Source organism: Vibrio sp. Vb1554 (assembly GCF_033344235.1).
In genome coordinates this window covers 115,344-173,014 of sequence record NZ_JAWPOJ010000009.1, presented here as the reverse complement: position 1 = coordinate 173,014, position 57,671 = coordinate 115,344, and the positions used below count along the sequence as shown (strand labels likewise).

General features: G+C 42.7%; 48 protein-coding genes (2 of these 48 cut by a window edge). 34 read left to right on the top strand and 14 right to left on the bottom strand.

The window, feature by feature from the left end; all coding sequences use genetic code 11:
• Positions 1-361: the 3' portion of a DUF4442 domain-containing protein gene (locus R8N28_RS10240; RefSeq protein ID WP_065274548.1), read on the top strand. 137 nt of this gene lie to the left of the window's left edge; the window shows 361 of its 498 coding nt (coding positions 138-498); its start codon lies beyond the left edge, outside the window; it ends in the stop codon at positions 359-361.
• Positions 362-394: 33 nt separating this feature from the next.
• On the opposite strand, the gene R8N28_RS10235 is transcribed toward R8N28_RS10240, so the two are convergent.
• Positions 395-1,747, bottom strand: a complete 1,353-nt coding sequence (locus R8N28_RS10235) for a hypothetical protein (protein ID WP_065274547.1) — start codon at positions 1,745-1,747, stop codon at positions 395-397.
• 192 nt (positions 1,748-1,939) lie between these two features.
• On the opposite strand from R8N28_RS10235, the gene R8N28_RS10230 reads away from it, so the two are divergent.
• Positions 1,940-2,773, top strand: coding sequence for a S1 RNA-binding domain-containing protein (locus R8N28_RS10230; protein ID WP_054576876.1), 834 nt, complete (start codon positions 1,940-1,942; stop codon positions 2,771-2,773).
• A 282-nt stretch (positions 2,774-3,055) separates the two neighbouring features.
• Here R8N28_RS10230 and rsmF read toward each other — a convergent pair whose 3' ends face one another.
• The 4 genes from rsmF to R8N28_RS10210 all read right to left on the bottom strand — a co-directional run bounded on the left by rsmF (position 3,056) and on the right by R8N28_RS10210 (position 10,355).
• Positions 3,056-4,492, bottom strand: coding sequence for a 16S rRNA (cytosine(1407)-C(5))-methyltransferase RsmF (gene rsmF, locus R8N28_RS10225; protein ID WP_065274546.1), 1,437 nt, complete (start codon positions 4,490-4,492; stop codon positions 3,056-3,058).
• A 150-nt stretch (positions 4,493-4,642) separates the two neighbouring features.
• Positions 4,643-7,291: an MlaD family protein gene (locus R8N28_RS10220; RefSeq protein ID WP_065274545.1), complete on the bottom strand. Its 2,649-nt coding sequence runs from the start codon at positions 7,289-7,291 to the stop codon at positions 4,643-4,645.
• Entirely contained in the window at positions 7,284-8,534 is a 1,251-nt protein-coding gene (locus R8N28_RS10215; protein ID WP_005377429.1) for a paraquat-inducible protein A, read from the bottom strand. The genes R8N28_RS10220 and R8N28_RS10215 overlap by 8 nt, the downstream gene beginning before the upstream one ends.
• 24 nt (positions 8,535-8,558) lie before the next feature.
• Positions 8,559-10,355 (bottom strand): ABC transporter ATP-binding protein, encoded by a 1,797-nt coding sequence (locus R8N28_RS10210; protein WP_005377431.1) that lies wholly within the window; start codon positions 10,353-10,355, stop codon positions 8,559-8,561.
• Positions 10,356-10,447: 92 nt separating this feature from the next.
• Between R8N28_RS10210 and R8N28_RS10205 the strand changes: the two genes are divergently transcribed.
• From R8N28_RS10205 to rmf, 14 genes are all read left to right on the top strand, one after another.
• On the top strand, positions 10,448-10,921 hold the full coding sequence (locus tag R8N28_RS10205) for a GAF domain-containing protein (protein ID WP_005377433.1): 474 nt from the start codon (positions 10,448-10,450) through the stop codon (positions 10,919-10,921).
• A 97-nt stretch (positions 10,922-11,018) separates the two neighbouring features.
• The gene (proQ, locus tag R8N28_RS10200; protein WP_065274544.1) at positions 11,019-11,645 is read left to right on the top strand and encodes an RNA chaperone ProQ; all 627 of its coding nucleotides are present in this window, start codon (positions 11,019-11,021) and stop codon (positions 11,643-11,645) included.
• Positions 11,646-11,662: 17 nt separating this feature from the next.
• On the top strand, positions 11,663-13,669 hold the full coding sequence (gene prc, locus R8N28_RS10195; RefSeq protein ID WP_017634279.1) for a carboxy terminal-processing peptidase: 2,007 nt from the start codon (positions 11,663-11,665) through the stop codon (positions 13,667-13,669).
• A 194-nt stretch (positions 13,670-13,863) separates the two neighbouring features.
• The gene (locus R8N28_RS10190; protein WP_005377438.1) at positions 13,864-14,529 is read left to right on the top strand and encodes a hypothetical protein; all 666 of its coding nucleotides are present in this window, start codon (positions 13,864-13,866) and stop codon (positions 14,527-14,529) included.
• A gap of 226 nt (positions 14,530-14,755) precedes the next feature.
• Positions 14,756-17,362, top strand: coding sequence for an aminopeptidase N (gene pepN, locus R8N28_RS10185; protein WP_065274543.1), 2,607 nt, complete (start codon positions 14,756-14,758; stop codon positions 17,360-17,362).
• A 65-nt stretch (positions 17,363-17,427) separates the two neighbouring features.
• On the top strand, positions 17,428-17,646 hold the full coding sequence (locus R8N28_RS10180; protein ID WP_005377440.1) for a DUF2835 domain-containing protein: 219 nt from the start codon (positions 17,428-17,430) through the stop codon (positions 17,644-17,646).
• 201 nt (positions 17,647-17,847) lie between these two features.
• Positions 17,848-22,689: an NAD-glutamate dehydrogenase gene (locus tag R8N28_RS10175; protein WP_042522994.1), complete on the top strand. Its 4,842-nt coding sequence runs from the start codon at positions 17,848-17,850 to the stop codon at positions 22,687-22,689.
• Positions 22,690-23,000: 311 nt separating this feature from the next.
• Positions 23,001-24,011: a quinone-dependent dihydroorotate dehydrogenase gene (gene pyrD / locus R8N28_RS10170; protein ID WP_017634281.1), complete on the top strand. Its 1,011-nt coding sequence runs from the start codon at positions 23,001-23,003 to the stop codon at positions 24,009-24,011.
• Between the two features lie 168 nt (positions 24,012-24,179).
• Entirely contained in the window at positions 24,180-24,722 is a 543-nt protein-coding gene (locus R8N28_RS10165) for a cell division protein ZapC (RefSeq protein ID WP_005377444.1), read from the top strand.
• A gap of 486 nt (positions 24,723-25,208) precedes the next feature.
• Positions 25,209-27,329 (top strand): bifunctional 23S rRNA (guanine(2069)-N(7))-methyltransferase RlmK/23S rRNA (guanine(2445)-N(2))-methyltransferase RlmL, encoded by a 2,121-nt coding sequence (gene rlmKL / locus R8N28_RS10160; RefSeq protein ID WP_262635365.1) that lies wholly within the window; start codon positions 25,209-25,211, stop codon positions 27,327-27,329.
• A gap of 21 nt (positions 27,330-27,350) precedes the next feature.
• A complete protein-coding gene (locus tag R8N28_RS10155; protein ID WP_017821808.1) occupies positions 27,351-27,593 on the top strand; it encodes a glutaredoxin family protein in 243 nt (80 codons plus the stop codon).
• Positions 27,571-29,490, top strand: coding sequence for an ABC transporter ATP-binding protein (locus R8N28_RS10150; protein ID WP_005377449.1), 1,920 nt, complete (start codon positions 27,571-27,573; stop codon positions 29,488-29,490). Before R8N28_RS10155 ends, R8N28_RS10150 begins: the two co-directional genes overlap by 23 nt.
• A 7-nt stretch (positions 29,491-29,497) precedes the next feature.
• Positions 29,498-31,231 carry a DUF3466 family protein gene (locus R8N28_RS10145; RefSeq protein ID WP_065274542.1) on the top strand — a complete coding sequence of 578 codons (1,734 nt, stop codon included), beginning with the start codon at positions 29,498-29,500 and terminating at the stop codon, positions 31,229-31,231.
• Between the two features lie 181 nt (positions 31,232-31,412).
• Positions 31,413-31,586, top strand: coding sequence for a ribosome modulation factor (gene rmf / locus R8N28_RS10140; protein ID WP_005377453.1), 174 nt, complete (start codon positions 31,413-31,415; stop codon positions 31,584-31,586).
• A gap of 140 nt (positions 31,587-31,726) precedes the next feature.
• Here the strand turns inward: rmf and fabA are convergent, their stop codons facing one another.
• Both fabA and R8N28_RS10130 read right to left on the bottom strand, forming a co-directional pair.
• Entirely contained in the window at positions 31,727-32,245 is a 519-nt protein-coding gene (gene fabA, locus R8N28_RS10135) for a bifunctional 3-hydroxydecanoyl-ACP dehydratase/trans-2-decenoyl-ACP isomerase (RefSeq protein WP_005390081.1), read from the bottom strand.
• 70 nt (positions 32,246-32,315) lie between these two features.
• Positions 32,316-33,956 carry an AAA family ATPase gene (locus tag R8N28_RS10130; protein ID WP_065274541.1) on the bottom strand — a complete coding sequence of 547 codons (1,641 nt, stop codon included), beginning with the start codon at positions 33,954-33,956 and terminating at the stop codon, positions 32,316-32,318.
• A 210-nt stretch (positions 33,957-34,166) separates the two neighbouring features.
• Between R8N28_RS10130 and matP the strand changes: the two genes are divergently transcribed.
• From matP to R8N28_RS10115, 3 genes are all read left to right on the top strand, one after another.
• A complete protein-coding gene (gene matP / locus R8N28_RS10125) occupies positions 34,167-34,616 on the top strand; it encodes a macrodomain Ter protein MatP (protein ID WP_005396497.1) in 450 nt (149 codons plus the stop codon).
• A 15-nt stretch (positions 34,617-34,631) separates the two neighbouring features.
• Complete coding sequence (locus R8N28_RS10120) at positions 34,632-34,943, top strand: DUF3634 family protein (protein ID WP_005377468.1); 312 nt, start codon at positions 34,632-34,634, stop codon at positions 34,941-34,943.
• A 115-nt stretch (positions 34,944-35,058) separates the two neighbouring features.
• Complete coding sequence (locus tag R8N28_RS10115; RefSeq protein WP_065274540.1) at positions 35,059-35,382, top strand: hypothetical protein; 324 nt, start codon at positions 35,059-35,061, stop codon at positions 35,380-35,382.
• A 619-nt stretch (positions 35,383-36,001) separates the two neighbouring features.
• Here R8N28_RS10115 and R8N28_RS10110 read toward each other — a convergent pair.
• From R8N28_RS10110 to R8N28_RS10100, 3 genes are all read right to left on the bottom strand, one after another.
• Positions 36,002-37,723 carry an ATP-binding protein gene (locus tag R8N28_RS10110; RefSeq protein WP_005377471.1) on the bottom strand — a complete coding sequence of 574 codons (1,722 nt, stop codon included), beginning with the start codon at positions 37,721-37,723 and terminating at the stop codon, positions 36,002-36,004.
• Positions 37,713-38,894 carry an FIST signal transduction protein gene (locus R8N28_RS10105; protein WP_053307103.1) on the bottom strand — a complete coding sequence of 394 codons (1,182 nt, stop codon included), beginning with the start codon at positions 38,892-38,894 and terminating at the stop codon, positions 37,713-37,715. Before R8N28_RS10105 ends, R8N28_RS10110 begins: the two co-directional genes overlap by 11 nt.
• A gap of 113 nt (positions 38,895-39,007) precedes the next feature.
• Complete coding sequence (locus R8N28_RS10100; RefSeq protein ID WP_005377473.1) at positions 39,008-39,364, bottom strand: hypothetical protein; 357 nt, start codon at positions 39,362-39,364, stop codon at positions 39,008-39,010.
• A gap of 257 nt (positions 39,365-39,621) precedes the next feature.
• Between R8N28_RS10100 and ccoN the strand changes: the two genes are divergently transcribed.
• The 10 genes from ccoN (at position 39,622) to uspE (ending at position 48,622) form a co-directional block, all read left to right on the top strand.
• Positions 39,622-41,049: a cytochrome-c oxidase, cbb3-type subunit I gene (gene ccoN / locus R8N28_RS10095; protein WP_005396488.1), complete on the top strand. Its 1,428-nt coding sequence runs from the start codon at positions 39,622-39,624 to the stop codon at positions 41,047-41,049.
• Positions 41,050-41,061: 12 nt separating this feature from the next.
• Positions 41,062-41,682 (top strand): cytochrome-c oxidase, cbb3-type subunit II, encoded by a 621-nt coding sequence (ccoO, locus tag R8N28_RS10090; RefSeq protein ID WP_005377475.1) that lies wholly within the window; start codon positions 41,062-41,064, stop codon positions 41,680-41,682.
• 9 nt (positions 41,683-41,691) lie between these two features.
• Positions 41,692-41,865, top strand: coding sequence for a cbb3-type cytochrome oxidase subunit 3 (locus R8N28_RS10085; RefSeq protein ID WP_005377485.1), 174 nt, complete (start codon positions 41,692-41,694; stop codon positions 41,863-41,865).
• Entirely contained in the window at positions 41,865-42,839 is a 975-nt protein-coding gene (gene ccoP, locus R8N28_RS10080) for a cytochrome-c oxidase, cbb3-type subunit III (protein WP_005377487.1), read from the top strand. Before R8N28_RS10085 ends, ccoP begins: the two co-directional genes overlap by 1 nt.
• Before the next feature lie 105 nt (positions 42,840-42,944).
• Positions 42,945-43,421, top strand: a complete 477-nt coding sequence (locus tag R8N28_RS10075; protein ID WP_005377489.1) for a FixH family protein — start codon at positions 42,945-42,947, stop codon at positions 43,419-43,421.
• A 4-nt stretch (positions 43,422-43,425) separates the two neighbouring features.
• Positions 43,426-45,789: a heavy metal translocating P-type ATPase gene (locus R8N28_RS10070; protein WP_017821936.1), complete on the top strand. Its 2,364-nt coding sequence runs from the start codon at positions 43,426-43,428 to the stop codon at positions 45,787-45,789.
• Between the two features lie 15 nt (positions 45,790-45,804).
• Complete coding sequence (gene ccoS, locus R8N28_RS10065; protein ID WP_005377493.1) at positions 45,805-45,969, top strand: cbb3-type cytochrome oxidase assembly protein CcoS; 165 nt, start codon at positions 45,805-45,807, stop codon at positions 45,967-45,969.
• A gap of 7 nt (positions 45,970-45,976) precedes the next feature.
• Positions 45,977-46,657 carry a sulfite exporter TauE/SafE family protein gene (locus R8N28_RS10060; RefSeq protein WP_017821937.1) on the top strand — a complete coding sequence of 227 codons (681 nt, stop codon included), beginning with the start codon at positions 45,977-45,979 and terminating at the stop codon, positions 46,655-46,657.
• A 90-nt stretch (positions 46,658-46,747) separates the two neighbouring features.
• On the top strand, positions 46,748-47,494 hold the full coding sequence (locus R8N28_RS10055) for an FNR family transcription factor (RefSeq protein ID WP_005377497.1): 747 nt from the start codon (positions 46,748-46,750) through the stop codon (positions 47,492-47,494).
• Positions 47,495-47,674: 180 nt separating this feature from the next.
• On the top strand, positions 47,675-48,622 hold the full coding sequence (gene uspE / locus R8N28_RS10050) for a universal stress protein UspE (RefSeq protein ID WP_005377500.1): 948 nt from the start codon (positions 47,675-47,677) through the stop codon (positions 48,620-48,622).
• A 128-nt stretch (positions 48,623-48,750) separates the two neighbouring features.
• Here uspE and ttcA read toward each other — a convergent pair whose 3' ends face one another.
• From ttcA to R8N28_RS10030, 4 genes are all read right to left on the bottom strand, one after another.
• Entirely contained in the window at positions 48,751-49,644 is an 894-nt protein-coding gene (gene ttcA, locus R8N28_RS10045) for a tRNA 2-thiocytidine(32) synthetase TtcA (RefSeq protein WP_005377502.1), read from the bottom strand.
• 198 nt (positions 49,645-49,842) lie between these two features.
• On the bottom strand, positions 49,843-50,505 hold the full coding sequence (locus R8N28_RS10040) for a DUF2987 domain-containing protein (RefSeq protein WP_065274538.1): 663 nt from the start codon (positions 50,503-50,505) through the stop codon (positions 49,843-49,845).
• 13 nt (positions 50,506-50,518) lie between these two features.
• Complete coding sequence (locus R8N28_RS10035) at positions 50,519-51,355, bottom strand: glucosaminidase domain-containing protein (protein ID WP_065274537.1); 837 nt, start codon at positions 51,353-51,355, stop codon at positions 50,519-50,521.
• Complete coding sequence (locus R8N28_RS10030) at positions 51,348-52,145, bottom strand: hypothetical protein (RefSeq protein ID WP_065274536.1); 798 nt, start codon at positions 52,143-52,145, stop codon at positions 51,348-51,350. The genes R8N28_RS10035 and R8N28_RS10030 overlap by 8 nt, the downstream gene beginning before the upstream one ends.
• 400 nt (positions 52,146-52,545) lie before the next feature.
• Here R8N28_RS10030 and potA point away from each other — a divergent pair, with 400 nt between their 5' ends.
• From potA to R8N28_RS10005, 5 genes are all read left to right on the top strand, one after another.
• Positions 52,546-53,661 carry a spermidine/putrescine ABC transporter ATP-binding protein PotA gene (gene potA / locus R8N28_RS10025; protein ID WP_017634901.1) on the top strand — a complete coding sequence of 372 codons (1,116 nt, stop codon included), beginning with the start codon at positions 52,546-52,548 and terminating at the stop codon, positions 53,659-53,661.
• A complete protein-coding gene (potB, locus tag R8N28_RS10020) occupies positions 53,642-54,502 on the top strand; it encodes a spermidine/putrescine ABC transporter permease PotB (RefSeq protein ID WP_005377512.1) in 861 nt (286 codons plus the stop codon). The genes potA and potB overlap by 20 nt, the downstream gene beginning before the upstream one ends.
• The gene (potC, locus tag R8N28_RS10015; RefSeq protein WP_005389180.1) at positions 54,502-55,272 is read left to right on the top strand and encodes a spermidine/putrescine ABC transporter permease PotC; all 771 of its coding nucleotides are present in this window, start codon (positions 54,502-54,504) and stop codon (positions 55,270-55,272) included. Before potB ends, potC begins: the two co-directional genes overlap by 1 nt.
• Before the next feature lie 102 nt (positions 55,273-55,374).
• Positions 55,375-56,406 (top strand): extracellular solute-binding protein, encoded by a 1,032-nt coding sequence (locus tag R8N28_RS10010; RefSeq protein ID WP_017634902.1) that lies wholly within the window; start codon positions 55,375-55,377, stop codon positions 56,404-56,406.
• Between the two features lie 249 nt (positions 56,407-56,655).
• On the top strand, positions 56,656-57,671 hold the 5' portion of the coding sequence (locus R8N28_RS10005; RefSeq protein WP_025766646.1) for an extracellular solute-binding protein. 22 nt of this gene lie beyond the right edge of the window; the window shows 1,016 of its 1,038 coding nt (coding positions 1-1,016); the start codon lies at positions 56,656-56,658; the stop codon falls past the right edge of the window.

The window sequence follows — 57,671 nt, the reverse complement described above, 5'->3', positions numbered from 1 at the left end:
AAGGACGAAGAACCACCTGAATAGCATGTATTTCGGTGCTTTAGCCGTTGGCGCTGATGTTGCTGGTGGTTTTCTTGCTATGAGTAAAGCGCAAGAAAAGGGAGAAGCGATCTCGCTGGCATTTAAAGGTGTGAAAGCCGAGTTTTTAAAGCGCCCGGAAGCCGATGTGCACTTTGTTTGTAACGATGGTAATGTCATTGATGAGATGCTCGAGCACACCTTGGCAACGGGTGAACGAGTAAATCGTGACGTAAAAATTGTCGCGCTGTGTCCTAACTTACATGGTGACGAGCCAATGGCTGAATTTTCGCTTACTCTTTCGATAAAAAAAGCAGCCCAACAAAGAAAAGAGGCTGCCTAGTGGTTTGTGGCTAGTTTGTTTAAAGGCGTTGGCTTAATTGAGTTCAATCTTCTCGATAGAGACGATTTTGGAGCGATTTAAGACCACTTTCCAGCGGTAATAAACAGGCTCATCGGTGTGGTTGTCCTCTTTGACAACCACATTGAGCAAATGACGTTTCTCTACTGACTCTTTGGTTACTTGACCTTCATTTAAACGGTAAACTCGGTTTGAGCTTTTATCCATCAAGCGGATGATAGGGCGCAAACTGATGTTCAATGTTTCTCTCGTTTGTTCGTAACCACTCAAGAAAAGAGAGGTCGCCATTTCGGTTTTCTCGTGATAATGAAGAATCTGCTCTTCACGTTGAACGACGCGTTTTTTACGTATTCTTTGAATCTTATCCGGCAAGCTACTTAAGGTACGATAATCGAGCCACTCCAATTTTTTGCCAACCACTTTTTTCGTCGTTGGATCAACGTACTTCTTACGCCATTTTGGTTTGCCTTTACGGATCCATCGCCACATGGCATCGCGTAAATCATCTTTAAAGATTTCTCGTAAAGCGTAAATAAAAGACATCGCGATAATGAATGAGGCAGAAATTTCCCCCAGATAATCGCGAGCGAGAATCACGGTCGAGGTCACGACAACCATCACTAAACCGGTTGCAATACCTTTGATAGCGCGCTTAATGTTGTTACCCATCGATATGGTTTCTTCACGAAGCACGATAGGGTGTTCAATCAATCGCCTTAGCAAGCGCATTTTGTTAGATAGGCGAGTAACGTCTTCAACGACTCTTGATGAGTTGTATTTGTTGAGTTTACGATGGGCTTGCTCTTTCTCACATAGCGTGATCAGACGCTTTTTGATCGTGCCATAGTCGCCTTCACGTGGTAGATGGGCCACCAGTGACAGGAACTTTTGCTCGGTATACCAAGACAGATAGTTATCGATGTTAACGTAGTAGCGTTTTAAGTTCTCTTCATAAGGAATAGAACGCCGCAAGCGCTTTAAGATCTCAAGCGTGAGCTCGATAACTTCGTCCACTTCATCTTCCGTTACGGAGTTGTTCTCATGCTTGTTTAAACTTGCTACCGCTTTGTCTAGCGCGATAACGTATTGGTAAGCGAACAAACTCAAACTTACTCGGTATTGCTGATTCGACAGGCGTCCACGTTTGGCAAGTCGACTGTGTACTAGCGGAAGAAGGATTTCAGTACTGTAATAAGATCGTTGCTGTGTGATTGAGGTGTAATAAAATTCGGATTCACTGATGATATCGGCGTTTAAACCAAGCTCACCAGGTATAAAAAAGTAAATATCTAGGTCGACACTTTTGCTCTTTGCGAGTGCATGACTGATTTTTAATGTTATTGAGTCTTGTTTATCGACGGTGACCAAAGAAAGCTCCTGACTTTGCTAAAGCATTCTTAACTTATGCGTTCCGTTGAGCAGGTAAGTATAAGAGTGCTAAAAGAGTGACTGGGGCATATAGCTGAACGACAACAGCATAACAGAGCACTATGCTTTTCTCTCTGATTTTCTTGTTAGTTTAGGTATAATTCCACGTAAATTTAAAAAGAGACAAAATCAATGATTAAAATTGGTCAAATTAACAGCTTAGAAGTCATTAAAAAGGCTGATTTTGGCGTATTTCTGGATGGCGATGATTACGGTTCTGTTCTACTACCTAGTAAGTATGTACCAGAGGGTACTGAAATTGGTGAGTATGTAGACGTATTTCTGTACTTCGATTCAGAAAGCCAACTTGCTGCGACCATTGAAAGACCAATTGCCCAAGTGGGTGAGTGGGGTTTAATGAAGATTGAGGGTGTGAATGCGACAGGTGCTTTTGTAAATTGGGGCATCAAAGAAAAGGACTTACTGATTCCTTTTAGTGAGCAACGCACTCGCTTCTCTGCCGGACAAACCATTTTAGTGTATGTTTATACCGACAAAGCGTCAGGTCGCATTGTTGGTACGACTAAGTTCAATAAATGGTTAGATAAAACTCCAGCGAATTATGAAGTTAACGAGCAAGTTGATTTGATCATCGCAGAGCGTAGTCAACTTGGTTATAAAGCTATCGTTAACGGTAAGCATTGGGGCATGATTTTCCCATCGGATGTTTTTGGTAAGCTTTACATCGGTAAAAAGCTGAAAGGCTTTATTAAGCACATTCGTGAAGATGGCAAAATCGACCTTGCTCTACAAAAAGTCGGTGTGGCGAAAATGGACGATCTTTCTAGTAAGATCCTTGACCTGCTAGAGAAGAAAGGCGGATTTTTGCCTTTGAATGACAAGTCGTCTCCTGAAGCGATTTTTGATGCTTTCCGCACAAGTAAAGGGACTTATAAAAAGACCATCGGTGGCTTATACAAGCAGGGTAAAATTGTCATTGAGAAAGACGGTATTCGTCTAGCGTAGTCCTAACTCACGTATAGCGGATCTGCAGCCAAAAAAACGGCCCAAACTTTTCCTTTTTTTGGGCCTAGGGGAAACGGCTCCGCAGAGCCTGCGCTAAACTTGTCCAACAATAATTTTGTTGGTGAACATAGAGAGAAATGCCACATCAAAGCATTACTTTGATACAACTAGTTTAGTACAGCGTATCCGGATCGCTAGCGAGCCCAGTTGCTTTCATACTTACGAATTAAAAAGCCATCGCAAATACGATGGCTTTTCATTTATTTATGATTCGCTACTTCTTTAAAATAAGTTCTTATCTCGTACTAATTCGCGAGGAAGACCATTCTTTATTCGGTTGCTTACCCACTTGCCAAGGCCAATAACTGCGCCTTGATAGGTGACAAGTACTTCGCCTTTACCTGTTTTCATTCCCTCAGGAATGGTTTGTGGGCGAACATCACGCCCCATGTACCATTCGCGCGCTTCTTCAATACTGAGTTCAATGGCGTTGCTTTCAGAACCTGTCGCCAGGGCAGTCGCGACTTGGTGTTGCCAACGGTAGCCATTTTTATGGGCTTCCGCGATCTTTATACCCATACGGGAGAAGCGTAATTCGCCGATCATCGCTTCTAAAGCATTAGGGAACAGCCAGACATCTTTATCGCGAAGCCATACAGAACTGTCATTTGGAAGTTTAATACCTAACGCGCTTTGGAGTTGTTGAGCAATTTCTGTCGATTCTTTTTTTGAAGTTTTAGCAAAGGGGAATTTCCCCATGCGCTTTTTGACTTCTGGCGCCTCAACAGCAGCCAGTTTGCGAATTCTTGCAACAAAGAACCCTTCACAGTCGTAGACCTGCGGGAAAATATGCAAAAAGCCTTCTTCAGTTAGAGCTGCCTCTGCGTTTTCAAACAAGTTCTCAAGGCTTTCAAACTCTACAGCATCCCCAAAGGTTTCTTTCAAGTGATGACAAACTTGTTGGTTTTCTTCTGTACTGAGCGTACATGTTGAGTAAACCATCACACCACCGGGCTTTAATGCATGGAAGGCGCTTTCAATAAGATCTTTCTGCGTGTCAGCGATGTCGAGTACGGAAGCTTGCGTCCAGTTTTTCATCGCATCTTCGTCTTTGCGAACGGTGCCTTCTCCAGAGCAAGGCGCGTCGAGCAAAACCGCATCAAATTGTTCTGGTAGCCAACCGCCAAAAACGCGCCCATCGAAGTTACTTAGTGCGGCGTTACGTACCCCACAACGTTCCACATTAGCGTGCAGTACTTTTACACGACTTGCGGCGTATTCATTGGCCACAAGTACACCTTTGTTGTTCATTAGAGCTGCAATTTGAGTGGTTTTTGAGCCGGGAGCGGCTGCGGTATCTAACACGGCATCGTAAGATTCATCATTCATAAACAGAGCAGATACCGGCATCATCGAACTGGCTTCTTGAATGTAGAATAAGCCAGACATGTGTTCTGCTGTGTTGCCTAATGGTACAACTGACTCGTCCGCTTCAATCCAAAACCCCGAGTCACACCAAGGCACAGGAGAAAGCTTCCAGCCTTTTGTTTCTGCTCGTTCTAAAAACGCTTCAACGCTGATCTTCAACGTATTAACTCGAATACTTTTGCGCAGTGGCTTTTGGCAAGACGCGATAAAGTCTTCCATGTTGAGGTGAGCAGGAAGGATCGTTTGGATTTTTTCCAGAAACGCGTCTGGGATGTAAACATTAGGATGCAATGTGGGATCTCGTTTGCAGAATTTGTGGCAAATAATATACGAAAGCGAAGCAGAAACGAATAGTGACAAGGGCCGAGCATTAAAAAAGAGCAGCGATTGCTGCTCTTTTAAAGTGATCAAACTTCAATTGTACATGAATTGAGCTTTATTCTACGGCTTAGGAATCGCTGTACGCCATTGAGTCCAACCCTCTTCAGCTTGTGGATACAAAAAGAAAGATTGCCCACTCTTTGCCGCTGGTGGAATAGTCGATTGCTCTGGCGTTGAAAACGCAATTCCTCCGCGAACTAAACTATCAAAGGTTCCCGCTTTGATGTTAGCGCCGGTAAGCCCGATGGAAACATCTACTCCTGAAACATTCCAGAACACACTGTTTTGACGAACGAGGTAAGCATATTCAGGCTGTATTTTGATAGTCGTGAGGATGCGATCAGCAAATTCTCCTAGGCTTACGTCGGTCACTTGGCCAACTTCCATCTGGCGGTAAAGAATAGGGGTACCGACTTGAACTGAACCTCTTTGTTCACTTTGTAACGTAAACATGATTCCATGCACGCGTTCTGAACTATGTTCTAATTGAAAATCAAATTTAGCTTTACCTTTACCTGGTTCAACACTGATGGATTTCGACACCAACGCCCCGAGGTTTTTAACGCCACCTAAACCAATTTCTGGTTCAGTTAGCCAAAAATGTGAGCCTTCAACCGCAATGTTTTCTACGTATTCAGGTAGGATCCTTGCAGTGACTTCAACCATGTTACGACGAAAATTCGGTACAACCAGAGTGATTTCACCAACTTTAACACCTTGATATTCAATCGGCATTCCTTTAGCAATCTCTTGCGAACCGTCGGTTTCTAAAGCAATGACGCGCCCAAACTTGCGAGCGGTTTTTTGATCAGAATACAGCTTCCAGCTTTCTCCGATTTTGTTTTCAACGCCTGGCACGGAGTCAAAAGCGATGCCACCTTCTATTAACGATTTCAAAGGGTGTGCTTTCACACTGACGCCAGCTAATGATGCATCTATCTCAATCCCTGAACGATTCCAAAAAACGGTTTGTGGCGTTACAAGATAAGCGAAGCGGTTTTCGATAGTAGCCTTAATTAGTACTCCGCCATCAACTAGTTGGAAATCGGAGACGTTACCAACTGGAAGATTACGATAGAGTAGAGGACTGCCTTTGGAAATCGGCGGCAATTCAGAAGCAAATAGTGTTAGCGCCCTAGAGCCACTTTGATTGTACTGCGCCAATTCAGCCAATGATTCATTTTGGAACAGTTGATACTCTTTTTGAATATCTTGCTTGCCTTCGCTCACAAAACTAATTGACCCAGTTAACAACTGCTTTGCTGGAGGAACGGTAACGCTGAGCCCCGATTCAGTTAACTCTGCTGATGCACTGCCGGTTACATAAAAACGATTGTTTGATTTGATCAGATGTTTATATTCATGGTCAATCAATACATCCATAAATACTTCGTGTTGTGATTTTTTATCTTCCTTAACTAGGCCCACTTTGATGATTGAACCAACAACGATGCCTTTATAAAGTACATTGGCACCGCTATCTAGGCCAAACGAATTGTCGGATACCAAACGAATCGCGATGGACTTTTCTTGCTGTTGGTTAAACACGTTTTTACGAATGGCAGTAAAGCGGCGAGAGCGTTCACCCGCGCCCGGCACGATCGTTAAGAAGTTTCCTCGCACTAAATTAGCAATGTTTTCAACACCAGAAAGGGACACCTTTGCTTCTTCTAAGACAAATCGAGTACCTGTCGTCAGCATGTCACTAAAAGCGGGTTGAATTGCCGCTGACGCCAATATCACTTCTCGGCCTTCGGAAAGGCTCAAGTCCGTAACTTGGCCAATTTCGATTCCGCGATACATAATTGGAGCGCCTTCTCCGCTGATCTTGCTGTCATCAGGTAGGACGATTTTAACCGCGATGCCTCGACCAGCAGTTTTCAAATCTTTATACAAACGGAACTCGGTGTTCTCTTCTACAGGCTCACCATCATCCGGAGAGTCGACGGCGATGGCGCCACCTAGTAAGGCACTCATGCTTTCTAGTCTTACATCGACACCTTCAAAACCGATGCTGGCACCAATTCCACTGACGTTCCAGAATCGACTGCGGTTGTTAATGATATGTCGGTATTGATCCTGAATGTTGGCTTGAATAGTGATAGATTTTGCATCTTCATCTAGCTGGTAACTGTACACTTCACCGATTGGGATTTTCTTATAAACAATTTGAGAGCCAACCGATACACCACCTAAATCACGGCTTTTGAGCTTAATATTCAAACCTTGAGAAACGCGTAAATCTGTTGGGGCAGAGTCTAACGCATGGAATGTTGTCTCAAACTCTTGACCATCTCCGGGTTGAATCGAGATGTAGTTACCTGAGACGAGCGCATCCAGTCCGGAAACTCCCGTTAGGCTAGCTGTTGGTTTTACTAACCAAAAGCGTGTTTTATCGTTCAGTAACTTTGCAGCTTCAGGATAGATATCAGCATCGACATAAATACTGCCGAGATCTTCGGTGAGGTTAATGTCTCTTACCATGCCGACTTCTAATCCTTGGTAACGGATAGTGGTTCGGCCGGCGACAAGACCAGCGGCATCAGAAAAATAGATTTGCACTCGTTGTCCTGCATCGTGTATCGACTTCACAACAAGCCAGCCAGCTAAGACCATGGTCAAAACTGGCAACAGCCAAAGAGGAGATATGCCTTTACTCCGCTTTACATCTGGTACGTATGACGTTTGAGAACTGTTCTGATCACTCATTCATTGACTCTTTTTCTGATTGTTTTGGGCTTGTTTGGTCCCAGATTAGCCTTGGATCAATACTTTCTGCTGCAAGCATGGTCAACACTACGACAACACCAAATGCTACGGCGCCATATCCTGGTGTGAAATCCAGTATCTGACCACGATCGACTAAGGTCATCATGATAGAAATAACAAACAAATCCATCACAGACCATTTACCGATCCATTTAACAACAAAGTAAACCATCATTCGTTGTCTCTTAAACACCGAACGTTTGAATTGGATGCAAAGCATGATGTAGGCGAGCCCAAGTATTTTAATCACCGGGACAACGATACTGGCAACAAAAATGATCGCAGCGATTCCATACATGCCGCTTTTTACCAAACCAGCCACGCCTGAAAAAATAGTGTCCTCCAAACGCTTACCATTGGTAAGCAAGATGGAAATAGGGATCAGGTTAGCGGGGAAGATCGCGACCGTTGCTGCGATGAGGTAAGCCCATGTTTTCTGAATGGAGTTTGGCTTGCGATGATATAACTCGTGATGACAACGCTGGCAATGGTCACCTTCAGGCTGGGACAAGTGGCATTCATGGCAATGCACATCTTTATGCTCAAAAGCATATAAACTTTCTGGTTTCCAAGCTTCCCAATAACGACGCACGCTGATTCTTGAAACTAACAAAACGGTAAATATCTGCAAAAGAACCAGACCAATTAACCCTGGGCCGACGAAAATGTCGGAATAATCTTGGAGTTTAAAACAGGAAATGGCGATGCTAACTAAGAACACATCCAACATAACCCAATGCTTCAAATGTTGAATTAGCCACAGTGAGATACGAAGCCCACGGAACCATCGTTGATGTAAAGAAATATGCGCCGTTACCACTGAAACACAAACCGTCAGTGGCGCTAGAGAGCTACAAAATAGAATGAGCAATGAAAGAAGAACAAATCCTTCTTCCATCAATGTGATCATCCCTGAAGGCAGGGTTGCCGGAATCATCACACCAAAGAGTCGGATGCTAATAAAGTTAAAAAAGTGCGATGGAATAAATAGTAGGATACAGGTTATCGCGACGGCTAGATTACCAGAGAGGCTAGGGCTACCTCCGCGATATAATTGTGTACCACAACGAGGGCAGTGTGCATTTTTGCCATGGGGTAAGTCGACGATGTCGACAGGCAATTCACAACCTTGGCACAAACGTACGTTATTGGGTTGCATGGCGTGCTTAGACAGAGAGGTCATAACGACCTCTCTAGCTTGAACGATTTAAGCGTGGGACTGTATGCCCCCATATAAGGTTTGATATAAGCCTTCTTGCTCAACTAACTCACCATGAGTACCTGTTTGCGTCACTTTCCCATCTTCAAGCACGTAGATCAAATCGGCTTGTTTCACAGCGGATAGTCGGTGCGCAACGATTAATGTTGTTCTACCACGTAAGAACTCGGTCAGTGCTTTGTGTAAAGCCGCTTCAGTAGCGGTATCTAGCGCAGACGTGGCTTCGTCTAAAATAACAAATTGAGGATTACTCAGCACCATTCTAGCAATGGCAAGCCGTTGTCGTTGACCTCCTGACAAACGAATGCCATTACGACCAACTTGAGTATCCAAGCCGTGGTTAAGTTGAGAAATTACATCATGCAGCTGAGCCACTTCAAGCGCACGCCAAAGTGACATTTCGTCAAAATTCCCACCAAGCGTTAGATTATGCCTCAAGGTATCGTTAAATAGTATAGGTTGCTGTAATACCACGGCAATTTTGTCGCGAATTACTTCAAAACCAATATCTTCTGTTAATTCATCATTAAAGCGAATGCTACCGGAGTTTTGACGGTAAACCCCAATAAGTAATTGTATCAAGGTTGACTTACCACCGCCGCTTGCACCAACCAACGCCACTTTCTTTCCTGCCGGCATATGTAAAGAAAGATTATCTAGGACTTTGTTTTCATTATTGTAAGAGAAATTAATGTTTTCTACTTTAACATCAACTTCTCTACCTTCTTTGAAAGGATTTACCTTAGGAACCGGTCTCTGCTCTTCTTCTAACTCTAATAAGTCGTTGATGCGTTTTAATGCGGCTTTAGCGCTGTACCAAGAAAACTGAATCCCAAGCAACTCTTGAACAGGAGACAGCATGAACCATAGGTAACCAAAAACGGCAAATATTTGGCCAATAGTAAGGTCACTGAACATGACCATTAACATTGCGACAGCTCTGAATAATTCAAAGCCGATCAAAAAGAGAAGAAAAGAAACGCGACCAGCCGCTTCAGATTGCCAAGCATACTTGTCTGCATCAACGCGAACTTGGTTCGCACTGTCTTTGAGTTGCTGGAGAAATTCTCGCTCTTTATTGGCCGCGCGTAGTTGGTAGATTCCATCTAATGTTTCAACTAAACGGTTTTGGAAAATTTCAAAAGAATGATTTTCCTTCCGTTTCAGATGTTTAACCATACTGCCTAGTTTACGTGAGAAGTAAATGACAATAGGGTTAACTAACAGGATAAACAGACCAAGTCGCCAATCGAGCCAAAGTAGAACGATAGCAGTACCAATAACAGTCAGAAAACTGATAACGAATTTTGCTAACGTAGAACCAATAAATTTATCAATGGTCTCAATGTCAGTGATAAGGTGTGCGTTGATTCCTCCGCTACCTTTGGTTTCGTATTGTCGGATGCTGATACGGCCGAGTTTGTCGATCATTTTACTGCGCATCTCAAACGTGATGGTTTTTGAAACAAGCGTAAATTGTCGGCTTTGAAGGATATTTAATCCTTGGCTCGCAGCTCGCATAAGAACAACCAAGAACAGGGTGAAGAAAATATAGCCTGTCGGAGTGTGCCACGCTTCAGGGAGAATGGCATTCATGGCATCTAAGCCTTTTGCAGGTTGGTCCAATAAGACCTCATCAACCATCAAAGGCATGAGGAGGGGAATTGGAACACTAATCAAGGTTGCAAGCACCGCTATCAAGTTCGCTATGATCAGCTTGGACTTGTGCTTTTTTACTTGTGTTATCAACCAAGAACGGCTAATAGTGTCATTTTTCAGAAGCATTGTAATTGAGAATAAGTCCTATTATAAAGTAGGGCTGCATTTTAGCGCCATACATTGAGAATGGAAGCTTTTATAGTAAGTAGGAAGTTAATATGAACTTAGAACAATACCAAAGACTAACCAAACAAGCTGTTGCTCTAATTGAGTCTGAACCAGACTTTATTGCGAACCTAGCAAACTTGAGCTCATTGCTTTTCATGGAACTTGACGATCTTAACTGGGCAGGCTTTTACCTAACAAAAGGTGAAGAGCTTGTTCTTGGTCCGTTCCAAGGAAAACCAGCTTGTGTTCGTATCCCAATGGGTCGAGGCGTCTGCGGTACTGCTGCACAAACTAATACTATACAAAGAGTATACGACGTTCACGAATTTGAGGGGCATATTGCGTGCGATGCAGCGAGCAATTCAGAAATTGTGATTCCATTTTCTATTAATGGAAAGGTGGTTGGTGTACTTGATATTGATAGTCCAAGTATTGGCCGATTTAATGAAACAGACGAAGAAGGTCTCACTCATTTCATGGTTGAAGTAGAAAAGCTGCTTAATTCACACGCGAACGACGCATAAATTAGCCTTCGAGTGTGGTTTTTCCTTGGCATGTCACTATAATACGAGAATATTTTTTCTTAATGCTCGCGGAAATCCGCTCAAATCAGGACCCCTCATGACTGAAAAGTTAAAAAACAGCAAAGAAGTTATTGCATATATTGCTGAATGTTTCCCTAAGTGCTTTACTTTAGAAGGTGAAGCAAAACCTCTGAAAATTGGTATTTTTCAAGATCTTGCGGAACGTCTAAATGAAGACGAAAAAGTAAGCAAAACACAGCTTCGTGCAGCGTTAAGACAGTACACTTCATCATGGCGTTACCTACACGGTGTAAAACCAGGTGCAGTACGTGTAGACCTAGATGGCAACCCTTGTGGTGAGCTAGAAGAAGAGCACGTTGAACACGCGAAAGCGACACTTGCAGAAAGCAAGGCGAAAGTTCAGGCTCGTCGTAAAGAACAAGCACAAAAAGCTCGTGAAGAGGGTAAGGCGAAAGCGAAACCTGCGGCTAAAAAGCCTCAACAGCCTCGTCGTACTAATAAACCAAAAGTACAAAAATCAACTAAGCCTGTAGAAACGCGCGCTCTAAATGCTGATGAAATCACAGTAGGTAACGCAGTTAACGTGAACATGGGCAAAGGAAACATGGCAGCGACCATTGTTGAAATCAATAAGGATGATGTACGTGTTCAACTTGCTAACGGCCTACAAATGGTTGTGAAAGCGGAGCACTTGCGCGCATAAAGGAGATACTCCTACGCATGAATTGCCGTTCAAAAGTGACCCTGATTGCTGCTAGCTTATGGCTAGCAGCATCAGCTCAGGCTCTTGAAGCCAAACTACATAAAGATGACCTGCCGGTTCTTTCTCCTGAAGTTCAGCATGAAACAGCTAGCAAACGAGTCACCTCGCGATTTACCCGCTCTCATTATAAGCACTTCAGCCTCAATGATGATTTCTCTAAAGCGATCTTTGAACGCTATGTAGAGTTGCTTGATTACAATAGAAATATTTTCACTCAAGCAGACATCGATTCATTTAAAAACTGGTCAGTCGAGCTTGATGATCAGCTTAAATCGGGCAACAACCAAATTGCTTTTGATGTTTACAACCTCTCAATGCAGAAGCGTTTCGATCGTTTTGCTTATGCGTTAACTCTACTCGATGAAGAGATCAAGTTTGATACCGATGACGAGATAGAGTTAGACCGCTCTGAGGCCGCATGGCCAAAAGACGAAGCAGAGCTCAACGAGTTGTGGCGCAAGCGTGTGAAATATGACGCGTTAAATCTGAAACTGACTGGCAAAGAGTGGCCAGAGATTAAAGAAGTTTTAGAGAAGCGTTATAACAACGCGATGAAGCGCATCACACAGACCAACAATGAAGACGCATTTCAGTTGTATATGAATGCCTTCGCGCGACAGGTTGACCCTCATACAAGCTACCTTTCTCCACGTAATGCCGAGCAATTCCAATCGGAAATGAACCTTTCTCTAGAAGGCATCGGCGCCGTTTTGCAAATGACAGACGATTACACAGTAATTCGTTCACTTGTTGTTGGCGGTCCGGCCTCAAAGAGTAAGCAACTTGGTGAAGGGGACCGAATCACTGGTGTTGGACAAGACGGTGAAGAAATTGTCGACGTGATCGGTTGGCGTCTGGATGATGTTGTTCAGTTAATCAAAGGCCCTAAAGGCACAAAGGTTAATCTACAGATCTTGCCAGAAGGTAACGATGCGAAGAGTTACATTGTCACAATTGTTCGTGACAAAGTTCGCTTAGAAGATCGTGCAGTTAAGTCAGAAATCATCGAAAAAGACGGTAAGAAGATTGGTATTTTAGAAGTACCAAGTTTCTACGTCGGCTTATCGAAAGACACCGATAAATTACTAGCTGAGTTGAAAACCAAAAACGTTGACGGCGTAATCGTTGATCTACGCAACAATGGCGGTGGTGCGCTAACAGAAGCAACGGCATTGACAGGTTTATTCATTAAAGAAGGTCCTGTAGTTCAAGTTCGTGACAGCTATGGCCGCATCAAGGTGAATGCCGATACCGATGGAAAAGTGAGTTATGATGGCCCATTGACGGTGTTGATTAACCGCTACAGTGCTTCAGCATCTGAAATTTTTGCAGCGGCAATGCAAGATTATAATCGTGCAATCATCTTAGGTGAAAACTCTTTCGGTAAAGGTACAGTTCAGCAACATCGTTCACTGAATCATATTTACGATCTTTTCGATAAAGAGCTAGGTTATGTTCAGTACACGATTCAGAAGTTTTATCGTATTGACGGTGGAAGTACGCAAAATCGTGGTGTTGCACCAGATATTTCGTACCCAACGCCAATTGAGGCTTCTGAAACAGGTGAAAGTGTTGAAGACAATGCTTTACCTTGGGATCAGATTGATAAAGCACAATATCAAACGTTTCCAAGTAACGACGCCTTAGTTGAAAAACTTACTGCTCTTCATAACAAGCGTATTTCTGATGAAATGGAGTTCCGCTTTATCAATGAAGACATCGAGAAATATCGTAAAGAAAAAGACGATAATACTTTGTCTTTGAACGAAAAAGTTCGTAAGGCTGAATCGGATAAAGCGGAAGCCCTTCGATTACAACGCATAAATGAACGTCAAGTTGCTTTGGGTAAAAAAGCATTTAAAACATTGGATGACATACCAAAAGACTACGAGGCTCCTGATGTTTATTTAGATGAGTCTGTCGCGATTATGGTCGATCTACTTAAGCAGGAAAATCAGTCATAATAACTGGCAATTTAGAATAAAAAGAGTGAGTCTTTCAGATTCACTCTTTTTTTATGCCTTTTTGTCTTCCGCTGTCTCGATATCGAGCAAGATATTCGCTTATTTTCCCCCAATAATTTACGTGATCTACATCTAAAATTTCGCGAAAGTGAGGACTACTGGCTAAGCTAAAAGAAAACGATAAGGATGCCGATATGAAGTGGTTCTTTATTTTACTTAGCTTTTGCTGCTTTAGTGTGTTTGGTGGAGAAAACACCAGAGAAGATGAATTAAGTCACTTTGACACGCCGTTTCTCATCGGAGACTGGTATTTGATGAACCCAAACCCCGAAGAGTCGGCTGAAAACTTTCGTGCGATCAAACTCTCATTAGGTTCTGACTACAGCTTTTCTATTGATATTCAAAAGAAAGACTATTCCGTTGACCATTGGGAAGGGCTGTATAACGCAAATGAAGACACCATCGTTCTTGGTTTAAACACCGACGAGCCTCAAATTTATGCCTATCGCAACAACCATAATACGCTTGATCTTAATGGTGTAACATTCACTAAGGGATTATCCAATTCACTTGCAGGTATTTGGTCTAGCTCTCACGTATCTGGCGACGGTCTTGTGGCAAACAACATTAATCAGATGGATTTGATACTTCAACCTGATTTCGTGTTCATGTTTAGGGTTTCGAACGAAGAAGGGGATGAGTCCATCAAACAAGGTGTGTTTTACACAGAAGATGAGTTTCTGGTTCTGTTGTATGAAAATGGCGAGCATGGAACCACGTATAAGCTCAACAAGAATGAGCTAACGATCGAAGATTCCAATGGTGATATGTACGCCGTACTCAATAGAGTTACGCCATGATGCCTTTAACATGCGCCAAATTACGCGTGCGTACGGTAAGTCATTAATGTTGTTTAAATGTTAATCAAAAAACGGAGCTAGAGCACTAAAAGCTCCGTTTTTTGATGGAAAGACTTGTATTCTGATACCACAACCCCTACAAATAGCTTATATAGTGATACCAGAACTGCATTTTTGATCATGCAGTCTGGTATTTTTGTTGTTCGACATACAAGGATTTATGCTCATGTCTCAAGCTCCCCTGGCCAAATATCGTAAAGATTATAAAGAGCCATCTCATGCGATTACTGATATCGATCTTACTTTTGATCTATATGACAATGACACAATCGTTACGGCGGTATCAAAAGTTGCTCAAAAAGGCGATACAACAACGCTAGAACTCGATGGCGAAGGGCTTGAGCTACGCGCTGTAAAAGTAAATGGTGAGGATTGGGCTCATCACGAGGTGAAGGAGTCATCGCTGGTACTGACCGATCTTCCATCCGAGTTTGAACTTGAAATCGTCACCAAAATTGATCCTGAAGCGAATACAGCACTCGAAGGTTTGTACAAATCAGGCGGCGCATTTTGTACTCAGTGTGAGGCTGAGGGCTTCCGCCGTATCACGTACTATCTAGACCGTCCGGATGTTCTAGCAAAATACACAACAAAAGTGATCGCAGATAAAGCGGTTTATCCATATTTGCTGAGCAATGGTAACCGAATTGCAGAAGGCGATGCAGAGAACGGTCGTCACTGGGTTCAATGGCAGGATCCGCATCCAAAACCAGCTTACTTGTTCGCCCTTGTTGCAGGCGACTTTGATGTATTGCGTGACAAATATACAACGATGTCAGGTCGCAGTGTTGATTTAGAAATCTTTGTTGATAAAGGTAACTTAGATCGTGCAGGCCATGCGATGACATCGCTGATCAACTCGATGAAGTGGGATGAGGAACGCTTTGGCCTAGAATACGATCTGGATATTTACATGATCGTTGCTGTTGATTTCTTCAACATGGGTGCAATGGAAAACAAAGGCTTGAACATTTTTAACTCAAAATATGTGCTGGCGAACGATCAAACTGCGACAGATCGTGATTATTTAGGCATCGAAGCTGTGATCGGTCATGAGTACTTCCACAACTGGACTGGCAACCGTGTCACTTGTCGTGACTGGTTCCAACTAAGTCTAAAAGAAGGCTTAACCGTATTCCGAGACCAAGAATTCTCTTCTGACTTAGGCTCTCGTGCTGATAACCGTATTGATAACGTACGTATTATTCGTGGTCCTCAATTTGCGGAAGATGCAAGCCCAATGTCTCACCCGATTCGTCCTGACAAAGTCATTGAGATGAATAACTTCTACACGCTAACGGTGTATGAAAAGGGCAGCGAAGTTATTCGTATGTACCATACACTCCTTGGCGAAGAGGGCTTCCAAAAAGGAATGAAACTTTATTTTGAACGTCACGATGGTACCGCCGCGACGTGTGAAGACTTTGTTTCTGCAATGGAAGATGCCACCGGTGTTGATTTAAAACAGTTCCGTCTGTGGTACAGCCAATCGGGTACACCAACGCTGCGCGTAAATAGCGAATACAACGCTGATGCAAAAACTTACGCACTAACGGTAGAGCAATTTACGGAGCCGACGCAAGACCAAGCAGAAAAACAAGCGCTGCATATTCCGTTCGATATCGAGTTGTATGATTCGAAAGGTCGAGTTATCCCACTGGTGATTAACGGTGAATCAGTTAATAACGTGCTGGATATTAAACAAGATAAGCAAACGTTCGTATTTGAAAATGTCGAAGAACAGCCAGTGCCATCTTTGTTGCGTGAATTCTCGGCACCAGTCAAATTAGAATACGATTACAGCGATGACGAGTTAGTCTTCTTGATGAAGCACGCAACGAACGATTTTGCTCGATGGGACGCTAGCCAAATGCTATTGGCTAAATACATTCGTCAGAATGTGAAAAACGTTCAAGCGGGACAAGAAGTATCGCTTTCTGAAGGTGTGATAGATGCTTTCCGCGGTGTGCTGTTGGATGAAACGCTTGAGCCTGCTTTCATTGCTCAAGTTTTCTCTATGCCTTCAATCAATGAGATTACTGGTTGGTACCAGCAAATTGATATCGATGCCGTAGACAAAGTGCTAAACAGCATTACAGTGTCACTTTCTAAGGAATTAGAAGATGAGCTAAGTGCGACTTATCACACGCTTAAGCAAACAGAGTATACGATCGACCATGCTGCTATTGGCAAGCGTGCTTTACGTAACTGTTGCCTTCAGTACCTAGCATATACGGAAAAAGGTAATGATTTAGTCAACGCGCAGTACGCATCTGCAAATAACATGACAGATACGATTGCTGCGATGAGTGCCGCAAATAACGCTCAGCTCGAGTGTCGTGAAGCACTTATGGCTGATTATAGCGATAAATGGAAGCACGATGGTTTGGTTATGGATAAGTGGTTTGCACTGCAAGGTAGCAATCCTGCAGAGGATGCTCTTGAAAAAGTAAAAGCAACCATGAACCACGAAGCATTTAGTTTGAAAAATCCGAACCGTACGCGCAGCTTAATTGGCTCGTTCTTAAGTGCGAACCCTGTACGTTTCCATGATAAATCCGGTGTAGGTTACCAATTTGCCGGTGAAATTCTTCGCCAACTAAATGATTCGAACCCACAAGTAGCTTCTCGAATGATTGATCCTTTGCTTAAGTTCCGTAAATACGATGAAGCTCGCCAAGCAATGATTCGTGCAGAACTTGAAAAGCTCAAAGCAATGGATAATCTTGCTAAAGATCTATTCGAAAAAGTGACTAAAGCACTAGACGAATAGTAAACAACACAATAGGGTGGTCATTAAGACCACCTTATTTGTTTATGTCACTTAGTTTTCACTTCATGAACTATTACTACTTCAATCTCAACATTTCATATCAAACGTTTTTATCTCATTATTCTGGTGCGGCAAGTGTTGTTCAAGTTGTCACACACAACGGTTTGCGTTTGCAGTTACCCGCCGCGAGATTTAGACCATTTCTTAGTCAATTGGGCGTTAGAGGCCAGTTTAGACTAACAACTGACCAAAATAATAAGTTTCTTAAGTTAGAAACTCTGTGATGTATTGTATTTGCAGAGAGTTAAATAGGAATCTTAGTCACAGAATCGGACATTTCACCTCTTACCACTACGATTAGTTGTTAAACATTTGTAATTATGCTTTTACAATGGGCACATGCATTACCTATGCTTAGTTTCTAAGGTAACAACCTAGCTACTAAGTCCCCCTACAAAACAACAATTCTAATGTGGAGTGTGAATATGACCGCGCGTGAAAATGTAGTGCCGGTTCTGCTTGAAAAGGTTTACCAACTGATTCAAGACAAACTCGAGCTTTCTCACCAAACGCTTGTAACTAAACTTGCTCAACACTTATTCAGTAACATTGCTGATGATGATCTAATTCAGCGAAACGAATCCGACCTTTATGGTGCTGTCGTTAGCCTTTGGCACCATATCAATGAAAAAAAACCAGAAGAGATTTCGGTTCGAGTATTTAACCCGACCGTAAGTCGTCAAGGCTGGCAATCCACACACACAATCGTAGAAATTGTTGTTCCAGATAGTCCATTCTTAGTGGACTCAGTCAAAATGGCTTTAGCACGTTTGGATCTTGTTTGTCACCTAATGTTGAATAACCCAACACAGATTCAGCGTGATAAAAAAGGCCAAGTTACAGACGTAAACGGTGAGGGTGGTGTTCTTCAATCACTTTTCCACATAGAGGTAGACCGCCTTACTAGTAAAGACGAGATGCAAGCGCTTAAAGAAGAGCTGTTAAGAATTCTATCTGATACTCGCTTAGTCGTTGATGACTGGAAGCAGATGGTTGATAAGCTTAAGTTTGTTACTGATGAACTTGAGAAAAATAAAGATCGTGTTTCTATCCAAACTGATCGTATGGATGAAACGATCGCATTTCTTCGTTGGCTAGAAGATCATAACTTTACCTTTATGGGTTATAAAGATTATGACTTAAAAGAGGTCAATGGTGATACCGAACTTGTTCCTGCTAAAGAAAAAGGACTAGGTCTGTTTGCTGATGACAAGCGCGTGCGTAGCGTCAAGCTCTCTGAATTATCAGATTCAGCGCGATTAGAAGCGAAAAAACCATACGCTCTGATCATCACCAAAGGTAACAAAGCATCTCGTATCCACCGTCCCGCTTATACTGATTACATCGGTATTAAAAAGTTTGATGAAAACGGTAAAGTAATAGGTGAGCATCGCTTTACTGGTTTATATACCTCCGCCGTTTACAACCAAGCGGTACAAAGTATTCCTCTGATCCGTGAAAAAGTTGACCGTATCCTTGAAGCAAGTGGATACCGCCACGGATCATACTCATACAAAGCATTGCACAATATCTTAGAAAACTACCCACGCGACGAGTTGCTTCAAGCTAATGAAGAAGAGCTGCTTGAGGTGGGAATGGGTGTTGTACAAATGCAAGATCGTGACTTGCTGCGTTTGTTTGTTCGTAAAGACCCATTTGGTCGTTTCTTCAGTTGCATGGTTTATGTCACTAAAGATCGTTACAACACAGAATTGCGTCGTCAAACTCAACGCATTCTTAAGCAGTACTTTGGTTGCGAGCAAGAGGTTGAATTTACAACGTACTTCTCAGAAAGCCCACTAGCGAGAACACATTACATTGTTCGTGTAGACAATAACAACATTGACGTAGACGTGAAAAAGATCGAGCAAAATCTAATGGAAGTTTCTACCTCTTGGGATGACAGACTAAAAGAATCCATCATTGCTAACTTTGGTGAAAGTAAAGGCCTTCCTCTTTCAAAAGAATATATGAGTGCGTTCCCTCGCTCATACAAAGAGGACATGATGCCAGGTTCTGCGGTTGCAGATATCGAGCGCTTAGAAGCGTTAAGTGATGATAATAAACTTGGTATGTTGTTCTACCGACCTCAAGAAGAGGGAGCAGATTCCAAAGCTGTCCGCTTAAAGTTATATCATCGCGATGAACCAATTCACCTTTCTGACGTAATGCCGATGTTGGAAAACCTTGGTTTGCGTGTGATTGGCGAATCGCCATATGAGATCGAGAAAAACAACGGTCAGACCTTCTGGATCCTTGACTTCTCTATGCTGCATAAGAGCGAGAAAACCGTTGACCTTCGTGAAGCTCGTGATCGTTTCCAACAAGCATTTGCTGCCATTTGGGCGGGTAATCTTGAAAGTGATGGTTTCAACCGATTGTTATTAGGTGCGTCTTTATCTGGCCGTGAGATTTCCATTCTTCGCGCTTACGCACGATACATGCGCCAAGTCGGCTTCCCATTCAGTCAGCAGTACATCGAAGACACGCTAAGCCACTACCCAGACTTAGCGACAGGTCTAGTCAAGCTGTTCACCAAGCGATTTGATCCGAAACACAAAGGCAGCGAGAAAGGCCAAAACGATCTAATTAAAAAGCTAACAGAGCAGTTGGATCGTGTAGAGAGCTTGGATGATGATCGTATTATTCGTCGTTATATCGAAATGATCATGGCGACGCTTCGTACCAACTACTACCAAGTAGACGAGAATAAGCAGCCTAAGCCTTGGTTATCTTTGAAAATGAAGCCAAGCGATATTCCTGAGATTCCGCAGCCTGTACCTGCATTCGAGATCTTTGTTTACGCACCAGATATTGAAGGTGTTCACCTTCGTGGTGGAAAAGTGGCTCGTGGTGGTTTGCGTTGGTCAGATCGTCAAGAAGACTTCCGTACGGAGATTCTTGGCTTAGTGAAAGCGCAACAGGTTAAGAACACTGTAATTGTACCAGTGGGTGCAAAAGGCGGCTTCGTTTGTAAACGCCAGCCATCTCTCACCAGTCGTGATGAAATTTTTGCGGAAGGTCAGCGTTGTTACAAACGCTTTATCCGTGCACTGCTTGATGTGTCAGATAACATCATTGAAGGAGAGGTGGTACCACCACAAAACGTTGTTCGTCACGATGAAGATGACCCATATCTAGTAGTGGCTGCCGATAAAGGCACAGCAACCTTCTCAGATTTGGCAAACTCTGTTTCTGCAGAATACAACTTCTGGCTAGGTGACGCATTCGCTTCAGGTGGTTCAAACGGTTACGATCACAAAGCAATGGGAATCACCGCAAAAGGTGGTTGGGAATCTGTTAAACGTCACTTCCGTGAAATGGGCATCAACTGTCAGACCACTGATTTTACTGCAATCGGTGTAGGTGATATGGCAGGTGACGTGTTCGGTAACGGTATGCTGTTATCGAAGCATATTCGATTGCAAGCTGCGTTTAACCACATGCACATCTTTATTGATCCAAATCCAGATTCAGCCAGCAGCTGGGAAGAGCGTAACCGCTTGTTTAATTTGCCAAGATCAAGCTGGGAAGATTACAACAAAGACTTGATCTCTCAAGGTGGTGGCATCTTCTCTCGTCGATCAAAATCGATCCAGTTGACGCCAGAAATTCAGAAAATGTTAGGTACGAAGAAAGCATCTTTAGCGCCTAACGATCTGATAAAGATGATCTTGAAAATGAAAGTCGATCTTCTTTGGAACGGTGGTATCGGCACTTACGTTAAATCATCGACAGAAACTCATACAGATGTTGGTGACCGTGCTAACGACATGCTGCGCATTGACGGCCGTGACTTAAGAGCCAAAGTGGTTGGCGAAGGTGGTAACTTGGGTATGACTCAGCTTGGTCGTATCGAATACGCACTAACTGGCGGTCGAGTGAACACGGACTTCGTTGATAACGTAGGTGGCGTTGACTGTTCGGATAATGAAGTCAACATCAAGATCTTCCTCAATGGACTGGTTTCAAATGGCGATCTTACGGTTAAGCAACGTAACCAAATTCTAGAGTCTATGGAAGACGAAGTGGGTGAAATTGTCTTGGATGATGCTTACCGTCAGTCGGAGTCGATCTCTGTTACTGAACAGCAAGGTGTTGGCATTGTTAAGGAGCAAATTCGATTCATCCACACTATGGAGAAAGCAGGGTACTTGGACCGTGCTCTCGAATACATTCCTGATGATGAAACGCTAATCGAGCGTGAAAAACAGGGACTAGGTCTGACTCGCCCTGAGCTATCAGTGTTAGTTGCCTACGGTAAAATGGTACTTAAACAGCAACTTGTTACGGATGAAATCGCAAATGATGAATTCCATGCAAAACAACTTGTTGAATATTTCCCAAGTGCGTTACGACGTAACTATAAAGATCAAATGGTTAATCACCCACTGCGAGCTGAAATTATCGCTACAGCATTGGCTAACCAGATGGTTAATGAAATGGGCTGTAACTTCGTTACTCGTTTGCAAGAAGAAACTGGTGCAAGTGTTGTCGATATTGCCAACGCTTACAGTGCGGCTAGAGAAATCTTTGATTTAGAAGAAATCCTCAAGCAAACTCGCAAACTTGATAACGTTGCGACAGCGCAAGCTCAATACGAAATTATGTTTTACGTGCGCCGAGCACTGCGTCGAATTGCACGCTGGTTGCTTCGTAACCGTAGCGGCAAATGCACGGTCGGTGAGTTGATTGCTATCTACAAGCAAGATGTCAATGTTATCACTGAAACCCTAGACACTATGTTAGTTGAGTCTGAAGTTGAAGAACACAATGAGTTGGCTCAAGGTTGGATAGAGAAAGGGGTTGAAGAGAAACTCGCTCACCAAGTTGCCCGCTTATCAAGCTTACAATCTGCACTGGATATTTCATCAGTAGCAAGTGAAACAGGTAAAACGGTTGAGCAAGCATCGAAACTCTACTTTAACTTGGGTGACCGTTTATCGTTGCATTGGTTCTTGAAGCAAATTAATAGCCAAGCCGTTGATAACAACTGGCAAGCACTTGCAAGAGCGGCATTCCGTGAAGATCTGGACTGGCAACAACGTCAACTTACCGCTCAGGTACTGACTTGTGGCTGCTCAACCGAAGAGCTTGACGTGATGGCTGCGTTAGAAGATTGGATTGAAACTAACGAGCAATCGTTGCACCGCTGGGAGAGTATCTTAAACGAGTTCAAAGTTGGCTCAGTACACGAATTTGCTAAGTTCTCTGTAGCACTTCGAGAGCTAGTACTTTTAAACCTCAACTGCTCATCGAAAGAGTAGTGGAATAATCAAGTCATAAGTAAAAGCCTCGTTATTTAACGGGGCTTTTTATTATCTATTATTCACATTTGGAACGAAAATAGTTACATTGTCACATTGAGTTGAAATTAAAACAGAGTGAAATCGATTGCTTTTAAGCGGTTAGTTACGATTTTTATCGCAGAAACTTGATTGTAATTGTTTGTTTTATATTTGAAAATCTTATAAAGATATAGGTTTTTACTTATTACGTTCATTTTCATTGAATTACGATGAAAAACGGTAAATAATATTGTCCCGTTTATACGGGGCTTTTTTCTTTCGGAGGCACAATGCTTTACCGTCTAGCCAGAACTGGCTTTTTCCAACTCGATGCCGAGAAGGCACATGATCTTGCAATCAAGAACTTCCAACGCTTTAACGGCACACCACTTGATCTCTTTTACCGCCAACAGTTACCAACTCGTCCAGTTGAGTGTATGGGTCTAACATTCCGTAACCCTGTTGGTCTTGCGGCTGGTTTAGATAAAAACGGCGAATGTATTGAAGCATTTGATGCCATGGGCTTTGGCTTTGTCGAAGTCGGCACTGTAACGCCACGACCACAACCAGGTAATGATAAACCACGCTTATTCCGTTTAGTGGAAGCAGAGGGGATCATCAACCGCATGGGCTTTAATAACCTAGGCGTTGATAATTTGATCGAGAATGTTAAACGAGCAAAATTCAATTGTGTTCTCGGAATTAATATCGGTAAAAATAAAGATACGCCAATTGAAAAAGGGGCAGAGGACTACCTGATTTGTATGGAAAAAGTGTATGAGTATGCTGGCTATATTGCAGTAAACATCTCATCGCCAAACACTCCAGGTCTTCGTTCACTTCAATATGGTGAAGCGCTTGATGAACTGCTTTCCGAATTAAAAGCGAAACAAGCGGAGTTATCAGAGAAGTACAACAAGTATGTCCCGTTAGCATTAAAGATTGCGCCAGATTTAAGTGACGATGAAATCTGCCAAATCTGCGATTCTTTATTGAAAAACAATATAGATGGTGTGATCGCGACTAACACAACTTTGGATCGCACGATCGTAGAAGGGATGAAACACGCCAATGAGGCAGGTGGCTTGAGTGGTCGCCCTGTGCAATCACGCTCTACGGAGGTCGTACGTAAGCTTCATGAAGAGCTTGGAGACAAACTTCCAATTATCGGTGTTGGTGGTGTAGATTCCTATGTTGCAGCCAAAGAAAAGATCATGGCAGGCGCTAAACTTGTTCAAGTCTATACTGGCTTTATTTACCACGGCCCAGGTCTCGTACGTGATATTGTTAAGAATCTTTAACATATACATCAAAAACTACTGAAAAATCAGTACCTGTTACATAAAAAAGAGGACTTTGTTTCCTCTTTTTTTTTATCCGTTCGTTTGTAGAATTTAAAAATCACGAGTAGGTAATTAAGCGTCTTACCTCTTTACCACTGATTTAACTAGTCAAGAGAGAACGGAATAATGCTTAAACCCAGCGACAAATGGAATTGGTATTTTGACGAGCAAAAAGCTTGCTTAATGCTGGATCTGGGGGAGGAAATGATTTTCCAAACCAATCTATCCCGAAAATTGTTGGTTAACTGTGCCTTCTCAAACAGTGAATTTACCGTTGATGACGCCAGCGCATTTCAAACGTTTAATGAGCGCATTCGCTGTCTCGATATCAGTGAATATCGCCAAGCTGAATTAACACTGTATTGTGTTGCTGCAAAGCGTTTTCATAAACCTGTACAGCCTAAGAGCTGGTTCTTCGATGCACAGTCCTCTGATTATGAACCTCAAGAAGGGGACATGGTCTTTCTCACAAATCAATATTCTGATGGTATGTTCATCGTTCTAGAACCAGGCGAAACATCGAGCTTATGTGCTTATGTTAACCAAGAAGCCTTTGTTCTTGATGGCAATAAGGCGCTTCAATTTGGGCAGCCGATTAAAGTAATGCATGATCGCATGGCTTGTGCAAACCACCTCTTTGCAATGACCCCTATGGCAATGGTGGGTTAAAGCTGTTTAATTTTTCTTTATTTCGTTCCTTTGTTTGCCTTAATCGACCTTAGTGGGTCGATTTTTTTTGTCCTTTCCTCTGACACTCCAATCCGAAATACCATGAAACTGTTTGTTTTCTATGCATGCAAACATGAAGCTGGTCACTTTTATTTTACTTATTTCAATTTGATTACCCCTTTAACTAGGCAACCTAGCGCCTAAAACAACCCTATTTATTCCCCTATAAAGGGTATTTGTAAGTAATTTACATCAATCAATCCACACTGGTATATACCAAAATGAGCGTAAATAAGTATTCACTTCTTCTAAAGGAAACAAAATACGTTCATGAATGAAAAACATTCAAACTAAAGATGTTGAAAGTTTTAGATCATTTGAGTGGTGATGATTTGAACTAACGGGTGGGAAAATACCTTTAAAAACGAGGCATTGATCGTAAAGTCAGGTATAATTGAAGCCATTTTTTATCAGCGAAAGAACACTATGAATCAATATCTCGCGGTAACTTCAAATGGCATGGAAAATTTGCTTGTTGAAGAACTGACTAAACTAGGCATTGAAAATGCGAAACCAGTACAGGCAGGCGTAAAATTTAAAGCGACAAACGAACAGGTTTATCGCTGTTGTTTGTGGAGCCGTTTAGCGTCTCGATTTGTACGTGTTTTATCTGAGTTCACGTGTAACAACGACATGGACTTGTATCTATCCACTTCCACTATTAACTGGGTTAACCAATTTCATAGCTCTAAACGCTTTGTTGTGGACTTTAACGGCACAAACCGTGAGATTAGAAATAGCCAATACGGGGCTATGAAGGTCAAAGATGGCATCGTAGATTGCTTTGAGAACAAAGGCTTGCCACGTCCTAATATCAGCAAAGAACGCCCAGATATTCGTATTCACGTTCGTTTGCATAAAGATAAAGCGTTGCTTGGGGTAGACATGGTAGGTAGTGGTCTTCATCAGCGTGGTTATCGACCAGAATCGGGTCGTGCGCCATTACGTGAAACGCTTGCTTCTGCGATTATCATGCGTTGTGGCTGGGATGGGCATCAACCATTACTCGATCCAATGTGTGGTTCTGGTACTTTGCTTATTGAAGCGGCAATGATGGCAGCCAACATGGCACCTGGCGTTAAGCGCAAACAATGGGGCTTCGAAGTTTTGGAAGACTTTGAACCGGAGACCTGGGCTGAGATTAAATCAGAGGCTAATGTTCAAGCTAGACGGGGTGTCAAGAAAGTTGACGCTAAGTTTTTTGGATTCGATAACGACCCCAAAGTATTAAAAGTCGCTCAAGAAAACGCCCGCAGAGTAGGTGTTGAAGAGTTGATTGAGTTTGCGCAAGGTGATGCTGCAACTATTACTCGTCCCGCAGGATTTGAACACGGTGTTATCGTTTCAAACCCACCTTACGGTGAGCGTCTAGGAACTGAGCCGGGGCTGATTGCGCTCTATACCGCATTCGGTGGACAGCTAAAATCTGAGTTTGGCGGATGTAAAGCATCTATCTTCTCTAGCTCGGACGAGCTCTTGAGTTGCCTTCGTATGCGCGCTGATAAACAGTTTAAATTGAACAACGGTGCGTTACCGTGTCACCAAAAGAACTACAGCATTGCCGAGCGCAGCGCTGATGAAGTTAAAGGTGCAGATACTAACGTTCAAATCGCACCAGACTTCTCAAACCGTTTGAAGAAAAACATTGGCAAGATTGGCAAGTGGGCTCGTAAAGAGAAACTAGACTGCTATCGTATCTACGATGCAGACCTTCCAGAATACAACGTAGCGATCGACGTGTACGGCGATCAAATTGTGATTCAAGAGTACGCAGCACCTAAGAACATCCCTGAAGAAAAAGCCAAGCGTCGTCTAACGGACATTATCCGTGCGACGATTCAGGTGACCGGTGTTGAAGCGAACAAAGTTGTACTGAAAGTTCGTGAGAAGCAGAAAGGTCGAAGCCAGTACCAAAAATTAGGTCAGGTATCAGAGACGCTCGAAGTAAACGAGTACGGTGTGAAGCTGATCGTGAACCTTCATGACTACCTAGACACAGGCCTGTTCTTGGATCATAAGATCACTCGTCGTCGTCTTGGCGAAATGGCACAGGGTAAAGATTTCCTTAACTTGTTTGCTTACACTGGCAGTGCAACAGTGCACGCTGCAGTTGGTGGTGCTCGGTCCACTACAACTGTCGATATGTCAAACACCTACTTGAATTGGGCGAAAGACAATATGCAGCTTAATGGCTGTGTAGGGCGCCAACATAAATATGAACAAGCGGACTGTTTGCAATGGCTAGAAAACGCAAAAGGTGAATACGACTTGATCTTTATTGACCCACCTACGTTCTCTAACTCTAAGCGTATGGAAACATCATTCGATGTACAACGTGACCACATTAAGCTAATGAAGAACCTCAAACGCTTACTGAGAAGTGAAGGCACAATCGTATTTTCAAATAACAAACGTCACTTCAAGATGGATGAAGAATCACTCGCTGAATTGGGTTTGAAGGTTCAGAATATTTCTTCTCAAACGTTACCATTAGATTTTGCGCGTAATAAACAGATTCATAACTGTTGGCTAGTAACGCACGCGTAGTATAAACAAAAGGATTAATACGTGCTGATATTGTATAGCACTGAGGGATGCCATCTTTGTGAGATGGCATTTGCTCTAGTAGACCAAGTCGGTTTGGCCGAGCAAACAGATATCATTGATATTGCGTTTGATGATGTACTATTTTCTCGTTACGGCGTCACAATACCCGTATTAAAATATCAAGATTCTGAGTTGAACTGGCCGTTTGACTTAGAACAACTCACACATTGGTTGGATAATAATGGCATTACTTACCATTCATAACGCACAACTTGCATTTGGTGACCACCCATTGCTAGACAAAGCGGAGTTCGCTCTTCAAGAAAACGAACGCGTTTGTTTAGTTGGTCGTAACGGAGCAGGTAAGTCCACGTTAATGAAAGTGCTTGCCGGCGACATTTTGTTGGATGATGGCAAGATTCAAATAACTCAAGACGTAGTAGTTTCTCGGCTTGAACAAGATCCACCGCGCAATCAAGAGGGTACGGTTTACGAATACGTATCTGGCGGTTTGGCTGAAATCGGCGAACAATTGAAGATTTATCACGATCTTCTCGATCTTGTTGCTCAAGACCCAAGTGAGAAGAACATTAACCGTTTGGCGAAAGTTCAAGAGCAGCTTGATCATTCTAATGCTTGGCGCTTTGATGACCGTGTTAAGAACGTACTTGGCGCTTTAAAACTAAGCCCTGAAACCAAACTGACCGATCTATCCGGTGGCTGGCAACGTAAAGCTGCTTTAGCTCGTGCGCTGGTTTGTGATCCTGATGTATTGCTTCTTGATGAACCAACAAACCATCTCGATGTGACAACGATCGAATGGTTGGAGAACTTCTTAAAAGACTTCAAAGGCTCGATCATCTTTATTTCTCACGACCGTGCATTCATCAAGTCGATGGCGACACGCATCGTCGACTTAGATCGCGGTCAATTAGCTTCTTTCCCTGGTAATTACGAACAGTATTTGAATGACAAAGAAGAAATGCTTCGCGTCGAAGAAATGCAGAATGCTGAGTTCGATAAGAAACTAGCTCAGGAAGAAGTGTGGATTCGTCAAGGCATTAAAGCACGTCGTACTCGTAATGAAGGCCGTGTTCGAGCCCTTAAAAAACTTCGTGAAGAGCGTCGTGACCGTCGTGAAGTTCAAGGTAAAGTTAACCTAAACATCGATGATGCTTCTCGTTCTGGTAAGATTGTATTTGAAGCAGAAAATGTATCTTTTGCTTACGAAGGCAAGACAATTGTCGACGACTTTAGCTTTAACATCATGCGTGGTGACCGTATTGCACTTATCGGACCAAATGGCTGCGGTAAGAGTACGGTACTTAAATTGCTATTGGGGCAATTGGAAGCGCAGTCTGGTCGTTTACACTGCGGAACAAAATTAGAAGTCGCGTACTTTGATCAGTACCGAGAGATTTTGGATCCAGAAAAGACAGTGATCGATAACTTAGCGGATGGGAAACAAGAAGTAATGGTTGGGGGACGTCAGCGTCATGCGCTGAGTTATCTTCAAGACTTCTTATTTGCACCTAAGCGCGCCAGAACCCCGGTTAAGGCACTTTCTGGTGGTGAGAAAAACCGATTATTGCTAGCCCGTATCTTGTTGAAACCAAACAACTTACTTATTCTTGATGAACCAACTAACGATTTGGATATCGAAACGTTGGAACTTTTAGAAGAAATGCTTGCCAATTATCAGGGTACATTATTGTTAGTGAGTCACGACCGTGAGTTCGTAGACAACACAGTAACAACAAGCTGGATTTTTGAGGGTAACGGTATAATCGAAGAGTTCGTTGGTGGTTATCATGATGCTAAACAACAGCGTGACCAAGTTCTTGCTTCGCGCAGTCAGGTTGAAAAACCAACGAAGAAAGAGAAAGTGGTTGAGGAAACTCCCAAAACTACGCAACCTAAGAACAATTCGAAGAAGTTATCGTATAAGCTGCAAAGAGAATTAGAGGCTCTACCAGCTAAACTTGAACAATTAGAGTCGGATATCGAGAGCCTTCAGGAGCAAGTGAACGATCCAGAGTTCTTTGCTAAACCTGTAGAGCAAACTCAGCCGGTATTGGAACAGCTTGCTGCACTAGAGCAGGAGTTGGAAATCGCATTCGAGAGATGGGAAGAACTCGAAGCAATGCAACAGGATAGTTAAGAATTCAATGAATTGTAGTAATAAATTCAAATTGACCGCCATTGCAATGATGGTTGGTACCACAATGAACGCACAGGCGGCATTGTATCAAGTTGTTGAGGTTTCACCTCAGGATCATGGTTCAAACGGTGACTACCAAACGGCTTACGGGGTTGCAATTCAACAGGGCGATGCAGGTACAGATCCTTCAACAGGTTCACCTTTCGCTTTAGGCTGCTTTGATGCAGCAGCAAACTGCACGCCAGAGCAGTTTAAACTTGCAATGGAAACTCGCACTACACCGATTTCAGCGACACAAGCCGTGGATGGGAACAGCTATCGTGAAGAAATCCCATTCGGATTAGACGCTGGCTTTTATTACATCCAAGAACTCAAAGACTTTGAGCGTTACTGTTACAACCAGCTTCGTTATTCCACCTGTGACTCTTGGGCTTCAGTAAACTGGACGCCGTGGAATAAAGAACGTAGTAAAGACTTTACTTCTAATGCGTTAGCGTTCATAGAAGAAGATTCTACTGCTTATAAAAATGAATATAACAATGTTATCAACCAGCTTACCGAGGGTGGTGCAGCTGTCGGTAATCAGAGTAAAGTTAGCACAGAAAATACTTCTACATTAGAAACACGAAATACCGTAGTTGCACCAGTAGAGCCAAATATTCTTACTGGCGATAGTGACGCAAGTGTTGTGCAAAGCCATGCTTGGAGCACAGACGGCATTTTTACTGTTGGCAGTGTTTCTCGAACAGCAAGCAATACCAATGGATCTCACCACACATCAAAAGCAGCGATTTGGGATCAAAGCGGAACCGTCAGTGAATTGGCTTGGCCTAGTGGCACATCTAAAGATGGAGAAAGGTTAGCTCAAGGGAGCATGCGTGACCTTGTCACTGATGGAACAACGGTCTATGGCGTAGGTTACAACACTTACAGTGATGATAACTACCTGAATGCGACTGTTTTTGTCGGAACTCTAGAAGCCGAAGGTAGCGTTGAAAACGCAACTTGGAAAAATAAAGTTGTTGTAGGAGCTAGACAGCGCGAAGGTGATGATACGGTTCATACAAACTCACGCTTAACCGACGTTAACTCTAATTTTGTTGCTATTGGTGAAGCGAAACGTTCGGGCGGATACTTAATGCCAACGGGCTCTGCTCCGAATCGTCTCTTTATCGTAGATGATGTTCGTAAGGATTCTATTAGCGCTTTTTACCCAACTACTGGCATTTTCTTTAGCGGTGCGGGCGGTAAGATGGGCGGTATCAACTCTTACAATGAAATCGTCGGGCAACTTGATGCGGAAACGACTCGTGAAGACGATGGCAAGCCACGTCGTAAGCGCGGTTTTGTCTATCCATATAGCGTAGGTGGCGAGACTAGTGAACGTGCTGCAACATTATTCAATGGAAAAGCTTGGTTCCTAGACAGTTTGACTAATGGCGGTGATTACTCTGAACAAAACAATCAGTTCCGTATTATCGACGCAACTGATATCAATGATGCAGGTGTGATCTCTGGTACTGCTATGAAATGTGCAGGTGGTTATAGCACAACAGCAAACAATGCTACATGTAGCTCTGAAGAGCAAATTGTAGCAGTCAAACTAGTACCTATTGCTGACGCAACTAAGGACGACATCGTATCTCGAAGCATTGACTCAACGACGACAGAGCGTCAAGGTGCAGGCCTTGGTTGGTTAGCTTTGACCATGCTTGGATTGTTTGGGTTCCGTAGAAAATAGTTAAAAATCGTCAGTAATTTTTAAATCAAGCAGAGGCTCACACATTTGAGTCTCTGCTTTTTTTATGCCTTGAGAAATTGCCTACTTTGATCGATTCTTATAAGTGGAGTCATAAAAACTCCATCAAAGTTTCACAATAACAGCTGTACGTTAGTAAATGGACCTGTATGAGGAATTAACTATGAAGAGACAAAAGCGTGATCGCCTAGAACGAGCTCAATCTCAAGGCTACAAAGCTGGGTTGAATGGAAGGTCTCAAGAGGCTTGCCCATATCAACAAGTTGATGCTCGGTCGTATTGGTTAGGTGGTTGGCGTGATGCCAGAGATGAAAGACAATCTGGTCTCTACAAATAAACTCTCCACATACAAAAAGAAGGATTCGAAAGGGCTCTACGGAGCCTTTTCTACATTATAGGGACATAGGGAAGTAGGTTAACACTCGACAACAAAAAGGCTCCTAAATAGGAGCCTTAATAAATCGATTAAAATCGTGATTAGAAGCTTGAAGTGTCTTGGAACAAGCCAACTTTCAAATCTTTTGCTACGTAGATTTCTTTGCCGTCCACACATACACGACCGTCGGCCAAACCCATCACAAGTTTACGGTTTACAACGCGTTTCATGTGGATTTCGTACGTCACTTTTTTCGCTGTTGGCAGGATCTGACCTGTAAACTTCACTTCGCCAACACCCAGAGCACGACCTTTTCCTTTGCCACCAACCCAGCCAAGGAAGAAACCAACAAGTTGCCACATCGCATCAAGGCCAAGACAACCCGGCATTACAGGGTCGCCAGGGAAGTGGCAGTCAAAGAACCACAAATCTGGAGTAATATCCAATTCCGCCAAGATCAAACCTTTACCAAAATCGCCTTCAGTCTCAGACATTTTAGTAACACGATCCATCATTAGCATGTTTGGCGCAGGAAGCTGAGGGTAACCAGGCCCAAACAGTTCGCCTTGGCTAGAAGCAAGTAGATCGTCACGGTTATAAGAATCACGTTTGTTTTGCATTATCAATTACTCCAATTTTTGATAGCTGCATCTTAGTGAACACGTGTACGCTAAACAACTCCGATCAGTACTAGACAAACCAGTTTTTGATGCGCTGCACAATTCCTTCTGGATGCTCATGTCTTTCAAAGTTTTCAATACGTTCCGCTATTTTGCCAATAATGCTATCGTCTTCACCTCTAAAAGGTTTATTCATTACAATCGGAATAGCTTCATCTACGGTAGAAACGGACCAAATATGGAACTCACCATTTTTAATGCTTTCTATTACATCTTTATGTAATGCAAGGTGTTTAAGGTTTGATTTTGGCATCACAACACCTTGATTTCCTGTAAAACCTTGATGTTTACAAACCTGATAAAAACCTTCAATTTTTTCGTTCAAGCCACCAACGGCTTGCACTCGACCAAACTGATCAACAGCCCCTGTAACCGCAACTTGTTGATTAATTGGAGATTCAGATAAAGCACTTACCAAGCAACAAAGTTCTGCAAGAGATGCGCTGTCACCATCAACTTCACTATAAGACTGTTCAAATACGATGGAGGCAGAGTAAGGCAGTGGTTCATCCAGTTTCAGAGCAGAGCTCAAGAAAGCTTGCATAATCATCATGCCTTTTGCATGTAGATTGCCTCCAAGCTCAGCTTTGCGCTCAACATCGGAAACATCGCCATCACCAAAATGAATTACACAAGATATTCGTGCAGGCTCACCATAGCTGACAGGGTGCCCAGCCATCTCAATAACGGTTAGGCCATTGATTTGACCAACTTGTTCCCCAGTTGTCTCAATGATGACTTGTCCATCTAAAATATCGTACACGGCACGCTGAGGAAGGTAAGATTCTCGGTAATACTTGTCGTCAATCGCTTTATCTAACGACTTGTAATCTAATGCGTGACCATCACTGAACTGGCTGGCAAGCGTTAGAAGTTGAGAGTGCCACATTACTCCTAAAGGCAGATAATGTTGATCTTCAGTAAATCTCATACCGGCTAGCAACAATCTTCTAAAACCACATTCAGTTAAGTGAGGCAGCTGATATTGAGAACATATCCAGTTCACTAAACCAAAGTAATCTATCAAATTCTGCTCTGACAGATGAATATCTTCTTCAACTTCCGTATACATGGCAAAGCCAGAACAGAAGTCTTCATCGATGTATTCTAGCTCTGCTAACTGACTTCTTTCTCCTGTTACAATCAGTTTTACATCATAAGCTTTAGCTTGCGGTACTGAAGTAGGTAAACGAGTAGGGCTTAGGTTCAGTGGCTCGATAAGGTTTTGTTGAATTGCAGACTTTATATTTGGCCAAAGTCCTGGGTTAGCCAAAATTAGATTAGCCGGTACAATTAAGTAACCGTTATCTGCCTGTGAAATTAAACCAGGTTGGAAGGCAATATCACCACTTACATCAACACTGTAACGGTCAAATAAACGTTTGGCATCAAGTGATTCCGAAAAAACTATCGCAGCGTTAGACTGGCTCTGAAGAGCTTTACTGATGAACTCTCTATATACAGAATTATCTACGCAGTTAATGAGTAGTACTCGCGTCAATCCGGAAATTTTTGAAAAACGAGATATCGTTGCCGACATTCTCGGTTGGAGATCAGTAAAAGACTTCTTTGGTAACGAAGGTGCAGACTTTAAAAGTGCTTCGTACTGCTCAAGTGAAGGTGTTACGTCTTGCCAATTAAGTTGGTTCATTAAAATTCATCGTAATTCAATCTTGCCGACATTATAACGAAACGGACTATAACACCCTAGCACCAATTTGGTTTGCTCTCGGCATTCAACTCTCAATGAACAATACTTAGACAAATGAGTGATCAACATCGATACTTCTAAGAGTTTTATTTGCCCAAGTAAACCATCTGGGTTACGCTGTCACTAGGTTATGTTTATGGGTCGGAACAAATGAAATATCAACAGCTTGAGAATCTAGAATGTGGGTGGAAATGGAAGTATCTCATCAAAAAATGGAAAGATGGTGAAGCGATTACCCGACATATTGATACAAGCGAAGCAGATGCAGCGGTCGCAGAACTAAAACGCCTTGAACACGAGCCTACACTTGTCTTGGCTTGGATAGAAAACCACATGTCAGAAGAGTTAGATAATAAACTCAAGCAGGCTATCCGAGCGAAACGGAAACGTCACTTCAATGCAGAGCAAGTCCATACAAAGAAGAAATCCATTGATTTAGATTACCGAGTTTGGGAAAAGCTTTCTAGTAGAGCGAATGAACTTGGTTGTACGTTATCTGACGCAATTGAATATTTGCTTTCCGAAGCGTCGAGAAGTGAAAAAGCGAGTCAAAAAGTTACCTCAATTAAAGAGGATTTGAGTAAATTGCTATCTAGCTAGGATAGGGAGTGCCAAATGTTATATGTAATCTTAATTGCAGCCATCGTGATCTTTTGGTTGATCGCAGTCGATAGGCCGGTGTTAAAAGTAAAGTTCGATAATGGCCATATTAGTAACGTAAAAGGGCATCTACCTCCTTCTTTCAAACACAACTTACAGGATATTAGTGAGCATAACCCGTTTACTGGTGAAATGAAGGTGTATAGCCAACGAACAGGAATGCGCTTAAGCTTTTCCAAAGGCATTCCCAAAAAAGTTCAACAGAGGATTCGTAACGTTTTTCCTCATCAGGGCTTCAAAGCAAACAAAGGCAAGAAGCGCGCTTAATTACATATCAGTTACTTCATCATGTTAAATGGGACGCAATGTGGCGTCCCATTTTCGTATCTACAGAAAAATTACTTATCATCGAACAATCCAACAACATAAACGGACCAAAACGATGAGATACGTTGTAACTTTAATGATACTGATCTTTGCAAGTACTTCAGTTTTTGCTGACGATTCAGAAACGAACCTGTTGGCTAAAAAGATTAAGACTAAGCTTCAAAAGAAAGTAGACAATAAGTTTGATGGCTACCAAGGGTATTGTGACGTCATGATAGAAATGGAGCACAAAAGTAAAAACGCAGTAATAAAAAGAGTAACAGGCAGTGGTGACCAAAAAGTGTGTAGGTACGTTAAGTCCAACTTGAAGAAAGGAAAACGCTATCGTTACAAATACCCCGAAAAGTACATTCGCCTCCATATAACCACAGGCTTATAAATGTTTCAGAACGCCTTGATTAAGAGCGAGTGAACTGAGCTCGTGATTTTTGGCAGATTTCGTTGCGGAGCGATTAGAGCGTTTAGCTGATTTTTGCTCAGCAGCGCGTTTGAGTTCGTTAAAGTAGTGATGACATTGAATGGCGAACTCAGTGAGTTGGCCGTCACCATCATAGATATATTGATTCTCAGGTGTTTAAGGAAGAACACACCAGTAAAGTAAGTCGAGGACTAAGCGCGCATCAATTTTCAATAAGAGATTTGATTTGCTTCGTAAGCATAACCACAAACCAAACTAGCGATTGCAAGTCTACGGGAACCTCGGTTAAAGCCTCAAAAGCAAACAATGTTGTTAATCTTAGGAGGACATTTTAAAGTAGCTAAAACCGGACATTATTGCTTTGAGATTCCACCCCCCCTTGGTGCGCATTATATGTGTTATGTTAAATTGTATATCGCCGTACGCCAAATGTTGTCTGAGTATGCTCCTATTCCCCTGCAGATTTTAAATTTAAGGGCCTTACTGTGAGCATTAAACATAATGGTTATTTACCATAAAATACTTAATATAGATCTTAATAATCTATCGATTGTTAAGATCTATATTAACGCCTTTTTACTTATTGAAATGACTGTATAGCTTCAAAGATATCTTGTCTTCTAACTGGCTTGGAAATGAATCCGTCCATACCGGCATCCAGGCATTTATCTCTATCGCTTTCTAGCGCATGTGCAGTTAACGCTATAATTGGGGTCCTGAGACCTTTATCTCGAATAAGTCTTGTTGCGGTAATTCCATCCATCACTGGCATCGAGACATCCATGAGAATCAAATCGATTAAATCCTCATTCTCTTCTAAAAATGTTAATGCCTCTGCTCCATGGCTTGCGATATGAACATTATGGCCAAGCTTATTTAAGATAAGCTTTATTACGAACTGATTCGACTCGGTATCTTCTACGACGAGAAGTTCCATTGCTTTTGTCGGTTGATTGGTTTCGATTCTAACTGGACGATTTTGATTACAACGAGTCAAAACTGGAATCGAAATCGTAAAGGTTGAACCAACATGCTCATCACTTTTAACGGCAATCTTGCCACGCATCATTTCAACTAAATGCTTGGTTATTGCGAGCCCCAGTCCTGTACCACCGAAGCGTCTCGTGATGGAACGGTCTCCTTGATGAAATGCCGTAAACAAGTGCTCTTGCTTTGCTTTAGATATACCAATTCCAGTGTCAGATATTGAGATCACAAGTTCAGCATCTTGCTCAGATACAGAAACTTTTACTTCACCTTCGTCTGTAAACTTTATTGCATTCCCTATTAGATTAAACAGAATTTGAGATAACCGCGTGGAGTCAATCCAAAATTGTTTGTCATTAGTGACAGTACAGTTGAGCTTGAATTTAAGATTTTTCTTCTTAGCGATTTGTTTTTGCTGAGAAATAACAAAAGTGACAGTGTCTCTTAAGTTAATCCATTGTTCATTGAGCTGAAAGCGACCTGACTCGATTTTAGAAAGATCAAGAATGTCACTGATTATCGCGAGAAGTAACTCTGCAGAGCACTCCATTTGGCTCAAAGCATCAATTTGTTCTTCTGACAAGGTTGATTGCTTCAGTATATCTAGCATTCCAAGAACGGAATTTAAAGGGGTTCTTATTTCATGACTCATCATCGCTAAGAACTCCGACTTAGACCGGTTCGCAAGCTCTGCTTCTTCTCTTGCTTTAGCGAGCTGAGTTGTTCTTACTTCAACGATACGTTGTAACTTCTCTTTGGTTTCGATATCAATGACCGCCCTTTCAATTAAGGGACGAAACCGCCTCAAGGTTTCCTTATTCTCTATGCTAAAGTGCCCTTTCTGAGCTCCAATAAGTAGGATTACGGTTTGCGTTACTTCTGAACGTATACCAGTTAAAACGACCGAGTTTACATGGCTTTTTATAAAGCTGTTTAAGTTAACAAACTCAGCGAGTTTATCTGGCTCGAACAGTAGAATGCATTCACCATTGAGAGCTCTTTGATAGGTGTTACCGTGTAACCAGGATACATTATCAAATACGCTATTAGTTGATATCAATGTCTTGAAGGGATATCGTTCACCATCACGAGTCAGTACAATAAAATCATCGAAGTTGATGTACTTTTTGAGGACATTGTTTAATCCCGTAAATATCTCATGCCGATTCTTTGCCTCACTCATCGCAGATATCGCGGAAAGAATGGCCTTGTTTTCATCAGCGAGTAGTCGTTCTCTTTGTCTAGCCTGCTTTAGCTCAACTAACGCTTCTTGAAGCGCTTCCTGTTGATATATGTCTAAGTATTTATCTTTCATAAGGTTTATGGAATATAGCCGATGAAATCATCAGGTTTCCATGTCCATTCTCACCACCAATAAATCTACCTTGCTCGCCGAAAGTAAAAGGGCAAATAAAAGGCAAATGTTCTAGTTCTTGGTTAATTTGTTCACAAACGCTATTCATGTCTTGCATTAAGTGCAACATGGGACCTGCGCAAAAGATATTTATCACTCCAATTTTTCGAGACTCTTCTAATTTTTGGTTAAAAGCGGCATTGACGACTTTTGCAGCGCGCGCAACGAGATGCTCACGACTTCCTTTCATTAATGTGAGCTCGTCACCCTCTTCTATTCGTGTAAACAACTCGATTCCACCATCTGGCGTCTCACGGATCGGATGGGATAACTTGTAATATGGGCGATCATAGAGATGACCTGCGATCCGTCCTAATGGATAAGCACTCGAGTTTGTAAACAGCATATTATCTTTACCTACTTGGTTATCCTGGTGATTTGTCCACCTTCTATAAACATTGAGCGCAGGTTCATTATCAATTTCAAGTAAGCATCTATCGTTGGTCTTGGTTGCAACACCTTTGATATTAGTTGGTGTATGCCCAGCGCTGAAAGCGATATCAACAGGTTGAGAGGAGTAAAAGAGAGTTAAGCTTAAACCTGAAGTTTGAGAGCCTTGGGCGGTTATCACAGACCATTTCCCAGCGATGTTATTATCAGCGGCCGAACCACCAATAATTGGAATTAGAGTTCCAAATCTTTCATCTATAGACGCAATGATTGATTCCTCTTGCCCTGGTGTAGCATGAAGTAGAATTAAGTTTGGTACCTCTCCTACACGGTTTGCGTTCTCAAGGGCCATATCCAAAGCCTTGGTGACGCTGTCACCTGAGTTGTGATTAGAAATACCAGTACCATAAGCATGAGGACCTGTATCATAAACAGCAAGTGCCGCAATTACTGGTCCTGTATGAAAGCCCTGATCTGTCATTACGGCTTGACATGAACTGGCGCCATGAAAAGGCACACTAGGAAAATGCGCAAGAAACGCTTCTCGAATCAACTCGAAATTGTATTCTTCCGTGTAGTAACACATCACGTAAGACAAGTTCTGTTGTGTCAATTCTGACCTGAGCGTTTTTATCGCTGAGTCTTCATCTTTAATATGAGTAAAAACTGATTGGCAATGCATACGATTTTATAATTGGATATCACTCTGCTGTTATACCATTCCAACCAATTTTCTCTAGGTAAGAAGGTGTTAATTTCATTAATAAGTTACGATTATCTCGTGATAGATCGTATTTATAATTGAACTACAACAATGTTTTCACCTTTTTTAAAGGTGATTTTTTTCGATTCAGGCATGATGTCCCATTCTACTGACTTATGCTTTTCGTTGAGATTGATAAAATTACCAGATTGATTTAGATCAATTTTTAGAGTGCTACTTTCTGTCGTTTCGAGCGAAATTCCCATTGAGTCACGATTAATCGTGATTATTTCTCCTTCAATTGTTACATCGCATCGTTCTTTTTGTGAACAGTCAACGCTATTGACACTCTCGTGTGTAAAGGTACGCCAGAAAAATGCGCCTATTAAAACACTGAGCATGATTAAGATTTGTGCAAGTCGCGCCTTTGTTAACTTTTGTGCAGGCATAATTACTAATATCCTTGTTACAAACTTCAAACTTTTTAAATAAAAAATGATTTCCAGAGGTCCAGTAAGGTTACTACCCTGTCATTGAATTGTTAATTCAAGTATAGTGTCACGCTGAAAATGCCACTTTTTATTAAAGTCAGCAATGGAAATAAGGTGATGATAACACTTGAATTCTAGAGTTTACTTGGGTGGTGTTACGACGCAAGTCGTGTTGGAAGTAAAAGTGTAGTTAATTAGAAATTGGAAGCATGCAAATGAGCCAAGTAAAGCAGCTTGAACAAAACTACAACTATACAGTCGTTCGCCAATTTACCCTTGTGACCATTTTATGGGGCATAGTTGGTATGGCTGTTGGTGTTTTGATTGCCGCTCAATTAGTTTGGCCACAGCTAAACTTTGATACGCCGTGGTTGACGTACAGTCGCTTACGTCCACTGCATACTAATGCGGTAATTTTTGCGTTTGGTACCAGTGCTCTGTTCGCAACGTCTTATTATGTTGTACAGCGCACATGTCAAACACGTCTTTTTGGTGGCCCACTCGTTGCCTTCACCTTTTGGGGTTGGCAAGCAATCATCCTGGCAGCAGCCATTACTTTGCCTCTCGGTTTAACATCGGGTAAAGAGTATGCTGAGCTAGAATGGCCTATTGATATCGCAATTGCGCTAGTATGGGTATCATATGCGGTGGTGTTCTTCGGCACACTAGTGAAGCGAAACACGTCACATATTTATGTGGCAAACTGGTTCTTCGGTGCCTTTATTATCACAGTAGCAGTACTTCACATCGTGAACAGCATGGCTATTCCTGTGTCACTTGGTAAATCTTACTCGATTTACTCGGGCGCAGTGGATGCGATGGTTCAGTGGTGGTATGGACACAATGCGGTAGGTTTCCTACTGACCGCTGGTTTCCTAGGTATGATGTACTACTTCGTTCCTAAACAAGCTGAACGTCCTGTTTATTCTTACCGTCTATCTATCGTTCACTTCTGGGCACTTATTTCTCTATATATTTGGGCAGGCCCTCACCACCTTCATTATACAGCGCTACCAGACTGGACTCAGTCTCTAGGTATGGTTATGTCGCTGGTTCTATTTGCTCCTTCTTGGGGTGGTATGATCAACGGTATTATGACGTTATCTGGTGCATGGCATAAGCTTCGTTATGACCCTATCCTACGTTTCCTAATCGTTTCACTGTCGTTCTACGGTATGTCTACCTTTGAAGGCCCGATGATGTCGATTAAGACGGTTAACGCACTTTCTCACTACACAGACTGGACCATTGGTCACGTTCACTCTGGTGCGTTAGGTTGGGTTGCGATGGTTTCTATCGGCTCTGTATATCACTTGGTACCTCGCCTATTTGGCCAAGAGCGTATGTACTCTGTTGGTCTAGTTAATGTGCATTTCTGGCTAGCAACAATCGGTACCGTTCTTTACATCGTTGCGATGTGGATCTCTGGTGTAATGCAAGGTCTTATGTGGCGCGCGGTTAACTCTGACGGTACGCTAACTTACAGTTTTGTTGAATCTGTAGAAGCGTCTTATCCGTTCTACTTTGTACGTTTCCTAGGCGGATTTATCTTCCTATCTGGTATGTTCCTAATGGCATACAACACGTACAAAACGGTAAGTGCACCTAAAGAAAGCCTAAAAGCTATCCCACATCCGGCATAAGGAGATTTAAGAATGAGTAATAATTCTAATAATCGCCATGAAATCTTAGAACGTAATGTCGGTTTGTTGGCTATTTTTATCGTGTTTGCTATCAGTTGGGGCGCTCTTGTAGAGATCACTCCTCTGATTTTCCAAAAGCAAACGACTGAACCTGTAGAAAATCTGCGCGCTTACACTCCTTTGGAGATGGAAGGCCGTGATATCTACATCCGTGAAGGTTGTAACGTCTGTCACAGCCAGATGGTTCGTCCTTTCCGCTCAGAGACTGAACGTTACGGTCACTACTCTGTTGCTGGTGAGAGTGTTTGGGAACACCCATTCCTTTGGGGCTCTAAGCGTACAGGCCCGGATTTAGCTCGTGTTGGTGGTCGTTATTCTGACGAATGGCACCGTGTTCACCTGTTAGATCCTCGTGAGCTTGTACCTGAGTCAAACATGCCAGGTTTCCCGTGGCTAGCTGAAAACGTTTTAGACGGTAAGCTAACTCAGAAGAAACTTGAGCTATTTCGTGATCAGTTCGGCGTTCCATACACTGATGAAGAGATCGCGAATTCGGCTAAAGAAGTAGAAGGTAAAACAGAGATGGATGCAATCATCGCTTACCTTCAGTCTCTTGGTCATGCAATGAAGTAAGGGGATCATATGGATTTCGGTACAATTCATAGTATTTATACCGTTGTACTCTTCGCTAGTTTTATTGGCATCGTATGGTGGGCATTTAGTAAAAAGCGTAAAGCACGCTTTGAAGAAGATGCCAACTTGGTGTTTGCTGACGAAGAACAAAAGACCCCTAATAACCAAGGAGTGAAGAAGTAATGACTACATTCTGGAGTCTCTGGATTATCGTGATTACTGTCGGTACGCTAGTAGGCTGTGCGATTCTCCTGACTTGGTGCGCTAAAGATAAAATGGGCGTCGAGGAAGGGGAAGACATGGGCCACGAGTACGATGGTATTCGCGAGCTAAACAACCCTCTACCAAAGTGGTGGACTTACCTGTTTGTAAGCACATTTGTGTTCGCAGCAGTTTACCTTGCCCTATTCCCAGGTCTAGGTAGCTTCAAGGGCTTTTTAAACTGGCAGAGTTCGGCTCAAACCGTTCGCTCACTAGAAGAGTCAAAAGAAGCCATCGCTGCAGCACAAGAGAACAAGCAACTAAACCAATATGCAAAAGAACTGGATGATGCCGACGCTTACTTCGGCGAAGCATTCCGTAAACTTGCGCACAATGACAGTGGTCTACGCCCAATTCCTGAAATTGCGCAAGATCCTGAAGCATTAAAAGTTGGTCAGCGTTTGTTTTTGCAAAACTGTTCTCAATGCCATGGCTCTGATGCACGTGGTCAGAAAGGCTTCCCTAACCTGACTGATGATGCATGGCTATATGGTGGCGAGCCAGCAGCGATCGTTACAACCATCATGCACGGCCGTATTGGTCAAATGCCAGCATGGAAAGATGCCCTTGGTGAGCAAGGTGTTCAAGAAGTTGTAAGTTACACACTTAGTCTATCTGGTCGTAAAGTAAATGCTCGTGAAGCCGCGGCAGGTAAAGCACGCTTCGTAGTGTGTGCTGCTTGTCATGGTACCGATGGTAAGGGTAACCCTGCAGTCGGTGCGCCTGACCTTACAGACCAAGACTGGTTATTTGGTGACTCTCGTGCAGCTGTAACAGAAACCGTAATGAACGGACGCTCAGGCGTAATGCCTGCGTGGAAAGACATTTTGGGTGAAGATAAAGTTCAGCTCGTTGCCTCATATGTCTGGAGTTTAAGTAACTCAGAGAGTAAGTAACTGAGATATTACGTAACATAGCAATAACAGCCCCTTTCATAGGGGCTGTCTTTCCTTTAAATTTAACGCCTTACATTTTTTCATTTAGCTGTTGAGAACTTTTTTATGGTAAAGCCTTGGTATAAACAATTTTGGCCGTGGTTCCTAATCATCCTTCCTCTTACTGTCGTAGTTTGGACTGTGATTACTGTGGTCGTTTTCTCGAACAACTCTGTTTCTTTAGTCGCTGAGGATTACTATAAAAAAGGCAAAGGCATTAATATCGATATTAGTAAAATGAATGTCGCTCGTGACCTAGGTCTTAACGCTGAGATTTCCTCTGAAAATAACAATGTTGTGATTGTTTTCGCTAAAGGGAAGCTACCTCATTACCCTGCTCTAACGGCCACTTTCACTCATCGTACTCTTCCTGATCGTGACTTCACAAAGCTTGTAACAGCGGATGCATCTGGTAATTACCGACTAAAAGCTGAGGAATCTATTCAAGGGCCATGGTTTGTTGAACTACAACCACACGACAAGCAATGGATGATCCAAGGTAAAGTTGAGTTTCCTGCCTCTTCAACACCGTTAATGAAGTAAGCATATGTGTAAATCCTGTTATCACTGCGGTGAAGATGTACCAGCCAACACGGATTTCAAAGTAGAAATATTGGGTGAAATTCGCGACATGTGTTGTCCGGGCTGCGAAACTGTGGCGCAGACTATTGTCGATAGTGGTCTTGTCTCATATTACCAATACCGCACTGCGCCTGCAGAAAAGGCAGATCTAGTACCAGAGCAACTCCAAGCTTTAATTCATTATGACAATGCGGATGTACAATCTGAATTCGTACGAAATCGCGAAAATGTTTCTGAAGTAACCCTTTCTTTGGAAGGCGTTTCATGTGCCGCTTGTGCGTGGTTAATCGAAAAGCAAGTTTCTAATACGGCCGGGTTGGTATCTATCCGTGTTAATACAACCACCAATCGAGCGTTACTAGCCTGGGATAAAACTCAGGTACGGTTAAGCGAGCTCCTTTCCGTTATACATAAACTTGGTTACAAAGCTGCACCTTTTGAAGCAGATAAGCAAGAAGCCTCTTACCATCGAATGATGAAGCAATATCTATATCGGCTAGGTATTGCAGGTTTAGCAACCATGCAGGTCATGATGCTCGCCGTTGCACTGTATCTCGAAGTCTTTGGTGATTTAGAGCCAGAGTTTAAAAGTTACTTTCGTTGGGTAAGTTTGATTTTTGCTACTCCTGTTTTGCTTTATTCCGCTCTTCCATTTTACTTAAACGCATGGCGCAGTATCAAAGGCCGAACCCTTGGTATGGATGTCCCGGTTTCTATCGCGTTGATCTTTGCCTATGTTGCAAGTTTAGTTGCAACAGTAACTGAACAAGGCGAAGTCTTCTTTGAATCTATCTCGATGTTTACCTTCTTTTTGTTAGTAGGTCGATTCTTAGAGATGCGCGCTCGTCGCAAAGCTGCTGCAGCGAGTGGTAACCTTCTTAAGTTGATTCCTGCAATTGCTACAACGCTGGACGGTGATCAGATACCCGTGAAGACGCTAAAAGTTGGCGATCGCATTCGCGTTCTACCTGGTGAACATATCCCCGCTGACGGTAAAGTTATTTCAGGCCGTATTCATATTGATGAATCCATGCTAACGGGCGAGTCAGTGCACGTTGTGAAACGAGAAGGCGATATTGTTTATGCAGGAACGCTAAACGGAGACGAATCATTTGAACTTGAGGTAGTAAGCTCAAAGGCCGATTCAATGATTTCTAACATCGTGCGTTTACAAGATGAAGCTCAACACTCCAAACCTAAAATTGCGGAAATTGCAGACATTGTCGCCCGTTACTTTGTTGGTGTGATTCTTATCATCTCTGCTGGTACTTGGTTTTACTGGCATCAAACAAAACCAGATGATGCGTTTTGGATCATGCTGTCTGTGTTAGTTGCTACATGCCCATGTGCGCTATCTCTGGCCACTCCGACCGCTCTCACTTGTGCTACCTCTAGAATGGGTAATTTTGGCATTTTGCTTCGTAAAGGCCATGTGTTTGAGACACTATGTAAGATCAACCACTTAGTTGTAGATAAAACAGGCACTCTAACGAAAGGTGATATTGAGATCTGTGAAACAAAGGTACTTAGTGATCTCCCACAGAAAGATTGTCTATCACTAGCTGCAGCTTTAGAGGCTCATGCAAACCACCCTATCGCTCGTTCTTTTGCAACTTACACCAATGATGACTTTATCGTGTCTGACGTGCAAAACGTGATTGGTTCAGGGATTGAGGGTATGTGGAATGGCAAAATCGTTAAGATAGGTAGTGCTGCTTTTGTTCAAGGCAAAGAAAGTGGTGAAAGCCAGGCGGTCTATCTGTCGGTTGATGGCAAGCATGTCGCTAGCTTTTACTACCGCGACCCTATCCGAAAAGAAAGCAAAGCCTTTATTCAACGTTTTGCTGACGCTGGAATTAAGACAACCCTGCTAACTGGTGATTCTCTCTCAAACGCCCAACCAGTGGCGAATGAAATTGGTATCGATCACATCGTCGCGTCAGCAAAGCCAGAAGATAAGCTTGCATACCTTAAGAGCTTGGACGAAAACAGTATCACTATGATGGTTGGTGATGGAATCAATGACGCGCCGACTCTCGCCGGAGCTCACCTTTCTGTCGCAATGGGTGGTGGTACAGATGTCGCTAAAGCTTCTGCTGATATGACGTTACTTGGGGATAATCTCGAAAAGCTACTAGAAGCACGTTTGCTTGCACTGCGTACAAGAAAGATTATTCGAGAAAACTTGGCTTGGTCTTTGGGTTACAACCTGTTAATTTTGCCTTTGGCGGTCGCAGGTTTAGTGGCTCCCTACATTGCAGTAGTTGGCATGTCTGCAAGCTCAATTATCGTTGTATCTAACTCTTTGCGCCTGCTCAAAGAGAAATAAGTAGAGAAAGCAAACATGGAAAGTCTTTATATATTGATTCCCATCGCTATCGTTCTCGTTTGTGTTGCTGTCGCAGTTTTTCTTTGGGCGGTAAGAAGCGATCAGTTTGAAGATCTTGAACGGCAAGGGCACAACATTCTTCTCGACGAAGAAGACCAATCTAATAGTGATAAAAAGTAGCGACTTTATGACTCCTGATTTTATCGGTGCGTTGATGATCGGCTTAGTAGGAGCCGGTCATTGTATGGGTATGTGTGGTGGTATCGCGTCTCTGCTTACCATGGGCTCTTCTGCTAAAAATAAAACTACCCCTCTTATCCCCCTCTTCTACAACCTCGGACGATTGATCAGTTATACCTTAATAGGAGCATTAGTCGGTGGTGCTATATCAGGTTTATCTGAACTTAGTGGGTTAACGCACTCTCTTGCTTGGTTAAGGCTGATTGCGGCGTTATTCATGATTCTGGTCGCGCTGTATATTGCTAAATGGTGGCAAGGCTTACTTTTAATAGAAAAGCTAGGGCAGTATCTCTGGCGCTTTATCTCGCCGGCAGGGAAGAGTTTGTTGCCATTAAAGCATCCTCTTCACGCGCTGCCATTTGGCTTTATTTGGGGTTGGTTACCATGTGGCTTAGTTTATTCAGCGCTTACTTGGTCGGCGGTTTCTGGTAGTGCGATCAACGGCGGCCTAATTATGCTTGCGTTTGGGCTCGGAACGCTACCTGCAATGCTTATTATTGGATATGGTGCCAATCATTTTCAGAAATTACAAAAATCATTAATATTTAGAAATATTTCAGCATTAATCCTTATTGGGTATGGTTCGTATACCGCTATAGGAGCCTTAGCGTTACTCGGTTTCATATAACGATAAACTCTATTGAGGTGACATTTTTGCTACCCTTTAGGATTAAGCGATGCTAAAATATTGATGTATATCAAATAGTGAAAGGTTGTTATGATTTCTGAAAAACCTGCAACAAAGCGTATCCAATCAGGCGGTTGCGCCATTCATTGCCAAGATTGTAGTATTAGTCAACTGTGTATCCCGTTCACTCTAAATGAGGCAGAACTCGACCAGCTTGACCAAATCATCGAACGTAAGAAGCCTATTCAAAAAGGACAAGAGCTTTTTAAGGCTGGTGATGAGCTAAAATCGCTATACGCTATCCGCTCTGGTACCATCAAGAGCTATACGATCACAGAGCAAGGTGATGAGCAAATCACAGCGTTTCACTTAGCTGGAGACTTAGTCGGTTTCGATGCTATCACTGGTGACTCCCACCCTAGCTTTGCTCAAGCACTCGAAACGTCGATGGTATGTGAAATCCCATACGAAATTTTAGACGATCTATCGGGTAAGATGCCTAAGCTTCGCCAGCAAATCATGCGTTTGATGAGTAACGAAATTAAAGGTGATCAGGAAATGATTTTGCTTCTTTCTAAAAAGAACGCAGAAGAGCGACTAGCTGCTTTCCTTTACAACCTATCAACGCGTTTTTCTCAGCGTGGCTTCAGCCCTAGAGAGTTTCGTTTAACTATGACTCGTGGTGATATTGGCAACTACCTTGGTCTTACAGTCGAAACGATCAGTCGTTTGTTAGGTCGTTTCCAGAAATCTGAGATCCTAAGCGTAAAAGGTAAATATATCACTATCTTAGACCACGATGCATTGATGGAACTTGCTGGTGTAACTAAAGAATAATACACCCTAATTATTGATGTAGCTCGAAAATGAGCTACATCATATTTCTCATAAATTCCTTTCGAAAGTCCTCAAAAAGTTCTCCAAACTAAGCTACAGTAAAAATGTACGGTGAGTACTCCAAAATACTGATTTAATTTACATTCAGTATCTGGTTTTGCAATAGAAGTGGGCTTAGTTATGAGTATATACAGTAAGATCCTTGTTGTAGCTGACATCAATAATGATGAGCAGCCCGCACTTGCAAGAGCTGTTCAATTAGCTCAGAAAAGTGTATCTAGAAGCCGAATCACTTTCTTTTTATCCATTTACGATTTCTCGTATGACATGACGTCAATGCTATCAGTGGATGAAAGAGATGCTATGCGTCGAGGTGTCATTCATCAGCGTGAGCAGTGGATGCGTAAAATTGCTCAACCATACCTAAACGATGGCTTCGACTTTGATGTTTGTGTTGTCTGGCACAACCGCCCTTATGAGGCGATTATTGCTGAAGTCTATGCAGGCAATCATGACCTAGTCATCAAAGGCACACGTAAGCATGATGTTTTAGAGTCTGTCATTTTCACACCGACAGATTGGCACTTGTTGCGAAAATGCCCTATTCCAGTGCTTCTTATTAAGAATGCTGCTTGGCCGGAACAAGCAAGTATCCTTGCCTCAGTACATGTGGGCTCAGAAAACCCGACTCATATTGATCTCAACGATACGATGGTCGAGCGATTAAAAGAAATCACCACTCGGCTTGAGGCCAAGCCATATCTTGTTAACGCCTACCCCGTTACACCGGCGAACATTACGATTGAACTTCCTGAATTTGACCCAACGACTTATACCGATGCGGTGCGAGGTCATCATTTAACGGCTATGAAAGCACTACGCCAAAAACATGGTCTTGATGAAGAACAAACGATAGTTGAGCAAGGTTTACCTGAAGATGTTATTCCGGCAGCTGCAGAGCGCTTAAATGCTGCAATGGTTATTTTAGGTACTACAGGGCGAACTGGGCTTTCTGCTGTCTTTATTGGTAATACAGCGGAGCACGTAATTGATAAAATAAATTGCGATGTGTTGGCTCTAAAACCAAAAGGTTACATTAGTCCTCTCGATCCAAATACAGCAACCTAATCTCTCCTTAGTATTGCTATGTATTGAGCGCGCTAATAAATCCCCCGAATACAGGGGGATTTTTGTTTGGGAACAGTTAAAGCGTTGGGTACAAAAAAGGAGGTCTAATTGACCTCCTTTTTTACGAGTTAGATGTTCGTAACATCGATGAACATCGATTCATCAATATTCGTCGAAGAAACGACAGCCTCATTAAATTCATACTCTTCGCGGTTACCTTCACGATCTAGCGGTAAGTTAACAAAGTCGAACAATTCGCGGTCTGCTAGTTGGCTTGGGCTTACGTTTTGAATTGATTTAAAAATTGCTTCCACACGCCCTGGCGTCTTCTTATCCCATTCAATCAACATTGCTTTTATAGATTGACGCTGAAGGTTCTCTTGAGAGCCACAAAGGTTACACGGAATTATTGGGAAATCCTTGTGCTCAGCGTATTTGATCAAATCTTTTTCACGACAGTAAGTCAATGGACGAATGACCACGTTACGGCCATCATCAGAGCGTAGCTTTGGTGGCATCGCTTTAAGGCGAGAGCCGTGGAACATATTCAAGAACATTGTTTCGACGATGTCATCCATGTGATGACCTAGCGCAAGCTTAGTTGCACCAATCTTCTCTGCAAATGAATACAGCGTACCACGTCGCAGGCGTGAACACAGACCACAAGTGGTTTTGCCTTCTGGTACCTTCTCTTTTACGACGGAATACGTGTCCTTATCGACGATATAGTAAGGGATATTCAGTGTTTCGAAATACTCTGGCAGAATGTGCTCAGGGAAGCCCGGTTGTTTTTGGTCTAGGTTTACCGCAACCACTTCAAATTTGATCGGTGCGGCTTTTTGAAGATTCAGCAGGATATCAAGCATCGCGAATGAATCTTTACCACCGCTAATACATGCCATTACAACATCGCCTTCTTCGATCATGTTGTAATCAGTAATGGCATTTCCAACATGTCTTCTTAGGCGTTTCTGAAGCTTGTTGAATTCTAGGGTTTCTTTTCTTGTATCTATTTGGTTCATTGCGGGCTCTCACATCGCCGATAAATCGACTAGGACTTCCTAACATGGGTTTCTTTGGGGCGTGGATTATACGAGCTTTTTACGCAGGATTAAATGTTTGTCTTATTGAGTCTTTAAGAAAAGAGTGTGAAAGATACTTTAGTTACGGTCAAAATTAAAAAAGAGCTGCGATTGCAGCCCTTTCTAAACGTTCAGTGTTCATTTCTTTGCGTTAGGTAGATAAGGTAACACTCGCATCGTCGGTTCTGGTAGTGTCATTGTGCCACCTTGCCCTATTTCACTTAGTGCGACTTGTATCTTGCCATTGACAATTGGCTTTTCGGTTCCGTTTGAGAAAATCACTTTATCATTCAGTTGATTTGCAAACTCCATCGTCACACCTTGAACCTTCGGTGTAAACCAACCCGCAAACATACCGCCTAAATCTTCCAGCATCGTCTGCATTTGAGGTAGAAGAGGCTTAAGTTGGCCGTAAGAAACGTTACCCTGTAATGGTTCTTTGGTCATCACAACAAGTGAGTAATCGCAACGTGTATCTTTTGGGGTATCGACAAAAACCAACGGATTCGCTGACTTTAAGTTTTTATCAACAGGTAAAGGCAACTCTTGTGAAGCTGGGATAACAAACTCTTCATAGTGCTCTTCTTTTTCCATCCAAGCTTTTTCTATCGTACAAATTTGCTTAGTTTTTGCGTCCACAAAAAAGACACCAACTTTCACATCGTCATGCCCTTCTTTATTGTTGTTTTTTAGTTGAGTATATAACTTTGAGTACGTGAACATGTACTCTTGAGCTTGGGTTATCGGCGATGCAAGAATTAGCGCCGCACTTCCCAACAGACTTAGGCTTAACTTTTTCATTTTATCCGTTATTTTATTGCGTCCAGTAGGCGTTGTTATGACGAATCATAGCGCGAAGATCGTGTACATAGGCGATGCCACGTTCAGAATAGGCTAGCAACCCATGCGTTAACTCTGACGCGGTTGCGACCGTTAACAAGCCCTTGTTCTTTTCAGCCAGAGATGTTCTGATTTCACGCAGGTCTGCATACGCTGGGTTTCGATTAACATTCATAAAGTAGCCATGAACAGACTGTTGTACAGAATCGAATTTTTCAACTTCATGAACTTTGTTAGCGCCACGTTGCGCTGGAACAATTCCACAGCCCTTTTTATAACACCATTGGCCGAACAAGTTGTTTGCTTGAGTAGCAAAACGAGAAGTGCCCCACGCAGATTCATTTGCCGCTTGAGTTAGAACCAACGCTTCTGGTAAGACGTTCACTCTCACAAGCATCTCGTCTAGCCATGCTTGATCAATCTTATCGTTACTCAAGGGCAACGAATACAGAGATGATAACCGCTGAGCATACTCTTGTTGTTCTTGCGTCACTTGTCCCACCTTTAAAGAGGTAAGAAAGGCCCGCTCATGACGAATTCGTTGATTCTCAAGAGCAATTTTAGGCCTTAAAAAATCAAAAAAAGCAGCTTTTTTCTCTTTCGTATCTTTTATTGAATTGAAGTCTGGGATATCACCGATGTATGGCAAGTGTGATAAATCGACATGCTTAATCTTGCCAGAGAGTACTTCAGGATTTTCCACATATTTAAACTGTTTCTCGTAGTGTAAATATGGGCCTATAGAAATGAAAGTGGCGGCTATACAGGTTGCCGCCACTCGTAAACTTATTGATTTCAAAGAATTAGGCATCAAACACCTGTGAGTTACCATCGTGATCATTATCGTTTTTCTGTGTTGTAACGATCTTAAGCTTAATTCCAAACATTTCGCGGTAGAGTATGCCTTTCAAATGGAAGAAGAATGGCAGCACAAAAATCAAGCCAATACCGTAGAACATTGCTGCAAAAATAAACATTAACATCACGCCTAAGTAAAGCCCCGCGACCACAAAAATCTTCTTGTTGATTGCGCGAAGTGATAACAGCAACGCTTGCATTGGTGGCACCCTTTTCTCACAAATCAACAAAATGGAGTGACTAAATGCCAAGGAAAGATACAGCGACAGTAAAGGAAAAATCATACCAACCACACCTTGTAGCATTAAGCTCATGAGCGTTGCTAGAATAACAGGAATGGTGAACTGCAACCCCTTTCCAACATGGCGCAACTTAGTCTTCAGGCCAGCGACATGGCTCATCGCCATCAAGCTGATCCCCGCATAAATTGGGGCGCTAATCACCTCATAACTGAAATTCGCGACATAAATAGAAGACACAATATCGTTTGTGAACGACTCTGGGTTCTCAAACGCATCAAGAATAACGGTCAAATCGCCCAACTGCAGTTTTAATGCAATATAGAAAATACCTAACTGGACAAAAAGCAATACAATAATGGCAGGAGAAAATGATAAAAAGTGCTGGATGGTTGCTCGCCAAGCTTCGTTAAAAACCGCGCCAGCTTTAAGCTCGTAGTTGCCAGACAAAGCTCGCTCTACACTCCCCCCAAGATTGAAATCTTTCTCAAAATCGTCGTTCATAGTTTATCCAAGACTAACTTGTAAAATTTTGACTGGAATTCCAGTCAATTAATGTAATCGTCATTATAAAGAAATCTTTCCACATCTAACATCACAACTCACCTACAATCCTTGCAATCTCAACTGTATGGTTGATAATTGACCACTTTCAAGGTCATGAAATTGAAACAATTGTTGAACAAAGTTTAGTGCTATCAAACTGTGTCTAGATGCCAATTAATCTCATAAAAACAGTATGGTAAGGAATGATGGCTTTTTCCTGCAAAATTATTTCTGTTTCAAGATAAGAAAATGCTTTAATTTCACACTTTTGGTGATTATGATGCGCGCCTCAAAAGTGAATGGTTAGTGTCACATCAGCTGGGATAATCCCGGCTTGAACGTGGGGGAAATACAGACGTTGAACGCAAAACCGCAAGCAGGAAAGCCAGTTATTCGTTTATCTGGTATTAGTAAAAGTTTCGATGGTAAGGAAATCATCGGTAATTTAAATCTGGATGTTAATCATGGTGAATTTCTGACGATTCTCGGGCCTTCTGGTTGTGGTAAGACAACAGTTTTACGCATGATTGCAGGTTTTGAAACGGCAGATAACGGTCAAATTATTTTGGATGACCAGGATGTAACACAGGTTCCTGCAGAGCAAAGGCACGTCAACACGGTATTTCAAAGTTACGCATTGTTTCCACACATGACCGTATATGAGAATGTCGCTTTTGGCCTTCGTATGCAGAAAACGCCTACTGCGGACATTGAACCACGAGTAATGGAAGCGCTACGCATGGTGCGCCTAGAAAAAATGGCACAGCGTAAGCCTCATCAGCTTTCTGGTGGTCAGCAACAACGTATCGCCATTGCGCGTGCGGTTGTTAACAAACCAAAAGTACTGCTGCTAGATGAATCTCTATCGGCACTTGATTACAAACTGCGTAAGCAAATGCAAATCGAGCTTAAACAGCTTCAGCGTCAACTTGGTATTACCTTTATCTTCGTTACGCACGATCAGGAAGAAGCCCTATCGATGTCTGACCGCATTATTGTAATGCGCGATGGTGTTATCGAGCAGGATGGTTCTCCACGTGAGATTTACGAAGAGCCGAAGAACCTATTTGTTGCTCGCTTTATCGGTGAGATCAACGTATTCAACGCAACCATGCTAGAGCGTATCGACGAGAAACGTATCCGTGCAGAAATCGAAGGTGTCGAATCTGTTGTTTACTACGATCAGGAAGCGCAAGCAGGTGAAAAACTGCAAGTACTACTTCGCCCAGAAGACTTACGTATCGAAGAGATCAAAGAGTCTGAAGAAAAAGGCATCGTAGGTCACGTAACAGAGCGTACCTATAAAGGTATGACGCTTGATTCAGTTATCCAATTGGATTCGGGCATGCGTGTAATGGTTAGCGAATTCTTTAACGAAGATGATCCTGATGTGGACCACTCACTTGGCCAGAAAGTCGCTATCACTTGGGTTGAGAGCTGGGAGGTAGTCCTCAATGATAAGCAAGAAGATTAATCTTCAAAACGCGATCATTACCTTAATCGTCGGTTGGTTAACACTTTTCGTGTTGGTACCAAATGTGATGATTATCGGTACGAGTTTCTTAACGCGTGATGAAGCAAACTTAATCGAAATGACATTTACTTTCGACAACTACTTACGTCTACTCGACCCCTTGTATGCGAAAGTGCTGATGCACTCGTTCTACATGGCGATCGTGGCGACGTTGTTGTGTTTAGTAATTGGTTACCCATTTGCTTACATCATAGCGAAAATGCCAGAGAAATGGCGCCCATTCATGTTGTTCTTAGTTATCGTACCTTTTTGGACAAACTCTCTTATCCGTACTTACGGCCTGAAGATTGTTCTGGGTACACAAGGTATTTTGAACAAATCATTAATGGCGATGGAAATCATCGATAAGCCATTACGTATTATGTACACCGAAACAGCAGTAATGATTGGTCTTGTGTACATCCTGCTTCCATTTATGATTCTGCCGCTTTACTCGGCAATCGAGAAGTTGGACAACACTTATATCGAGGCGGCGAAAGATCTTGGTGCGAACAAGTTCCAAACCATTACGAAAGTGATTCTACCTCTGACAATGCCTGGCATTATCGGTGGTTGTTTGTTGGTTCTGCTACCAGCACTAGGTATGTTCTACATCTCTGACCTTCTTGGTGGTGCGAAGAACCTACTGATTGGTAACGTTATTAAGAGCCAAGTATTGAACGCTCGTGACTGGCCATTTGGTGCTGCGACCAGTATCGCCCTCACCTTCGCAATGGCTGTGATGCTTTACGCTTACTACAGAGCAGGCAAACTATTGAATAAGAAAGTGGAGCTAGACTAATGGGACGCACAGTTAGATTTAGCTTTATGGCGCTGGTGTATGCATTTTTGTATCTGCCAATCATCGTCTTAATTGTTAACTCATTTAATGCCAACAAATTTGGTATGAAATGGGGTGGTTTCACCACGAAATGGTACGAAACCTTAGTAAATAACGACAGCCTAATGCAAGCTGCATGGCATTCATTGAACGTAGCGGTATTCTCAGCGACAGCAGCAACCATCATTGGTAGCTTAACGGCCGTTGCCCTATTCCGTTACTCGTTCAAAGGTAAAGGTGCGGTAAACGGCATGCTGTTTGTCGTGATGATGTCTCCCGATATTGTAATGGCGATTTCATTACTTGCTCTGTTCCTAGTATTAGGCGCACAGCTTGGCTTCTTTACACTATTGATTGCTCACATCACCTTTTGTCTACCATTCGTTGTGGTAACTGTATACAGCCGCTTAAATGGCTTTGATGTGAAAATGTTGGAAGCAGCAAAAGACCTTGGTGCAAGCGAGTGGGTTATCTTGAAACAGATCATCCTTCCTCTCGCTAAACCAGCGGTTGCCGCAGGTTGGTTATTGAGCTTTACCCTGTCTTTGGACGATGTGATCATCAGCTCGTTTGTAACGGGTCCAACATACGAAATCTTGCCATTGAAGATTTACTCCATGGTTAAGGTGGGCATTTCACCGGAAGTGAACGCCCTAGCAACGGTGATGTTGATTGTTTCTTTGGTCTTGGTAGTAATTTCTCAGTTGCTAGCAAGAGAAAAAGTGAAGTAGAATCCGCACCTGTTAACATCACGAAACAGAATGGTTACATGCCATTCTGTTTTTCTATCTATCGTCCAAAATTGGACAACGTTTGGTTTGGAGCTAACGTCAATGAAAAAATGGGCTACTCTATTAGCTGGTAGTGCATGTGCGCTTTCTCTGTTCTCTGGTACAGCGACAGCGGATGATAAAGAACTAGTATTTATGAACTGGGGTCCTTACATCAACAGTAATATCCTAGAGCAATTTACTAAAGAAACTGGCATCAAAGTGATCTACTCGACTTACGAGTCGAACGAAACTTTGTATGCAAAGCTAAAAACCCATAACCAAGGTTATGACCTAGTAGTACCTTCAACGTACTTCGTGGCGAAGATGCGTGACGAAGGCATGCTACAAAAGATCGATAAGACTAAGCTGAAAAACTTCGGCAACCTAGATAAAAACTACCTAGACAAGCCTTACGATCCAAGTAACGACTACTCTATCCCACACGTTGTTGCGATTACAGGCCTAGCGGTTAACGCAGATATGTACGATCCAAACGACTTCCAAAGCTGGGCTGACCTATGGAAGCCTGAGCTTGAAGGTCAAGTAATGTTGATGGACGACACTCGTGAAGTGTTCCATATCGCTCTGCGTAAACTTGGCTACTCAGGTAACTCAAAAGACCCTAAGCAAATCGATGAAGCGTACGCTGAGCTACAAAAGTTGATGCCTAACGTTTTAGTTTTCAACTCTGACAACCCTGGCGCACCTTACATGTCTGGTGAAGTGGGCGTTGGTATGCTTTGGAACGGTAGCGCCGCAGCGGCACAAAGTGAAGGCCTGAACCTTAAACTCGTTTTTCCTAAAGAAGGCGGTATCGGCTGGGTTGATAACTTCGCTATCTCTTCCGGTGCGAAGAACGTAGAAGCCGCTCACAAGATGATTGACTTCCTACTGCGCCCAGAAATCGCAGAGCAAATCTCTCGTGATACTGGCTACCTAACGGCGGTGGAAGAATCGAATGCTAAGTTTAAAGACGTTGCCCCACTGTTCCCTTCTCAAGAAGACCTTGACCGCGTTGAATGGCAAGATGCGGTTGGTGATCTAACCGTTAAGTACGAAGATTATTTCCTCAAGCTGAAAGCGGGACAATAATCTAGCTTGTGTAACAAGTCATCAACCATAGGAAAATAGGCAGCAATACGCTGCCTATTTTTGTCTTAGGCTGATATAATCGCGCGTTGCTAGGTTTATTTGTCTTGGTATCATAGATTTATCGTCTCATAAAAAGGAGACAACGATATTCAAGCTAAATGAACATATTTGTGCTTACTGCGATTTGGCTCAACTCGATAACTCCAGCTAGTATTGACTTGTCCAATCGCGAAACAAAACGGAAAACAAATGAAAAGTAAATTCTACGCAAGCGCTCTATGTGCAGCGACGCTCATCGCTACCCCTGCAATGGCTGCTGATCAAGAACTGTATTTCTACAACTGGTCGGAATACATTCCAAACGAAGTTCTTGAAGACTTTACAAAAGAAACCGGAATCAAAGTTATTTACTCTACATACGAATCTAACGAGAGTATGTACGCAAAACTAAAAACTCAAGGTTCTGGTTACGACTTGGTAGTACCGTCTACCTATTTCGTCTCTAAAATGCGTAAAGAAGGCATGCTACAACAGATCGACAAAGAGAAATTATCTCATTTTGCCGATCTTGATACTAACTTCCTAAACAAACCGTTCGATCCGAACAACAACTACTCTATCCCATACATTTGGGGTGCGACCGGTATTGGTATCAATGCTGACATGCTAGACAAATCATCGGTTACTAAGTGGGATGATTTTTGGGATAGTAAGTGGGAAGGTCAACTAATGCTGATGGATGATTCTCGCGAAGTATTCCACATTGCATTGACTAAGCTTGGTTACTCACCAAACACGACTAACCCAGAAGAAATCAAAGCCGCTTACGAAGAACTGAAAAAGCTAATGCCAAACGTATTAGTATTTAACTCAGACTTTCCTGCAAACCCTTACCTTGCGGGTGAAGTTTCACTAGGCATGCTTTGGAACGGTTCTGCATACATGGCTCGTCAAGAAGGTGCGAACATCGACATCATCTGGCCAGAAAAAGGCACTATCTTCTGGATGGACAGCCTAGCAATTCCAGCTGGTGCGAAGAACGTTGACGCAGCTCATAAGATGATCGATTTCCTACTACGTCCTGAGAACGCAGCTAAGATTGCACTAGAGATTGGTTATCCTACGCCAGTTAAAACGGCACACGATCTGCTACCGAAAGAATTTGCTAATGATCCAAGCATCTTCCCACCACAAGAAGTGATGGACAGCGGTACTTGGCAAGATGAAGTTGGCGAAGCGAGCGTAATGTACGATGAGTACTTCCA

Coding starts and splice junctions, on each gene's coding strand:
- R8N28_RS10175 (WP_042522994.1), top strand. CDS start 17,848: ATGACCGCGCGTGAAAATGTAGTGCCGGTTCTGCTTGAAAAGGTTTAC.
- R8N28_RS10130 (WP_065274541.1), bottom strand. CDS start 33,956: ATGAACCAACTTAATTGGCAAGACGTAACACCTTCACTTGAGCAGTAC.
- R8N28_RS10165 (WP_005377444.1), top strand. CDS start 24,180: ATGCTTAAACCCAGCGACAAATGGAATTGGTATTTTGACGAGCAAAAA.
- fabA (WP_005390081.1), bottom strand. CDS start 32,245: ATGCAAAACAAACGTGATTCTTATAACCGTGACGATCTACTTGCTTCT.
- potC (WP_005389180.1), top strand. CDS start 54,502: ATGGGACGCACAGTTAGATTTAGCTTTATGGCGCTGGTGTATGCATTT.
- R8N28_RS10230 (WP_054576876.1), top strand. CDS start 1,940: ATGATTAAAATTGGTCAAATTAACAGCTTAGAAGTCATTAAAAAGGCT.
- R8N28_RS10220 (WP_065274545.1), bottom strand. CDS start 7,291: ATGAGTGATCAGAACAGTTCTCAAACGTCATACGTACCAGATGTAAAG.
- prc (WP_017634279.1), top strand. CDS start 11,663: ATGAATTGCCGTTCAAAAGTGACCCTGATTGCTGCTAGCTTATGGCTA.
- R8N28_RS10110 (WP_005377471.1), bottom strand. CDS start 37,723: ATGAAAGATAAATACTTAGACATATATCAACAGGAAGCGCTTCAAGAA.
- R8N28_RS10060 (WP_017821937.1), top strand. CDS start 45,977: ATGACTCCTGATTTTATCGGTGCGTTGATGATCGGCTTAGTAGGAGCC.
- ccoP (WP_005377487.1), top strand. CDS start 41,865: ATGACTACATTCTGGAGTCTCTGGATTATCGTGATTACTGTCGGTACG.
- R8N28_RS10010 (WP_017634902.1), top strand. CDS start 55,375: ATGAAAAAATGGGCTACTCTATTAGCTGGTAGTGCATGTGCGCTTTCT.
- R8N28_RS10150 (WP_005377449.1), top strand. CDS start 27,571: ATGGCATTACTTACCATTCATAACGCACAACTTGCATTTGGTGACCAC.
- R8N28_RS10055 (WP_005377497.1), top strand. CDS start 46,748: ATGATTTCTGAAAAACCTGCAACAAAGCGTATCCAATCAGGCGGTTGC.
- ccoN (WP_005396488.1), top strand. CDS start 39,622: ATGAGCCAAGTAAAGCAGCTTGAACAAAACTACAACTATACAGTCGTT.
- R8N28_RS10120 (WP_005377468.1), top strand. CDS start 34,632: ATGTTATATGTAATCTTAATTGCAGCCATCGTGATCTTTTGGTTGATC.
- ttcA (WP_005377502.1), bottom strand. CDS start 49,644: ATGAACCAAATAGATACAAGAAAAGAAACCCTAGAATTCAACAAGCTT.
- rmf (WP_005377453.1), top strand. CDS start 31,413: ATGAAGAGACAAAAGCGTGATCGCCTAGAACGAGCTCAATCTCAAGGC.
- uspE (WP_005377500.1), top strand. CDS start 47,675: ATGAGTATATACAGTAAGATCCTTGTTGTAGCTGACATCAATAATGAT.
- matP (WP_005396497.1), top strand. CDS start 34,167: ATGAAATATCAACAGCTTGAGAATCTAGAATGTGGGTGGAAATGGAAG.
- R8N28_RS10145 (WP_065274542.1), top strand. CDS start 29,498: ATGAATTGTAGTAATAAATTCAAATTGACCGCCATTGCAATGATGGTT.
- rlmKL (WP_262635365.1), top strand. CDS start 25,209: ATGAATCAATATCTCGCGGTAACTTCAAATGGCATGGAAAATTTGCTT.
- R8N28_RS10035 (WP_065274537.1), bottom strand. CDS start 51,355: ATGCCTAATTCTTTGAAATCAATAAGTTTACGAGTGGCGGCAACCTGT.
- pyrD (WP_017634281.1), top strand. CDS start 23,001: ATGCTTTACCGTCTAGCCAGAACTGGCTTTTTCCAACTCGATGCCGAG.
- potB (WP_005377512.1), top strand. CDS start 53,642: ATGATAAGCAAGAAGATTAATCTTCAAAACGCGATCATTACCTTAATC.
- R8N28_RS10180 (WP_005377440.1), top strand. CDS start 17,428: ATGAACTATTACTACTTCAATCTCAACATTTCATATCAAACGTTTTTA.
- R8N28_RS10205 (WP_005377433.1), top strand. CDS start 10,448: ATGAACTTAGAACAATACCAAAGACTAACCAAACAAGCTGTTGCTCTA.
- R8N28_RS10215 (WP_005377429.1), bottom strand. CDS start 8,534: ATGACCTCTCTGTCTAAGCACGCCATGCAACCCAATAACGTACGTTTG.
- R8N28_RS10100 (WP_005377473.1), bottom strand. CDS start 39,364: ATGCCTGCACAAAAGTTAACAAAGGCGCGACTTGCACAAATCTTAATC.
- proQ (WP_065274544.1), top strand. CDS start 11,019: ATGACTGAAAAGTTAAAAAACAGCAAAGAAGTTATTGCATATATTGCT.
- R8N28_RS10030 (WP_065274536.1), bottom strand. CDS start 52,145: ATGAACGACGATTTTGAGAAAGATTTCAATCTTGGGGGGAGTGTAGAG.
- R8N28_RS10105 (WP_053307103.1), bottom strand. CDS start 38,894: ATGCATTGCCAATCAGTTTTTACTCATATTAAAGATGAAGACTCAGCG.
- R8N28_RS10115 (WP_065274540.1), top strand. CDS start 35,059: ATGAGATACGTTGTAACTTTAATGATACTGATCTTTGCAAGTACTTCA.
- R8N28_RS10075 (WP_005377489.1), top strand. CDS start 42,945: ATGGTAAAGCCTTGGTATAAACAATTTTGGCCGTGGTTCCTAATCATC.
- R8N28_RS10085 (WP_005377485.1), top strand. CDS start 41,692: ATGGATTTCGGTACAATTCATAGTATTTATACCGTTGTACTCTTCGCT.
- ccoS (WP_005377493.1), top strand. CDS start 45,805: ATGGAAAGTCTTTATATATTGATTCCCATCGCTATCGTTCTCGTTTGT.
- R8N28_RS10040 (WP_065274538.1), bottom strand. CDS start 50,505: ATGAAAAAGTTAAGCCTAAGTCTGTTGGGAAGTGCGGCGCTAATTCTT.
- R8N28_RS10070 (WP_017821936.1), top strand. CDS start 43,426: ATGTGTAAATCCTGTTATCACTGCGGTGAAGATGTACCAGCCAACACG.
- R8N28_RS10210 (WP_005377431.1), bottom strand. CDS start 10,355: ATGCTTCTGAAAAATGACACTATTAGCCGTTCTTGGTTGATAACACAA.
- R8N28_RS10190 (WP_005377438.1), top strand. CDS start 13,864: ATGAAGTGGTTCTTTATTTTACTTAGCTTTTGCTGCTTTAGTGTGTTT.
- pepN (WP_065274543.1), top strand. CDS start 14,756: ATGTCTCAAGCTCCCCTGGCCAAATATCGTAAAGATTATAAAGAGCCA.
- ccoO (WP_005377475.1), top strand. CDS start 41,062: ATGAGTAATAATTCTAATAATCGCCATGAAATCTTAGAACGTAATGTC.